The organism is Serratia sp. JKS000199 (assembly GCF_900215455.1).
GTDB classification, from domain to species: Bacteria; Pseudomonadota; Gammaproteobacteria; order Enterobacterales; family Enterobacteriaceae; genus Serratia; species Serratia ureilytica.
The window spans coordinates 679,803-734,296 of sequence record NZ_LT907843.1; the positions used below are offsets into that span (position 1 = coordinate 679,803).

Consider the following 54,494-nt stretch of genomic DNA (forward strand, 5'->3'; position numbering starts at 1 on the left):
CAGCGCCAGCATGCAGGTGGCGATCGGGTGATCTTCTTTCGCCGCCACCACCAGACGGATCGCCGGATCGTCCAACAGGCGTTGCAGGGTACGGCGCGCATCGTCGGCGCGCAGCGGCGCGTCCTGCGGGCGCAGCTCGCGATATAAGGCTAACAGGCCGTTGAGATCGTCCGGCTGCGCCAGGCGATGAATGATGCTCATGGTTGCTCCTTTCCGCCGCTTCAACGGTAATCCGCTATCCTCCATTAATACCACAACGTTTGCCGGAGGGGATGTTATGAGTCAGGTTTCGACCTTTGTCATGTTCCAGGGAGAGGCGCAGCGGGCGATCGATCTCTACAGCCAGGTGTTCGAGCGTTTTCGGCTCATGCAGGTGCAGCATTACGATCCGACGCCGGACGGCCGGCGGTTGATCAAGCATGCGTCCATCGATTTTGATCGGCAGAACCTGGTGTTTACCGATAGCCCGATCAGCCATGACTTCAGCTTTACCCCGGCGGTGTCGCTGTTCATCAACCTGCCTAACGAAGAAGCGTTGGAGCGGGCGTTCCACCGGCTGGCGGAGGGCGGCAAGGTGCTGATGCCGCTCGATGACTACGGCTTCAGCGCCCGTTTCGGCTGGCTCAACGATCGTTTCGGCCTTTCCTGGCAGCTCAATGTGCCGGCGGGCGATCTGCCCTGAGCTCAGCGCGCGGCGTGCAAAAGGGATGGTAGCGCCTACTGTTGTTTCATATGCTTATCGCCATGGCGGCAGGGCTCTCTGCCGTGGGCAATACCGACAACATCATGGAAAGGTGCGCTTTGATTGATTTTGACCGCTATGTTGAGCAAGCGAAGTCTTACGGCGAGTGGCCGGGCGGGCATGTGGACATGTCGTCCGGTTGCGTCGAGGGGTTGAGCTATCGTCTGTATCGGCACGCAGCCGAGAGTGAAGACGCGATCGTGGTTTATCACGGCGGCGGGGTTAACAGCGCCGCCGGGTATGACATTCTTGCGCGCCAGCTGGCCGCCGAGCCAACGCTCGCGGTGTGTCTGGTGGATATCCGTGGACATGGCGATTCCACGGGAGAGCGGGGGACGGTTGAGCGGCCTGAGCGTATTTGGCGCGATGTCGATGTCATCCTGGTGGAAATGCGCCGCCGGTTTCCGTTGGCGCGCAGGCACCTGCTGGGCCATTCGAGCGGCGCCGGCATGTTGCTCAACTACCTGACCCGTTACCCTGGCGAACAGCAGGCGGACAGCCTGATCATGCTGGCGCCCGAGCTGGGGCCATTTTCCGGGATGGCCCGCGATCTGGCGGCGACGGCCCGTTTTGCGCAGGTGCGACAATGGCCGTTTGTCGCCAATGCGCTCAGCGGCGGGCGCTGGTTTGGGCACGTTCGGGCGGTCAGCCTGAATTTTCCCCCGGCTGTGCTGGCCGCCGCCCCCGATTTTGTCTGCCAATACAGCGTCAATATGGCTAACGCGTTGACGCCTCGCGCCCCGGCCAGGCAACTGGCGGCGCTGCGATTACCGACCTTGCTGCTGGCGGCAGCGCAGGATGAGTTGTTCAATGCGCAAGCGATGCAGCGCTTCGTCAAACAGCATGGCAACGCCCAAACCGCCTTTGGTTTGCTTGAAGGCAGCACGCATTTATCGTGCGTATTTGATGCCCATCCCCTTGTCCTTCAACATATCTCGCGTGCGGCCGCTACCGGATCCGATGAGGGGCCGGCGGGCGAGGGGGTTTAACGTCGGCGCGGGGCGGCCATTGCTGGCCTGGCGTTTTCCTCTCTCATCCTATATCCCTGCATGGCGCTTAACCGCTATGCTAAACAAATAATAAATGTGAATGTAAAAGGATGAATCATTTTGGCAGGAAGTAGCTTACTCACTCTCATCGACGACATCGCCTCATTGCTGGACGATGTCTCTTTAATGAGCAAGATGGCGGCGAAAAAAACCGCCGGGGTGCTGGGGGACGATCTGGCGCTCAACGCGCAGCAGGTCACCGGCGTTAAAGCCGACCGCGAGCTGCCGGTGGTGTGGAGCGTCGCCAAAGGCTCGCTGATCAACAAGGCGATCCTGGTGCCGTTGGCGCTGCTGATCAGCGCCTTCGCGCCCTGGGCGATTACGCCGCTGCTGATGGTGGGCGGTGCCTACCTGTGTTACGAAGGGTTCGAAAAGGTGTTCCACAGCCTGAGCCCCGGCAAGGCGGCGCAGGAGGAGACAGCGGACGGGCCCGGCGCCAATGAGGACGCCACGGCCTATGAAAAGCGCAAGGTGAAGGGGGCGATACGCACCGATTTTGTGCTGTCCGCCGAGATTATCGCCATCACCTTGGGCACGGTCGCCGGCGCCACCTTTAGCCAGCAGGTGATCGTCTTGTGCGGCATCGCCGTCGTGATGACGCTCGGTGTGTACGGCATTGTCGCCGGCATCGTCCGCCTGGACGATCTGGGGCTGTATCTGAGCCGCAAACGCAGCGCGGTGGCGCGCTCCCTCGGCGGCGGCATCGTGCGCGCCGCGCCTTATTTGATGAAAACGCTGTCGATCGTCGGCACTGTCGCCATGTTTATGGTCGGTGGCGGTATTCTGACCCACGGTTTGCCGCCGGTGCATCATCTGTTCGAAGACTGGGCCTCGTACACCACTGTGGTGCCGACGTTTGGCCATCTTTTGCAGGGGGTGATCCCGGCGCTGTTGAACGTGGCGTTCGGGCTGGTGGCCGGCGGTGTCGTGCTGGCGGTGGTGTCGGCGCTGGGCGCCGTGCGCGCGCGTTTCAAGGCTTGATGAAAAGTCTCGCCCCGGGAGGGGCGGGACGTATCAGACGAATTAAAAGATCAGTTTGAGAACGCCGGTAATCGTCAACAAACCCACGATGAAGATGATGGCGACAATCCACAGAATAATTTTCATTGGCTTCTTCCTTACCGGTTAAAGGTGGGGCGCGATTGGCGCTAACTTAATGAAATCATTCTTCACTATAGACGCTATCTCTCTATCGTGCGTCGTCATGCCTTCACGGGCGCCGCTTGTCGCCCGCGCCCAGCGCGCGCTGCATAATCTGCGTGTCGCGCCATTCCCCCAGCTTGAACCCCACCGCTTTTAACGTTCCTGCACTGGTGAAGCCGAGTGACTGATGCAAGGCCAATGAGCCGCGGTTGGCGGCGGAATCGCCGACGATCGCCAGCATCTGGCGCCAGGGGCCTTGTTCGCAGCGGGCGATCAAGGCGCTCAGAAGCGCTCTGCCGATGCCTTTACCCTGTTGCCCTTCGGCGATGTACACCGAGTCTTCCACGGTAAAGCGGTAAGCCGGCCGGGGGCGATAAGGCGTGGCATAACAGTAACCCACAATGACGCCTGCGCTTTTCGCCACCAGCCAGGGCAGGCCGGCCTCCCGCACCTTGCTCAGGCGCAGCTGCATTTCCGCCAGCGTCGGCGGCTGCTCTTCAAATGAGGCCGCGCCGTACAGCACGTGCTGGGTGTAAATACGCAGCACGGCTGCCATATCGTCCGGTGTGGCGTCAAGAAGGCTGAGTACGGGGGCGGAGAGCGTTGTCACGTGTCTGTTTACCTTGAAAATCAGCGGATAAACGCCATTATGCGCGCTGCTCGCCGCCGGGATAAATCGGGTTTTCTTATGGTGAGATAAGAAAAGGCGATGATGAGCGGGAAGGGGCTCTTTGGGGAGAGCCCCTGAGGCGGTTTGCCTGGCATTACCAGCCTTTCACCGCGCCGCCGTTGAAGATTTTTTCGGCGGCTTTGGCCACGTCATCCGATTCATAGGCCTTGATGAAGTTCTGCACGTTCGGCGCGTCCTTGTTGTCTTCGCGAGTGACGATGATGTTGGTGTACGGCGAGTCTTTATCTTCGATGAAGATGCCGTCTTTGGTCGGCGACAGGCCGGTTTGGTTGATGTAGGTGGTGCTGATGACGGCGACGGTGACCTTCGGATCGTCCAGCACATGCGGCAACTGCGCGCCTTCCAGCTCCATGATCTGGTAATGATGCGGGTTGGCGCTGATGTCCAGCGCGGTAGGCAGCAACCCTTTGCCAGGCTTCAGGCTAATCAGCCCGGTTTTTTCCAGCAGCAGCAGGGCGCGTCCCAGGTTGGTCGGATCGAGCGGAATGGCGATCACCGCCCCGTCCGGCAACTCTTTCAGCGATTTTATCTTTTTGGAGTAGCCGGCCATCGGGAAGACGAAGGTATTGCCGACCGCCACCAGTTTATAGCCGTGATCTTTGTTTTGCTGTTCGAGGAACGGGCGGTGCTGGAACACATTGGCGTCCAGTTCGCCTTTGTCGGTGGCGTCGTTCGGCAGCAGCGAGCCGCTGAAACCGACCAGTTCGACGTCCAGCCCGTATTTCTCTTTCGCCACCTGCCTGGCGACTTCTGCCACGTCTTGTTCCGCGCCGTTGATGACGCCGACTTTGATATGGTTTTGGTCGGTTTTTTGATCGCAGCCCTGAAGCGCCAAGACGGCGGCGAAGGCCGCCGCCAGAGGGGTGATACGCCAGCGTAAGGTCATCGAACTCTCCCTGAAAAGAACAATAAAATCAGTTGGTTTTTGTTCTTACAGCTAAGCCTGAACCGCCGATGAAGTCAAACGCTCGTTCAGCATAAACGGCTATAGCTTATAGCCGTTATGCGATGGGGGATTATCGGCTGAGCGAACGCAGCACCACGATGCCCGGCGTGGCCATCACGTAATCCATAAAGGGTGAATCGACGACCTGCATGTTGGCCTTGCGCGATGAGGCGTTGCGCAGCACCGGGCCGTTGTCGGTCATGACGAAGATGCCGGTATGGGTCACGTCCAGCCCGGCGAGGTTGGTGTAAATGCCGATGTAGTCGCCGGTGCGCAGCTGGGCCAGCACCTTGTCGTCGACGCGGTCGCTGGGAATGTAGGTCACGCTGCGCTGCACGACGGGCAAGCCGGGCAGGTAGCTGCCGCCGTCGGCTTTCTGATTGAGGTTTTTCACGAGGCTGACGGCGTGCGGGCTGAGCTGGGCGGTGATGTCTTCGGCCACTTTTTTCGGCCGCTGCGCCCAGTCGGTGAAGAAGTGTTTGCGCTGCGGGAAGGCGATTTTGCCGTCGACATAGCGGATGTCCACCAGGCGCTGAACGAACTCGGCTTCGCTGTGGGCGGTGCTGAGCGCTTCGACATAATCGATGTAGGTGAAGCAATCCAGCCCGCGGAAGTCGATCACCAACTGCTCGGGCGTGCTCTGCGAACCGATCAGGCGGTTGGCGAGATAGGGCGTGCCGAGGAATTCACGCGAAATCAAATCGACGGTGCGGCCATGCGGCTGCGCGGCGGGCCAACCGGCGCGCAGTGCGAGGATCTCACGCAGCTTGCTGCGGGTGCTGTCATCCATCTGCGGTTGCAGGTTCGGCGGCGAAACGGCGGCGTCGGTCGGCGGCGTTGCGGGGGTGACGGCGGTGGGGCGATCGGCGCATCCGCTCATGGCGATAGCTAACATCAGTAAAACAGCCTTGTTCTTGTTCATACGGCCCTCCATGGGTGTCGCTGGTTTATCAGAGTAAGTGATAACAGTTCTCATCCGATGGTAGGGGTTAAAAAGTAAACATAACCTCAATGGCAATCGATAAATCAGTAACCGATTTCGCTATTGAACGGCAAATACCAGAACAGCGCGATTTCGTGATCGGCGATCTCCGGTTCGGCGCGGTACAGCAAGCGATCGATGCCGCCGAGGATAAACCCATAGTGCTGGTAGCAGCGGCAGGCCGCCAGGTTGTTGTTCTGCGTTTCGAGCATCATACCTGAGGTTTCCTGCTGCCGCGCCCACTGTTTGGCGCAGTCCAGCAGCGCCCCGGCGATGCCTTGGCGGCGCGCGTCAGCGCTGACGGCGATCTCGTCGATCAGGGTGTAGCCGTTCCAGTTTTTGCTCAGCGTGATGTGGCCAACGGCGTCGTTCTGGCGATAAGCCAGGAAGGTCACGCTGTCTTCGTTGGCGAACGGCGCCAGGGGATAGCGTTTGCGAAACGGCGCCACCGGGCGGGTTGGCCAGCTGTCCACCGGGCTGTCGAACTGCGGCAGGGCGTAACAGGCGATGGTGAAGCTGAAATCGCCGCGGGCCAGATAATCGTCGGGCAACGTCTCAATGGCCGCGATGCGGATGGCCGGGTTCATTACGGCAGCTCCCGCAGCAGACGCGCCGGGTTGCCGGCGTAGATCCCCTTGCGGGTGATGTCGCGGGTCACGACCGCCCCGGCGCCGATCACCGCGTCGCTACAGATCGTCACCGCCAGGATCGTGGCGCCGGAACCGATGGACACCCGATCGCCGATGCAGGTGCGCCCCCAGCTGGCCGGATCGGCGTTGGGCGCGCCGTCTTTGAACAGATCGTTGGCGAAGGTGACGCCGTGGCCGACAAAGCACGCTTCGCCGAGGGTAACGTATTCGCAGATAAAGCTGTGCGACTGAATTTTACTGCGCGCGCCGATGCTGACGTGGCGCTGGATCTCGACGAACGGGCCGACGAAGACATCGTCGCCGAGCCGGCAGCCGTAAAGATTGCAGGGTTCTACCACGGTGACGTTGCGCCCGGCGTCGACGTCGACGATCCCCGCCTGGCGGGTGATGATAGCGGATGACATAACCTTCCTCACAGCCTGGGTTTAATGGGGGGAGTATAAGACAAAGCGCCGCGCCTTTCGCTTTCCGCACGTTTTTTCGCCAAAAGACTATAATTAGTACAGGGGAGAGAGCCCCGTGGCCGCAATCCTCGCACGGATAGCTGTCCGTCAGAGGTGTGAAATTCGTTCGCCGATCGCGGCCTACGGCGAGATAGGAGGTGTCTCATGGTCAGTCATGTTTGGGGACTTCTGGCGCATCCCAGCGCCGAGTTCGAACAGATCAAAAGCGAGAATGAAAGCGTCTCGCACCTATACACCCATCACGTGTTGCTCTTGGCAGCAATCCCGGTGGTCTGCGCCTTTATCGGCACCACCCAGTTGGGCTGGCTCTCCGGCGAGGGACATGCCATCAGGCTCGACATGTTTACCGCGTTTTATACCGCCGTGGCGTTCTACCTGCTGATGCTGGCAGGCGTAGCGGCCATGGGGAAAGTCATTCACTGGATGGCGCGGCGTTATGAATCGCGCCCAAGCCTGCACCGCTGCATGGTGTTCGCCGGCTACGTGGCGACCCCGATGTTCCTCAGCGGGGTAGTGGCGCTTTATCCGGTCGTCTGGCTGTGTCTGTTTGTCGGCATTATCGGCCTGTGCTATTCGGGCTATCTGCTGAATCTGGGGATCCCGCACTTCCTGAATATCGACAGTAAGGAAGGGTTCATCTTCTCCAGCTCGACCTTCGCCATCGGCATTCTGTTGCTCGAGCTGCTGCTTGGGGTGACGGTGCTGCTGTGGGGGTACGGTTCCTGGTTGTTCTGAGTTAACGGTTGTTGTTATCGCCCCCGCGCCGGTGGAACGGCGCGGGGGCTTTTGTTTTTAGGCTATGCGCGGCGGAAAACCAGCATCACGCCGAGCACGATGCCCGCCATGCCCAGCAGGCTCAGCGCGGCCAGCGCGTGGCCGAGCAGCAGATAATCCAGCAGAGCGGTGACCGCCGGGATCAGGTAGAACAGGCTGGTCACCTGCACCAGGTTGCCGCGCTGGATCAGCCGATACAGCAAGAACGTCGCCAGCACCGAGATCACCACCGCCATCCACAGCAGCGGCAGCACGAACTCAGGCCGCCATTCGACCCGCAGCGGCTCAAACGGCAGCGCCAACGCACACATCAACAGCCCGACGGCATACTGCAGCGGCAACACCGCCAGCGGCGGCTGCGTCATGCCCTTTTGCAGCAGGGTGCCGGCGGTCATGCAGCCCAAGGCGATAAAGGCGAACAGCATGCCGCTCAGCGAGAAATGGGCCACCATCAGGCTTTGGTACACCACCAGCGTCAGCCCCGCCAACGCCAGCGCCAACCCGAGCGCGCGCAGCCCGGCGCAGCGCCGTTCGGTAATGAACTGGGTCAGGATCGGCTGTACGCCAAGCAGCGTGGCCAGCACGCCGGGGGTAATGCCCCGTTCGAGGGCCAGCAGATAGCAGATCTGATAGCTGCCGATCATCAGCACGCCGATCAACGCGACGCGCCGACGGGTGCCGGCGGCGGGCAGGCACTGGCGCTGCCACAGGCCGATGGCCAACAGCACCGCCAGCGCGATGGCGCAGCGGAAGAACAGAAAAGCGAAGGCGGAGGCGTGCTCCAACCCCCAACGGGAGAAGATCGCGCCGCTGCTCCAAAGCAGGACGAACAGCGTAGCCAGGCCGGCATTGGCCCAGAGAGAAGGTAATCGCATATCAATTTCACCTGTCGTGAAAATTACAGGCTCCGGCGCGCGCGGCGGTCTACGCCTGAACGCAATAAATCAACATAAGCCGGAGGTAAAAGTCGGTGTGGCTTAGCGCACGACCACAAGGCGTGGCGGGTAAGCGGCAACCGCGGAAACGACAGAGAAAACGGCGGGTGGAGCGGAGGAAGCACACAGCAAAACGACGGCCGGAACGGTCGCGTTTGTCGGATCTGTGCTGTGCGCCAGGTAGGTCATGTGAGTTCCTGAAAACCGTGAATGAAACCAATCGCTTCAAACATAGCCAAGTTCAGCGGGGCGCGCAACCGAAAATCACAGAGGCTTAAACGATAATGAAAATCATTATCATTAAATTGAAGGTGTGCTATGTTGCTGCAAAAACGCAGTTTTAACGCCAGCGCGAGGCGCAAGGGGGTAGGCTCCCCGCCGCCGTTTCCCGTCATGCGTGCGGCGAGAGACTTTACGATTCGTTTTTGCAGAGGGCGCGCATTCGTGATAAAAATATTGATATGTTATAATATAACAATTAACGCATGATGAATTCAGCTCACGACATCCTCCATGTTGATGGGGTTAGCCTGACCGGCCACGGCGGGGCCTCGATACTCTACAACATCCATTTCACGCTGCGCGCCGGAGAGAAGCTGGCGGTGATCGGCCCTAACGGCAGCGGCAAATCCAGCCTGTTGCGCACGCTGATCGGCGAAACGCGGCCGGACAGCGGCGAGATTTACTGGCGAGGGCGCGCTTTGTCCGGCTTGTCGGCGGCGGAACGCGCCAGAAGCATCGCCTTTCTGGCGCAAAACGATCTGCCGGATTTGCGGCTGTCGCTGGAGGACTATGTGGCGTTAGGGCGTTTGCCGCATGGCGAACGGCCCGCGGCGGGAAAACGCATCGTTGACGAGATCATCGGGGAAACCGGCCTGGCGCCGCTCAGGCACCATCCGTTGGGGCGGCTCTCGGGCGGCCAGCGTCAGCGCGCTGCGTTGGCCCGGGCGTTGGCGCAGACTCCCGACCTGTTGTTGTTGGATGAGCCGACCAATCACCTCGATCCTCCCGGGCGTTCGGCGCTGCTGTCGTTAGTAAAACATAAAGCCATCGCCGTGATTGCGGTGCTGCATGACCTGCCCGTGGCGGAGGCGTTCGCCGATCGGATCCTGGTGCTCAACGAAAGCCGCCAGGTGGCCTGCGGCTCGCCCGCGGCGGTGTTGCAAACCCCGGTAATTCTGCCGGTGTTCGGCATGCACAGTTTCAGCGTGGCGCATCCCGTCAGCGGGAAAACGCTGCGTATTTTTGAAGTTCCCCATTGCGCTTGATAAACCAGAGAGAAACATGAACATACGCGTATTCCCCTTGCTCCTGCTGTTGGCCGGCGGAGCGGCAGCGGCTGAAAAATTTCCCGTCACCGTAGAAAGCTGCGGGAAGCCGATCACCTTCAATCAGGCGCCGCAGCGCGCCGTCATCAACGACATCAATATGGCCGAGATGGCCTTTGCGCTTCATCTGCAGGATCGGATCGTCGGGCTGACCGGCATCACCGGCTGGTACAAATTGACGCCTGATTTCAAGGCGGCGATGGGCGCCATTCCCGAACTGGCGCCGAAGTATCCCGCTCTGGAAACGTTGCTGGCGGCGCAGCCGGACTTTTTCTTCGCCGGTTGGAATTACGGCATGAAGATCGGCGGCGACGTCACGCCGGAGACGCTCGCGCCGTTCGGCATCAAAACGCTGGTGCTGAGCGAGAGCTGCGTACAGGCCGGCGGCCGGCCGCAGAAGGCCGATATGAACCTGCTGTATGACGATGAGCTGAAGCTCGGCAAGATTTTCGGCAAGCAGCGAGAGGCCGCCGCGCTGGTTGAGGGCTGGCGCCGCCGGTTAGCCGCGCTGCCCGCCAGACCGGCGGGGCAGGCGCCGCTCAAGGTGTTCGTGTATGACTCGGGAGAAGAGAAGCCTTTTACCAGCGGTAAATACGCCATGCCGACGGCGATCGTCGAAGCGGCGGGCGGCCGCAACGTGATGGACGGTTTGGCGGCGAGCTGGACGACGGCATCCTGGGAGGCGGTGGCGGCGGCGGAACCCGACTTCATCATTCTGCTGGATTACCAGACCGGGTCAGGCGCCGAGACGCTGCGGCGTTTCCTCGAGTCTCATCCGTTGATGAAGTTGACACCTGCGGTACGGCACCATCGTTATCTGAAACTGCAGTATGCGGAGCTGACGCCGGGGCCGGCCAACATCGGCGCGGTGGAAAAGTTGGCGCGGGCGCTGTACGCGCCGGAGGCTGAATGAACTCGCCGACACGGCGGTTTATGGTGCTCGCGCCGCTGGCGCTGTTGACGTTGTGCGGATTAATGGTCTGGAGCCTGCAATTGGGCAGCGTCGCGCTGTCATGGCGGCAGGCGTTGGCGGCGTTAGGGATAGGTTCGGCGCCGCTTTCCGGCATGCTGGACACTATCGTCGTGCAACTGCGCGTGCCTCGGGCCTTGTTGGCGGCGTTGACCGGCGCCGGGCTGGCGATGACCGGCGCGCTGCTGCAGACCACCACCCGCAATGAGCTGGCCGATCCTTTTTTGTTTGGGCTCTCCTCCGGCGCCGCCGCCGGCGCGGTGCTGGTCATCACGCGCTTCGGCGATGCGCTGGGCGCGCTGACGTTGCCGCTGTCCGCTTTCGTCGGCGGCATTCTGTCCGCGTTGGCGGTGATGATCCTGTTTCGCGTCAGCCGGGTCAGGCGCGCCGAGCAGCTTATCGTCTGCGGCCTGGCGGTCTCATTTTTGTTCAGCGCGCTCACCAGCTATCTGGTTTTTTCCGGCGATCAGCGGGCGGCCGGTTCAGTGTTGTTCTGGTCGCTGGGCGGCTTGGGGTTGGCGCGTTGGGATAATTTGTTCATTCCGCTGGTGAGTTTCGCGCTGCTGGCCGGGTTTACGGCGCTGCGTTGGCGGGCGCTGGACGCGCTGCTGGCGGGTGAGCAAACCGCCCATTCGATGGGAGTCAACGTGGCGCGCCTGCGCACCGAGACCTTTTTGTGCTGCGCATTGTCTACAGCGTTTCTCGTTTCGCTGACGGGCGTGATCGGTTTTGTCGGGCTGATGGTGCCTTATCTGGCCCGGCGCCTGGTAGGTGTGCGCCACCGCTTGTCCGTGCCGATGTGCGGCCTGCTGGGGGCGATGCTGCTGACCGGCGGCGACATGCTCAGCCGCAGCCTGATCCCCAATCAGGAGCTGCCCATCGGCATCATTACGGCGGGGCTGGGGGGCGCGTTCATCGTCTCCTTGCTGCTGCGCGCGGAGCGGTGAACGCCGCCCTGTCTCAATAGAGCTCCAGGTGCAGCCGCTGCTGCTCAATCAGCGTCTGCCACAGGTTTTCCGCCCCGCAGGCTTGCTCCAGCGCCGTCGCCACGGCATGTTCCAGATACTGGCGATTGCCGCACAGGTAGACATGCGCGCCCCGTTGCAGCAGGCCGCTGACGGCATCGGCGTGATCGTCGATGGCGTGTTGCACGTAATACTTGTCGGCGGCGTCGCGCGAGAATGCCGTGATGAGCCGTGTGAGTACGCCCGTCGCGTTCAGCGTGACCAACTCCTCGCCATACAGGAAGTCTTCATCGCGCCTTTTCTCACCGAAGATCAGGACGGTTTCACGCCGTTCGCCCTGGGCGGCCATTTCGCGCAGTAAGCCAATCAACGGTGCGATGCCGGTACCGGTACCGATAAGCAGCACCGGCAAGGCGGTGTCGCGCGGCAGGTAAAAGCCGGGGTTGGCGCGGCAGAAGAGGCGGAAAGGGCCGGGGTGTTTGAGCAGCCAGCCGGTCGCCGTGCCGCGCCGCGTGCGGCCGCCGCGTTCATAACGCACGTCGCGCACGCACAGATCGAGGCTCTCTTCCCGCGTTGCCGAAGCGATGGAGTAGGCGCGCGGCAGGCAAATGGGCAGCAGCGCCAACAGGTTCTCCAGCGTGATCGCGTGCGGCGGGCAAAAATCGTGCAGCACGTCCAGCAGATCGGCGCCGTATAGATAACTCTCCAGGGATTTGCGCTGGCGGATCTTCAGCAAGCCTTTGAGATCTTCGCTGTCGGCCAACTGCGCCAGTTCGCGCAGCGTCGTTTTGCTGAGCTGGCGCAGCTCCCGGCGGCGCAGCGCGTCGGCGGCCTCCGGCCTGCCGAACCAGTCTGCCAGCCGGGTCAATAATCCTTCGTCGTTTTCCGGCAACAGATAGACGGTATCTCCCGCCCGGTAAACGATGCCGCTGCCGGCGATACTCAGCCGCAGGTGCCAGGCCTGCGGCGTGCGAGCGCTGAGCGGACGTCGTTCGAGGAGGGCGGCGCTGAACGCATGGTCTTCACCGTAGGCGGTCACGCGCAGATGCAAGTCGCGACCCGCCTGGGCATCGCCGGCCAGCACCTTATCCAGCGTCGTCAGCCAGGTCGCAAAGAACGGTTCGACGTTAACGTCGGCGTCGACGCGATTGACGATGGCGCGGGCGCCGTATTGCGTCAGGCGCGTATCCAGCGCCTGCGTGAACCCGCAGAAATGCGGATACGCGGTGTCGCCGATACCGAAGATGGCGTAGCGCAACCGGGAGGGATCCGGCCATTGCGCCAGCGCGTCGGAGAAACGCTCGGCGTTGGCGGGCGGTTCGCCGTCGCCAAATGAGCTTGAGACGATCAGCAGGGCATCACGCTCGCCCACATCGGCGGGCTGGATGGCGTTGAGTTCTTTCACGACGGGGCGGTAGGGTTGCAGGCTGCTTTGCTCGCCCAGGCGCATCGCCAGCGCCCGGGCGTTGCCCGACTCCGAACCGTAACCAATCAGGATGCGTTCGATGAGGTCGGCCATGGCGGTTACTTGTCGTAGTGGTTGTCGAACTGTTCTTTGGCGAATTCCACCGATTCGAAGTCGGTCATCAGATCGTTGATCACGCGGCGGATGCTGATATAGGCCTCGATATTGCCCTGGGCGTCATACAGCGGTTGCACCGTGGTGTCGACCACGTACAGCACGCCGCCCTTGCCGACGTTCGGGATGATGCCGGTCCAGATGCCGCCCGCCTTGATGGTGTCCCACATCGCTTTGTAAACGGCTTTCGGCACGGAAGGGTGACGCACGATGCTGTGGGGTTGGCCCACCAGCTCTTCCCGGGAAAAACCGGTCAGCTGGCAGAACAGGTCGTTGACGTAGGTGATGGTGCCCTGCAGATCGGTGGTGGAGATCACCATCACTTTATCGAGCGCGGCCAACAGCCGGGCGGAATCGAGGGTCTGACTCATGGTAGGTTCCTTCTCATTAACTTCGCGGTGAATGCCACGGCGGACGTCATGTATCCGTCATGACAGTTTTGTAATTGATTCTCATTTGCGATGAATGGTAATCGGGAATTTTATAAGTTGCAATAAAAATGCATCTTTAAGGACGCAGAAAGATCGCGATGAGGCAGGCTGGGGGGAGGAAGCCCGCGCCGAGTGCGGCGGCGGGCCTATCGGGCGGTCTTAGCGGGGGTCTTCGGCCCAGCCTTTGCGTTTGCTGGTTTTGCCGATGCCGGGGTTGAAGCTGTTGGTCGGATCGGCGGTGCGGTAGAACGCCTGCAGATCCGCCTTGGCGTGGTACAGGTGGCCGACGTTATGCTCCGCCGGGTACTCGGCGCCGCGCCGGTTGAGGATCTCGAGCATCTTTTCTTTCAGTGCATGGCTGTCCACGCCTTTTTTCACCACGTAGTCCTGGTGGAAGACGTGGCACATAAAGTGGCCGTAATACAGCTTATGCACCAACTGACTGTCGATTTCCGGCGGCAGCGTTTCGAACCAGTCGGTGTCGTTGCGGCGCAGGGCGATGTCCAGCGCCAGAATATCCTCCACCTTGTCGGCGTGCACCGCGTGGTAGCGCACGGCGGCGCCGGCGGCGGCGAAGCGGTGCAGGAAAGCCTTTTTGCCCTCGTCAGGCGTGCAGGCGAAGAAGGCACCTTCGGCCTGGGCGAAATAGTCGGTCAGGTAGCGCTGGGCCTCTTCCACGCCGGGGCCGGCCATCTTCAGCAGCAGATGGTGTTCGAAACGTTCGCGGTATTCCTTCATGCGTTTCGGCAGGTGGCTCGGCGCCAGATGGCTCAGGCCCTGCATCAGCCGATCGGTCAGGTTGTGCGGCAGCAGCGGCAGCTTGTTGAGGCTGGCGTCCATTCGGCCCTTCAGGGTGAAGAAGCGCGGCATCTGATCGGTGCCGAGCTTGTCGATCATCATGAAGGTGTCTTTGCCGTACACCTCGGCGATGTCGAAGATATCGCGGTGCATGTATTCACCGGCCACCGGCAGGTTTTCGAATTTGCTCAGCATGTGGCGGCGCAGTTCGGTCAGCACCGCGGTGTCGTTGGTGCCGATATAGAACACCTGCTCTTTGCCCTCTTTCTCGAAGGTGTCGAGCCGCACCGCGAACACCGCCAGTTTGCCGGCGCAGCCGGAGGCTTCGTACAGGCGGCGTTTGTCGGCGTTGAAGCGGGAAGGGGTGTTGGCGTCGACGTCGCGCACCCGGCTGGCGTACTCGTTATCCGAGGCGCGCAGCTCGCCGTATTCGACGTCGCTCGGGCGATAGTCGCCTTTTTCCAGCCGGGTGAGGATCTCTTCCGGCGTGTCGCCAAGCCGGATGCCCAGATGGTTGACCAGGCGCAGCTGGCCGTCTTCCCCTAACTGGGCGTACAGCGCCATTTCGGTATAGGCCGGGCCGCGTTTCACCAGCGAGCCGCCGGAGTTGTTGCACACGCCGCCGATAACCGAGGCGCCGATGCAGGAAGAGCCGATCACCGAATGCGGTTCACGGCCGTAGGGCTTGAGCAATTTCTCGAGGTGGTGCAGGGTGCTGCCGGGGAAGCCGACCACCTGCTTGCCGTTGTCCAGCACCTGAATATGGTCGAGGCGCAGGGTGCTGACGATGACGATATCGCGATCATAGTCGTTGCCGCTGGGGGTTGAGCCCTCGGTCAGGCCGGTGTTGGCGGCCTGCATGATGACGATTTTATCGGCGGCCACGCAGGCCTGCAGAATGCGCCACAGCTGCAGCAGGCTAGTGGGAAACACCACCGCCAGCGCCTGGCCTTCGCCGGAGCGGAACCCTTTGCGATACCGTTCGGTGTTGCGATCGCCGGTCAACAACTGCGGGCCGCCGACGATGTCCTTAAGCTGGTTGAGAAACGCCTGATTGCCTGACTGCATGCTGCCTGTCTCCCTGTCATCCCCGTCGCTTTAACCGCGGCGCCGGAGTGCCGCGCAGTCAGCTAAGAGGCTATCAATTAAATAACTTATCAAGCAATTAGCTTATTAAGCTAATGGCTTGCGGATTTAGTAGCGTTCGGCGTAACCGGCCCGACGCTCTTCGTCGCGCAGCGTCAGGATTTCCACGCCGTCGGCGGTGACCGCTACGGTGTGTTCCCACTGCGCCGACAGTTTTCTGTCGCGCGTCACCACCGTCCAGCCGTCTTTCTTCTGCTTGATGCGGCGGTCACCCTGATTGATCATCGGCTCGATGGTGAACACCATGCCTTCCTGCAGCGCCATGCCGCTGCCGGGTTGGCCGTAGTGCAGCACCGCCGGCTCTTCGTGCATGTCGCGGCCGATGCCGTGGCCGCAATACTCCCGCACGATGCTGTAGCCGGCCTGCTCGGCGTGGCGCTGGATGGCGTGGCCGATATCCCCCAGGGTCGCGCCCGGTTTCACCGCGCGAATGCCCTGCCACATCGATTCATAGACGTTGTTCACCAGCCGTTTAGCCAGCGGCGTCACCTGGCCGATGCAGTACATCTTGCTGGAGTCGGCGATGTAGCCGCCGTTTTCCAGCGTGATGTCCACGTTGACAATCATGCCGGAACGCAGGATTTTGCTGGCCGACGGCACCCCGTGGCACACCACGTCGTCTACGGAGGTGTTGAGCACATAGGGGAAATCATACTGCCCCTTGCTGGCCGGGCGCGACTTCAGTTCTTCGACGATAAACGCCTCGGCGCGGTCGTTAATCTCCATGGTGGAGATACCTTCGACGATGACCTCATCGAGCATAGCAAACACTTTAGCCAGCAGAGCGCCGGAATGGCGCATTTTGGCAATCTCTTCCGGCGTTTTAATCACAATCTGTTTCACCCGACAATCTCCTTCAGCGTCAGCGCATTATCTTTCATCATTTTTTTTACCAGTTGCGGGTAGGTCAGTTCCGGATGGAACTCCGCCAGCATGCCGATCTTGATCCAGTACTCGGCCTGCGCGTTGATCGAACGCGTCATGGTCAGGCTGGCGAGGCGCAGATCGTCATGCAGCGCGTCCGAAATTTTTACGATGCCCATCGGCGTCTCCATAAATGAACGATATACGAAGTGTATACGCTTTGGATGGTCGCGATGTGGCATTCTGTGGCGTAAGAAGATTCTGGCAACAACGATTGCCGCCGCCAGGCAATGCGTTTATTGTGATGAACGACTTTTTTGCCATGATTTTTCAGAAGGATTTAAGGCGTGACTAAACTACGTGTTGGGGTGATTTTTGGCGGTAAATCGGCGGAGCATGAGGTGTCGCTGCAGTCGGCCAAAAACATTGTGGATGCAATCGACAAAGAGAAGTTTGACGTCACGCTGCTGGGGATCGACAAACAGGGGCAGTGGCACATCAACGACGCCTCCAACTACCTGCTCAACGCCGAGAACCCGGCGCTGATCGCGCTGAACCGCTCGAACAAGAACGTGGCGCTGATCCCGGGCCAGGAAAAACAGCAGCTGATCGAAGCGGGCAGCGCCGGCGCGCTGGGCCAGCTCGACGTCATCTTCCCGATCGTGCACGGCACGTTGGGGGAGGACGGCTCGCTGCAGGGGCTGCTGCGCATGGCCAATATGCCGTTCGTCGGCGCCGGCGTGCTCGGTTCGGCGGTCAGCATGGACAAAGACGTGACCAAGCGCCTGCTGCGCGACGCCGGGCTGGCGGTGGCGCCGTTCGTCACCCTGACGCGCGCCAACCGCGCCGGATTCACGTTTGAGCAACTGAGCGAGCGCCTCGGCCTGCCGCTGTTCGTCAAGCCGGCCAACCAGGGCTCCTCGGTCGGGGTCAGCAAGGTGGAAAACCGCGCCGAGTTCGACGCGGCGGTGGCACTGGCCTTCAGTTTCGATCACAAAGTACTGGTGGAGTCGGCGATCGTCGGCCGCGAGATCGAGTGCGCGGTGCTGGGGAACGACGATCCGCAGGCCAGCATGTGCGGCGAGATCGTGCTGAGCGACGCTTTCTACTCCTACGACACCAAATACATCAATGAGCAGGGCGCTCAGGTGGTGGTACCGGCGGCGATCGCGCCGGAAGTGAGTGACCACATCCGTGAGGTGGCGCTGAAGGCGTTCCGCACGCTGGAGTGCTTCGGACTGGCGCGGGTGGATGTGTTCCTGACGCCGGACAACCAGGTGGTAATCAACGAAATCAACACGCTGCCGGGCTTCACCAACATCAGCATGTATCCCAAGCTGTGGGCCGCCAGCGGCGTCAGCTATCAGGCGCTGATCACGCGCCTGATCGAATTGGCGCTGGAGCGCCACCAGCAGGATCGCGCGCTGAACAGTTCGGTGTTCGATCGCTAAACGCGGGAGGGGGCGGCGGTGCCGCCCCCGTCTATCACTTCACCGTCACGTCGATGTCGCCGAAATACTTCTTAGACAGCGCCGCCACCGTGCCTTGCTGTTTCACTTTGGCGATGGCGGCATCCAGTTTTTTCTTCAGCGCCTCATCCCCTTTACGCAGGCCGAAGGCGATGCCTTCACCGAGGATTTTGTCGTCGCGCACCGCCTCGCCGACGAAGGCGAAGCCTTTGCCGTCCGGCTGCGACAGGAAGCCGCTTTGCCCCGACGGCGCCATCACCAGCGTGGCGTCGAGCCGACCGGCCGCCAGATCGAGATACACCTGATTCTGATCCTGGTAAGACACCACATCCACGCCCGCCGGCGCCCAATGGTTTTTGGCGTAAATCTCCTGAATCGAGCCTTGCAGCACGCCCACGTGTTTGCCCGCCAGCGCTTTGGCGTCCGGCAGCAGGCCGCTGTCGGCCTTGGCGATCAGGCGGTTCGGCACCTGATAGATGGCGTCGGTAAAGGCGATGGCCTGGCGCCGCTGTTCGGTCACGTTCATCGCCGAGTTGATGGCGTCGAACTTGCGCGCCTGCAGCGCCGGGATCAGGCTGTCGAACGAGGTTTCCACCCAGCTGCATTTCAACTGCGCGGCGGCGCATACCGCGTCGCCCAGTTCGATGTCGAACCCTTCCAGTTTGCCGTTGGCGGATTTGGATTCGAACGGCGGATACAGCGCTTCCAGGCCGAAGCGCAGGCTGTTTTCCGCCGCCAGCGAAGTGCCGGCGGCCAGCAGGCATCCGGCGGCGAACAGCGTTTTCAGTGCTTTCATAGGCAGTGCCCCTTTCCCATGGTCGGACAAAAAATTACGCCTGGCTCAGGCGGCGCGCGCCTTCCAGCAGGGTCTCGTTATCTTTGGAAAAACTCAGCCGAATAAGGCCGGTATCGGTGCCGTCGCTGTAGAACGCCGACAGCGGGATCGTCGCCACCTTCGCTTCGCGGATCAAGCGCACGGCGAAATCATTGTCGCTTTCGTGACTGAAGCCGCTAAAGCGGGCCAGCATGAAGAAGCTGCCGCGGCTGGGCAGCAGCTCAAAGCGCGAATCCTGCAGGGCGCTGGCCAGCAGATCGCGCTTTTGTTGGTAAAACGCCGCCAGCCCCAGGTAGCTCTGCGGGTTGGCGAGCGCGGCGGCGAAGGCGTGCTGCATTGGCGTATCGGCGGAGAACACCATGAACTGGTGCACCTTGCGGATCTCGTCCATCAACGCCGCCGGCGCCAGGCAATAGCCGACGCGCCAGCCGGTGACGTGGTAGGTTTTACCGAACGACGACACGATCACGCTGCGTTCCGCCAACTGCGGGTAGCGCGCCATGCTGTGGTGAATATCGCCGTCGAACACCACATGCTCGTAGACCTCGTCGGACAGGATCACGATGTCGGTGTCGCGGGTCAGGGCGGTCAGGCGGTCGATATCCTGCGCGTCGAACACTGCGCCGGTCGGGTTGTGCGGCGTGTTGACGATGATCATGCGCGTTTTGCCGTTGATGGCGGCGGCCACTTCGTCCCAGTCGACGCGAAAGTCCTGCAGCGACAGTTTGATCGCCACCGGCGTGGCGCCCTGCAGGCGCACGATCGGCGCATAGCTGTCGAACGCCGGTTCGAAATAGATCACCTCGTCGCCGGGATGCACCAGCGCGCTGATCGCCGAGTACAGCCCTTCGCTGGCGCTGGCGATCACCGTGATTTCTTCGTCGGCGTCATAGCGCGCGCCATACAATCGTTCAGCTTTTTCCGCCAGAGCAGCACGTAACGCCGCCACGCCGCTCATCGGCGCGTATTGGTTATGACCTGCGCGCATGGCTTGTGCCGTTGCCTCGATCAGCTGCGGGTCACCGGCGAAGTTGGGCGCGCCCTGCGACAGGTTGAGGGCCTGATGTTCGGCGCTGAGTTGGCCAATGACGGTGAAGATGGTGGTGCCGACGTCCGGCAGCTTCGAGCGGGATGAGCAGGCGCTCTGCATGATGGGCTCCAGGCAAACAGGGAAGTGTTGAGCGATTAAGCATCAGGCGGCGTAGGCGGACAAGGGAAAGTTTGTCATACTTGCCATGCACTACGATCATACCTAATCGAGGCACGCTATGCCGATATCCCTGCCGTCGCTCGACGTATTGAAAACCTTTGTGGTGGTGGCGCAACGCCTCAACTTTACCCATGCCGCCCGGCAGCTGCACCTGACGCAGGGGGCGGTCAGCCGGCAAATTCTCGGGCTGGAACAGCGTCTGGGCTATCCGCTGTTCAGCCGTCAGGCGCGCGGTTTGGCGCTGACGCCGCAGGGCGCGCAGCTGCTGGCGCCGGTACAGCAGGCGCTGGGGCAGTTGGATGAAGCCCTGATGCGGGCCGCCGCTCCGCCGGGGGCGCTGCGCATCAAATGCCCGACCTGCGCCATGCGCTGGGTGCTGCCGCGCATCATTCGCCTGCAAAATGAACGGCCGGACATGCATATCGAGCTGACCGCTTCGGTGTCGCACGGCCTGGATTTCAGCACCGAGCAGTTTGACGCCGCGGTGGTATTCGGTCGGCCGCCGGGTAAAAAGCTGACCGCGCACCTGCTGTTCGAAGAAATCCTCACGCCGGTCTGCACGCCGACGTTTCTGCCGCCGACGCCTCGGCTGGCGGATTTGACGGACAAAACCCTGCTGCACCCGACGCGCGATCGGCGCGACTGGCTGTGCTGGCTGAAGGCGGCGGGCGCCGATGCATTGCCGTCCGGCAAGGCCCAGCATTTCGATACCCTCGATCTGGCGATGAGCGCCGCGCTGCAGGGATTCGGCATCGCCATCGGCGATCTGTGCCTGCTGGAGGAGGATATTCAGGCGCAGCGCATCGTAACGCCGTTCCCGCTCTGCGTCAGCAGCGGCGCGGCCTATTATTTGGTCTATCCTGAACGCACGGTAGCGCCGCCGACGTTAACCGCGCTGGTCGATTTTCTGGCGGCGGAGGCTGCCGACAGCCGCACCCGGCTGCAGAATTACCTGCCGATAACCTGTAATGCTTTGTAAACATTAGCGATGCGAATTCCCTTGGCGATGAAACAGAGTGTGGCAAACTGTTTCTTCACTCCGATTAAACTCCGCGGCGTTGGCGGCGGAAACACGCCTGAGATAAAACAAGATGAAATGGCTTTGTGTGGTGAGTATGTTGTCCGGTCTGGCCCTCAGCCCGGTTTTTGCGCAGGAAACGCCGATAACGCAGGGCATTCACGCCCAGCAGCGCGACGCCTTCGTGTCCAATTTGATGAAGCAGATGACGCTGGAAGAGAAGATTGGCCAGCTGCGGCTGATCAGCGTCGGGCCGGATAACCCGAAAGAAGCGATCCGCGAGGGGATCCGCAAAGGGCAGATCGGCGCCATCTTCAATACCGTCACCCGGCCGGATATCCGGGTGATGCAGGATCAGGCGATGCAGCTCAGCCGCCTGAAAATCCCGTTGTTCTTCGCCTATGACGTGGTGCACGGCCAGCGCACCGTGTTTCCGATCAGCCTGGGGCTGGCGGCCAGCTTCGATCTGGAAGCCATCGCGCTCAGCGCCCGGGTCGCGGCGCAAGAGGCCAGCGACGACGGCCTGAACATGACCTTCGCGCCGATGGTCGATATCACCCGCGATCCGCGCTGGGGCCGGGTCTCCGAAGGCTTCGGCGAAGACACTTGGCTGGTCTCGAAAATCGCCAAGGTGATGGTCGACGGTTTCCAGAACGGCGATCCGGCCAAACCCGGTTCGGTGATGGCCAGCGTCAAGCACTTTGCATTGTACGGCGCCGTCGAAGGCGGCCGCGATTATAACACCGTCGACATGAGCCCGCTGCGCATGCATCAGGACTATCTGCCGCCTTACAAAGCGGCGGTGGACGCCGGCAGCGGCGGAGTGATGGTGTCGCTCAACTCGGTGAACGGCGTGCCGGCCACCGCCAACCCGTGGCTGCTGAAAGATCTGCTGCGCGAGCAGTGGGGCTTTAAAGGCATCACCATCAGCGACCACGGCGCGATTAAGGAACTGATTAAGCACGGCGTGGCCGCCGACGCGCGCGACGCGGTGCGCCTGGCGATCACCTCCGGCGTCGACATGAGCATGAGCGACGAGTTCTACGACAAATACCTGCCGGGTCTGGTGAAGGACGGACTGGTGTCTGAAAGCGATATCGACCGCGCCTGCCGCGACGTGCTGAACACCAAATACGACATGGGGCTGTTCACCAATCCTTACGTGCATCTGGGCCCGGCGGGTTCCGATCCGCAGGACACCAACGCCGAAAGCCGTCTGCACCGCGCCGAAGCGCGGGTGGTGGCGCGCAAGACGATGGTGCTGCTGAAGAACGATAAGCAGACGCTGCCGCTGAGCAAGCAGGCGACCATCGCGCTGATCGGGCCGATGGCCGACAGCCAGCGCGACGTGATGGGCAGTTGGTCGGCCGCCGGGGTGGTCAAGCAGTCGGTCACCCTGCGCGAGGGGCTGGAGCGGGCGGTGGGCGACAAGGCGCGCATTCTGTACGCCAAGGGCGCCAACGTCACGCAGGATAAAGGCATCATCGATTATCTGAACGAGTATGAGCCGGCGGTGGCGTTCGATACCCGTTCGCCGCAGCAGATGATCGACGAAGCGGTGCAGGCGGCGAACAAGGCCGACGTGGTGGTGGCGGTGGTGGGGGAATCTCAGGGCATGGCGCACGAGGCCTCCAGCCGCGCCGACATCACGATCCCGCAGAGCCAACGCGATCTGATCGCCGCGCTGAAAGCCACCGGCAAGCCGCTGGTGCTGGTGCTGATGAACGGCCGCCCGCTGGCATTGAGCTGGGAGAGCGAGCAGGCGGACGCGATGCTGGAAACCTGGTACAGCGGCACCGAGGGCGGCAACGCGGTGGCGGACGTGCTGTTCGGCGATTACAACCCGTCGGGCAAGCTGCCGATGACCTTCCCGCGCTCGGTCGGCCAGATCCCGATGTACTACAACCACCTGAACACCGGCCGGCCGTTCGGCAAGGAGAACCCGGGCAAGTACACCTCGCGCTACTTCGATTCGCCGAACGGCCCGCTGTATCCGTTTGGTTACGGCCTGAGCTACACCACCTTCAGCCTGTCGGATCTGAAGTTATCCAGCCCGACGATGGCGCGCAACGGCAAGTTAACCGCCAGCGTCACGCTGAAGAATACCGGCAAGTACGACGGCGCCACGGTGGTGCAGCTGTATCTGCAGGACGTCACCGCGTCGGTCAGCCGCCCGGTGAAAGAGCTGCGCAACTTCAAGAAAGTGACGCTGAAGGCCGGCCAGTCGCAGCAGGTTGAGCTGCCGATTAGCGAAGACGATCTGAAGTTCTACAACGCCAGCCTGAAGTGGGGGGCGGAGCCGGGCAAATTCAACGTGTTCGTCGGCCTGGATTCCGACAACGTGCAGGCGCAAAGTTTTACGCTGAAGTAACCCTGTCCCCCTCGTTCGCCGCGCTGAGCGAGGGGGCATCCATTCCCGCTAACGTCATCGGAGCTTGCCTCATGAAACGCTATCTGGACTGCAGCGCCAGCGATCTGGCCGATATCGGCAAAGCCGATCTGCTCTACGCCATCCGCGCCAGCGAAGGGCGCATCTTGGTCAGCGAAACCATCGCGGTCACTCAGCCGCTGCTCAATAACGTCACCAACGCCGAACTGGCGGCCAGCCAGGGCGCCGACCTGCTGCTGTTGAACCTGTTCGACGTCGATCGTCCACATATCGCGGGCCTGCCCGCCGACGTGCCGCCGCAGGAGGCGCTGCGCACGCTGCAGCGACTGACCGGGCGGGTGATCGGGGTGAACCTGGAGGCCGTCGATCCGGCTTTCGCCAGCGAACATAACGACTTTTGGCAGATGACGGCGGGCCGCGCCGCCACCGCCGAGAATGCGCGTAAGCTGTATCAGCTCGGCGCGCGCATGCTGGTGTTGACCGGCAACCCGAACAACGGCGTCAGCAATCAGGCGATCGCCGCCGCGCTGAAAGCGATACGCGATGAAGTGGGCGACGAGATGGTGCTGGTGACCGGCAAAATGCACGGCGCCGGCATTGTGCGCGAAAGCGGCAGCCAACTGATCGGCGAGCAGGACATCGCGCTGTTCGTGGAGAACGGTGCGGACATCGTGCTGCTGCCTGCTCCGGGCACCATTCCCGGTATGTCGCAGGAGAAAGTGGCGGCGCTGATCGCCTTTGCCCAGCGGCAGGGGGCGCTGGCGATGACAGCGATCGGCACCTCGCAAGAGGGGGCCGACGTGCAGACCGTGCGGCAGATTGCGCTGATGAGCAAAATGGCCGGCGCGGATCTGCACCATATCGGCGATACCGGCTATTTGGGGCTGGCGCTGCCGGAAAACATCTTCGCCTACAGCGTGGCGATTCGCGGCGTGCGCCACACCTACAGCCGCATGGCGCGTTCAATTAACCGCTGAAATGGCTGCCGCTTGCGGGCTTTTCTTCCGATAGGCGACACTCGCAACGCATAGCCTAATAACGCCGGCAGACAAAGGTCGGGCTTTGAAGCGTACTGACCACATACAGGTTGCCGAGTACGTGTTCGATGGCGACATGGTAGGAGATTCGGGGATCTTCCGACTGCAAAAAGGTTGCCCAAAGGGGGGCGGGAACCGTATCTCCGGCATGTTTACGGTCGGCGGCGAATCGCAGCGTGTACCCATCGCCGCTGCCATCCTCTTCAGCCGCCTCGTCGCCGGGGGTGTCATACACATAGTGAAGTTCGCGGTTCAGCACATAGGTCTTTTCTTGCCGCTCGATAAAACCATTGAGCCTGATAAAGCCAGTGCCGTTGTGGTAGAGAAAAAAATACATCTTTGCTTTTAAAACCGCGGCGGGCTCCATGGCTGGGCCATAGCGGTTGCGCGCGGTGATCTCCGCTTCGCAACGCAGTAAGGTTTTAGGATGGTGCGACAGCTGGGCGACCTGGCTTGCCAGGGGTGCCATCAGCAATAACAAGCCGACGATAAAGCGTGTTTTTTTGTTCATGGCGTCATACCGTCGGTGTTTTTGATCGTGCGGCACCGGCCATATTGACCGGGTTGCGCCAGATTGCAGATGGCGACGAAGGTGACCTGAAAAGGAAGATTGGGGTTGGCGATTTTGGTGTAGAACAGATCGGCGGGCGCTGTGCCGCAGTCGGTCGCTTCAGCTTTCAATGCAGCGGCAATTTGCGCTTGCGTTTCACGCCGGTCGTTCAGCGCGGCGGTTTCCAACGTAAAAACGTTGCACTGCTCATGGTGATAAAAAAAATCGACCTTGGCGTTTTTGAACGCGTGAACCGGCCGGTTGAACCACAATAAAGCGCAGACGAGGCTAAAGCACGCAATCATCATCAATGCTGCGGCAAGGGGCGCTTTATTTGCCTGGCAGATATTCCCACGCCGTTTTAACAGTGCGCCGGCCCGGGTCAACAGGGTGGGAATAACCGCTTTTTGGTTTTCCGGTGAGCGCATGTTTTCGCATGAGGTAATTTCCGCTTCAAGAATGAACCCCAGTTTGGGGATGGTAATAATGATTTGCGGATCCAGCGCCAGCGATTCAAACGCTTTTCTTATCTCACTGATGCAACCATTCAGATTATTGTTTGAACCCACAAAACCATTATCTTCCCAGACCCGCTGCATCAAATGCCTGCGGGTGAGCATCTCTTTATGATGGGTAACCAACTCTAACAACAAGCGGGTGGCAGGGTTAGATAACGGCATAAAAGATTCCCGTTCATTGATGATGAACAATGCGCGTTCGGCAGGTGAGAAAATAATCATCTGATTAATGACGTATTCCATAATGTGCTGCTTGCCCTTATAGCGACGGCGAAATTTAGCGAGGACAGAGTTATCTATTATTTTTCACCCGTCAAGATGATGGCGATTTTTTCATGTTGTGAAATTTTTGGCGAAAGTTCAAACGTACGGGTGTCGCCAGTTTTATAATATTAGGTTTTCTTTGTTTTGGTTTTTAATTCCTTATTTTTATTATCTTTAGGAATTAAAAACTGTTTTTATGGTTAAATTTAATACATATATCTTGATTTTGGCTGCGGCGATACTATGGAACTCGCTGGGAAATGCGACAGGATTTTGCCGGTAATCCACGTTTAAATTGCGGGCTTTCTTTGCTTGAAGCCTGAATGGCCAAGAGGAAAAGGTATGTTTAAAAGAAACTGGACGCTTTTACGCTACAGGCGAAAGCTTTTTGAAGCTATTCAATCTGTCGGGATTGTGATGGCGATAATTACCGGGCTGGTGTTGCTGACAGGCATTTCTTTTATTGCAATTGAAAAATGGCTTAGCCTTTTCTGATGATTTTTCAGATAGATATTTTGGGATGAAATTATTATGTCTATTCCATGTTTAAAGTTCATGGTGATGGTCTATGTCAGCGTATTGCTTTTGTTGGGTGGCTATATTTATCACTATGATATGAACTATTTCTCGCTGACGTTTCCATATTCTCTTGTGATTGGGATTGTGCTGTTTGCTTTATTGGGCGTCGGCGGCGCGCTCCTTTTTTTGCGAAAAGCGTGGGGGATGACCCCCGCGTGTTTTTTCTTTGCGCTGGGCGCGGTGATATTGCTGCTGCCCCTTTTTTATTCTCGTGCCGAGTGGGGCGTGCTTACCGTCGGGCGAATGGCCTGCCTGTTTGGCAGTTGGATTATTTACTTTATCCTATTGCAATATCGGGTCATGCAGCACGTGCGTATTGCGTTTATCTATACGCTGGTATTAGCCGCAGCCGTGGGAGGCATTTGGCTTTTTTCCTTCCCGGCCGAGGCGGCGGCAGGCTATGCCGGCAGCGGGGGGCGTTGGCCGGATGCCGCGAGCAGTTTATTGGCGAGCGGATTATTGGCGGGATGGGGGCTGACGGTGTTGCCTCGGTTCCGCATGTTGCGCCGAGATAGCGAGCGATGGCGTATTTTACTCTTGCTGCCGCTCTTGATCGGTTTATCCGCCGCGCTGGGCTGGGGGGCATCGCAGACCGTTTGTCTCAGCGTGGTATTGGGTGCCGCGCTGTTGACCCTGATGTTTGTGCGCAGATACCCGCTGCATTGCGTGCTCGCGCTGCTGATGACGGCATTGGGATTCTGCCTGGCGATATTGGCGGATGAATTGAACGCCGGCGTTCGTTTGTCGAACGCCGCGCCGTGCTGCGATACGCTGCTTGATTCGCTGGCGCTGGTGGTAGAGCGGCCCTGGTTAGGATGGGGCTATGGCCGATTCGAGCATGGCTTTGAGCATTTACAGGCCCATGCGCTGCCCGCGGTGGCGCGGGCAGGCGCAGCGCGGCAACCCTATAATGAGCTCCTGCTGTGGTGGATAGAAGGCGGCGTCGTTGCGTTGGCGGGCATGCTGTGCCTGCTGGCGGGCGTGGCGGCGCTGGTGCACCAAACATGGCGACGGGAGCGCATCGCCGCCCGCTTGCACAGCCCGGCCGCCGGGGAAGAGGCCGCGTTGGCGACGAGCGGCATTCCCTTGCTGCTGTGCGCGCAGTTTTCCTACCCGTTCGGGCTGTCGCTCATCCAATGGGCGGTTTTGACGCTGCTGCTCGTTACGTTGGATGGGCGCAGCAGGCTCAATGCCGGCCGGTTTTGCCGGTTTGTTTTCGCGCGGAGGGAAACGGCGTGAACACGGTCATCAATATCGCCTTCCTGGATATCGACTGCTTTTTTGTCGCCGGGGCGTATCGGGCGTTGAGCGACTATTTTAGTGAACGTGGCATCGAGGCGCGCTGCAGCGAGCCGATGAATGCCGACCTTGTGTTCCAGGCGATCGCCAAAGGCGACATGGCGCGTTTTTGCCATCCTCCCCATGCTCCTCACGCCCTTTATCTCGCCGTTTACGATCTCAGAGAAGCCCGCATTCGCGCCATTTCGGGGTGCCTGAGGGAAGCGGGGAGGGTGTACCGCAATGAAGGCGTCGCAAAGCTGTTGCACACGGTAGCGCGGGTGATAAAAGGCCGAACCGGCGGCGCCTGCGGTTTTTCTTGTTGCGCCTGGTGCCAGCCGTTGCCATTGACGCCGCAGGAAAAACAAGTGATGCGTTACCTGAGTTGGGAAATGACGCCGACCGCCATTGCCCGTCGGCTTCGGGTCAGCATCAAGACGGTGAGCACGCATAAACGGGCGGTGATGAGAAAGATGCATTTTCAGCGCGATGCGGAGCTTTACCGCTGGTTGCGTCTGGGGGAGTTCGGTCAGGGAAATGGCGATAGCCACGTCGTCTGAGCGATGGTATAGCAGGTCCGGGCCTGGCGGCCCGGAGCGACTTACCAAAACAGCGGCGTGGTGCTTTCGGCCAGAAACGCCAGCAGCGTTTCATTGACCGCCGCCGGATTTTCCTTGTTGCTGATATGCCCGGCGTTGGGGATCAGCACATGTCGGCAGCCGAGAAGATCCGCCATGCGCTGGCCTTCCGCCGGCGGGCGCGGCTTATCCTGCGCGCCGGTGATGACGATGCTGGCGGCGGTGATGTGTTCCAGCAGCGCCAGCTTGTCGGGGCGGCCGAAGATCATCCGGCCCAGCGGCACGATGCTTTCGCGCAGGCGCTCGGCGGGCAGGCTTTGCAGATGGGCCAGCAACGGCTGCGACAGCGCAGCGGGCACTTCGTCGGAATAGAACTGCGCGGCGATATATTCCAGCAGCGGCGGCGTGATGGCGCCGGCCTGTTCCACGGCGGCCAGCATGCCCATATAGCGCTGCCGCGCCTCTGGAGTTTCGTCGCCCAGGTAGCTGTCCAGCAGCGCCAGCACTTTCACCCGCTCCGGCGCCAGCGCCGCCAGTTCGGCGCCCCACATGCCGCCGACGGACAGGCCGACGATGCCGAACTCTTCAATATCCAAATGATCCATCAGCGCCAAATGATCGGCGGCGATATCCGACAGGCTGTTTCGCCCGGGTGGCAGCGCCGGTGAATCGCCGTGGCCCCAGAGATCCGGTACGATCAGGCGGTAGCGTTTAGCCAGCGCTTCGAACTGCGGCGCCCACATATTCAGATCGAACAGATAGCTGTGGCCCAGCAGCAATGGAAAGCCTGAACCTACGTCGAGATAATGCAGGGATTTGCCCATCGTTGGCATCTTATCGGTTCCTTATATAAAAAGAGTCCCGGCTGCTTATATCACACTCATATTCAACCCACGGTATTAATTTACCTTAAATTACTCAGGTGGAGGCTTATTTTTAATTATCCATTGCTAACAAGACGTCAATAAAAGGTGACATTAAGGATAATATTCTGGTCGATGCCGGAGCCTTGGTTTATGCTGGCGCTCCTTTCGGTATGGAATAGATAAACAGGGAGTCGCGATGAAAAGACTTTTCAGACTATTAATTATTTTGCTTGTCATTTTGCTGCTGGCGGCGGTGCTATGGTGGTTCTTCGGGCGCGGCAATCCGAATGCGCTGTGGCAGATAGTCAGCCAACAGTGCGTGCCCAATCAGCAGCAGAACCACGATCCTGCGCCCTGCTTAAAGGTGGATTTAACCGAAGGATATGTGCTGTTTAAGGACAGCAAGGGCCCTTACCACGATCTGGTGATGCCGACCGAAAAGGTCAGCGGCATCGAGAGCCCGATATTGCAAGCGGATCGAACGCCGCCTTATTTCGCCCAGGCCTGGAATAACCGCGAACATATATCCAGCGAGCTGGGTAAACCGTTAAAAGACGCATGGGTTTCTCTGGCGGTCAATTCGAAATATGGCCGCTCTCAAAATCAGTTGCATATTCACGTTGCCTGCTTGCGCCAGGATGTCTATAACGCGCTGGAGGAACAGGCTGAGCAATTAGATCAACAGTGGCGGCCGCTGGCGGTGAAATTGGTCGGCCATCAATATCTGGCCAGAAAATTGGCGGGCACCGATTTAACCCAGGAAGATCCTTTCCGCTTGTTGCAAAACTACGTGGTCGAGCAGGGCGACAGCATCGGCAATTACGGCCTGGCGCTGGCGGTCAGCCCGCAGGGCGAGATGCTGCTGTTGGCAAACCGTTTGAAGTTGACCGATCTCAACCTGGGGTCGGCCGGTGAAATTCAGGACTACCGGTGCGAGGTCGCGGGGAACTGAGTTTTTCTTATCGCTCCCCGTCGTTGGGGAGCGTACGCCGTGCGATACAAACTAACCAAATGTATTAAATCGCTTTTATTTTATTCTCCCTCATCTGCTTGATCCTGTTCTCATGTTCGATCTACTATTTGTTTGCACAAGCAAATAAATACTCGAGAGTAACCCGACATGTCACAACCACGTAAACTTCCTGCTGCACTGGGCATCCATCTGGATGTGACCAATCGCCTGTGGCGCACGGCGATGGACCAGTCGGTGAAAATGACCAATCTGACGCGCCCGCATTGGCTGGCGCTGAGTGCGATTGCCGATCTGGGGGATGGCTGCACGTTGAAAGACGTTTCGCAGCATTTGAATGCCGAAGTCTCGACGATGTCGCGCGCGCTGCTGTTTCTGGAAAAAAATCGGCTTATCGCTCGCGATGCTCTGTCCGAAGATAAGCGCGCCAAAGGGGTGAGAATGACCGAGGCCGGGCAGGAGATGCTGGCGCAGTTGGATCATTCCAGCCAGCAAGCGCGGGAAAAACTGCTCAACGGCATTTCGGCCAACGATCTGGAGGCTTTTTACCGCGTATTGTTTGGCATCAAGCATAACGCGATAGCGATGCTCGAACAGGAAAATCTGTTGCCGGACGAGTTTGCTCTTCTGGCGGAGGAGCGAGCGGGTGCGATGAAGCCGGAAGGTGAAACGTGAACGGCCGCTGGCGGAGAGCACAACAGCTGTGCGTTATCGCGTTGGGGATCTTCTCCTGCTCGGTCTTCGCCAGCCAGAATGACCAACAGGTCATCGCACGGGGAAAATATCTGGCTACCGCCGCAGATTGCGCGGCTTGTCACCGCGGCAGCAGTCAACAGGATGCTCCCTATGTCGGCGGTTATGCCATCGCGTCGCCGATGGGCGACATCATCGCCAGCAATATCACGCCCGCCAAAGGAACCGGCATTGGCGACTACAGTGAACAAGAGTTTCGCCGCGCGTTAACGCAGGGCATTCGGCGGGACGGCCAACCCTTGTATCCCGCCATGCCTTATACCGCTTATCGGGGGCTGAGTGATGACGATCTGCACGCGCTGTATCGCTATTTTATGGCCGGTGTCGTACCGGTCGATCGTGCGGTGCCTGAGACCCAACTGACGTTCCCTTTTTCCTGGCGTTATGCGATCCACGGCTGGAACTGGCTGTTTCTGAAAAAGACGCCCGTCGATGCAGACGAGAGGAAGGCGCGTGGCCGCTATCTGGTGGATGTGTTGGGGCATTGCTCGGCGTGTCACAGCCCACGTAACGGGATGATGGCGGAACGCGGCGATCGCTATCTGGCAGGAGGAGAAGCCGGCGGTTGGATCGCGCCGAATATCACCTCGGATCCCGTGAGCGGCATCGGCGGCTGGAGCCAGAAAGAATTGGTGCAGTATCTGCGTACCGGCCGCAATGACAAAGCTCAGGCTGCCGGCGGCATGGCGGAGGCGGTGGAGCATAGCCTGCGTTTCCTGAGTGACGACGACCTCGGCGCCATCGCCGATTGGCTTAAACAAACGCCGCCGATCGTCACCGTACAAGGAACGAAAGCGGCCTATCAATATCAGGGGGGCGGTAAAGGCCGTGCCGCCGGACAGGCGCTGTATGCCGTTTCCTGCGCCAGCTGCCATCGTCTGGGCGGCGAGGGGGCTTATGACGGCCATTTCCCTTCTTTGACGCACAACACCACCGTAGGCAGCGAACGGGCCAATAACCTGATCATGGTGATGCTGTATGGCGTGCAGCGTCAGGGGGAGACGCTGCAGACCTGGATGCCGGGGTTCGCCGATAGTCTGGATGACCGGCAACTGGCTGAATTGGGCAATTACGTATTGCAGCAATTCGGCAATCCGGCGGTCAGGATAACGCCGGAGCAAGTGGCTCTGCAGCGGGCGGGCGGTGAAAAACCGCTGTTGATTACGTCATTGCATTATGTGTTCTGGGGCGGCGTATTGCTGGTATTGATCGTCATTGGGGCGTGGGTGAAACGTCGGGTGAAGCACTGATCCAAGAGAGGATGGCATGAAGTTCAATCTGAACGGCCAGGCGGTCGAATTTAACGGCGAGCCGGATACGCCGCTGCTGTGGGTGATCCGAGAACATTTTAAATTAACCGGCACCAAGTTCGGCTGCGGTATCGGCGCCTGTGGCGCTTGTACGGTACATGTCGACGGTAAGGCTGTGCGTTCATGCTGTTATCCGCTGCAATTGGTGCGCGATCGGCAGGTGACCACCATCGAAGGGCTGTCCATCGATCGCCGTCATCCGGTGCAGCAGGCCTGGATTGCGGAGGACGTGCCGCAGTGCGGCTACTGCCAATCAGGCATGATCATGGCGGTCAGCGCGCTGCTGGCGGAACACCCGAGGCCGGACGATCGGCAGATAGATACGGGCCTGACCAATCTGTGCCGCTGCGCCACTTACCACCGTATCCGTGCGGCGGTGCACCGCGCCGCCGACAAGGGAGAACCCTGAGTATGGCGATCACCCGCAGAACCTTGATAAAAGGCAGCGCGTTGGCAGTGGCCGCCATGTTGCTGCCGATATCGACGCGCAGCCTGGCGGCCGTGGTTTCACAAGACGTGGCGCCACCGGACAGTCAGCATGAATTGAACGATTGGATCTGGATCGACCGCGATGGGCGCATCGTCATCGGCGTGTCGCAATGTGAGGTTGGGCAGGGGATTTACACCGGCCTGGCCGAAGTGGTGGCGGCGGAGATGGATGCCGATTGGGCGCAGGTGACGGTGAAATTCGTCACCGGCCGTGACGCTTACCGTCAGGTTGCCGGGGGCGAGGCTTTCGCGCAGTTTGTCGCCGCCTCAACCTCCATGACCAAATTTTATCAGCGTGCCCGGCTGGCCGGCGCACAGGCGAGAGATTTCTTTCTGCGGGCCGGCGCAAAACATTTCGCGCTTTCACCATCGCAGTGCCGCACGGAGAAAGGCTGGGTGCTTGAGAAAGGCGGGAAGCGCAAGGTCGCCTATGGCGATTTGGTGCGCTATGCCGCCGAACTGCCGTTGGATCCGCAGCCTGCTTTAAAGAGTGAGGCGCAAGAGCGAGAGAGTGTCATTGGCAAGCCGCTGTTGCGGGTCGATACGCCGGAGAAAGTAGATGGCAGTGCGATTTACGGTATTGATATCGACTTGCCGGAGATGCTGATCGGCGTCCCCTGGATGGTGCCCGACCTTAGCGGAAAGCTGGTCGCCGTGCGTAATGAACGACAGATTCGGGCCATGCCGGGCGTGGTGGATCTGGTGCTGACCCGGCAGTGGTCGATGAACAACATGGTCGGATTGGATCATGATATGTCGCTCAATACGGTGATCGTGGTGGCGGCGAGTTACTGGCAGGCCAAAAAGGCGGCTGATTTGCTGGAGGTCGACTGGCTGCCGGGCGCAGGAAAAGCGCTGACCGATAGCGCGATTGCGGCAGAGAATCTGGCGATGCTGGATGGCGATACGCTGGTGCCGGCGGTCGATCGCGGCGAGGCGTCGGCGTTGATTCGTGGAGTTGAACAAGGTTCGCGCTTGCATGAGGCGCGTTACAGCGCACCTTATGTGGCGCACGCCACCCTGGAGCCTTGCAATGCCACCAGCCATTACGGCGAGGGCCGTATCGAAACCTGGGGCCCCTTCCAGGGGCAGGACATGGTGCGCAACGTTCTGGCGAAAATGTTCGGGCTGAAGCCGACGGATGTGGTGGTGAATACGACCTATCTGGGGGGCAGCTTTGGGCGCAAATATCTGCCGGATGCCGTGATGCATGCTACCGCCGCCTCCCGGGCGGTGGGGAAACCGGTCAAAGTGGTCTATCCGCGCGAGATCGACATGCGGCATGAATACTATCGTCCGGCCTGCATCAGCCATTATCGGGCGCTGTTGGATGAAAACGGCTACCCGCAGGCGCTGTGGGCGCGCTATGCCGGGCAGTCGCTCTTCTGGCAAATGCGGCGCGAAACGGTCAACGAGGCCGGGGGATGGGATGAAAGTATGGTGGAGTGCGTTTACAGCACGCCGTATCGCATCCCTCATCTGAAGGTGGAGGCCGGCATCGTCGAACAGCCGATCTCCCTGAGCTATCTTCGCGGTGTCGGCAGCGTCGCCAGTCTGTTCTTTTTGGAAAGCTTTATCAGCGAACTCAGCCATAAGTCCAACCGGGACGAGTATTCGTATCGGCGGCATCTGTTGCAGGACAGCCCGGAAGCGTTGCGCGTCCTGGACGCCACCGCCACGGCGGCCGGTTGGCAGCATGAACCGCCGTCGGGCGTTTCTCGCGGTATGGCGTGCAATATTTGGGTCGGCCGCAATAATGCTTTCACCACCTACGTCGGTTTGGTGGTTGAGATCGCCATTCAGGAGGGGCGACTGCGGGTGCTGCGCGCGGTATGTGCGATTGACTGTGGCAAGGTGATAAACCCGAACCTGGTGCGTGCCAACGTAGAGGGCGGCATCGGCTTTGCGCTGACCACCTGTCTGCACAGCGAGCTGCATTTTGAACGGGGCGGCGTGGTGGAAGGGAATTTCGATCGCTATCCGCTGCTCGCGATCGCCGAAATGCCCAAGGTGGAGGTCGTGATACTCGACAGCGCGCGAGCGCCGCAGGGATGCGGGGAAGTGTCGACTGCGGTGGTCGCCCCGGCGATGGCCAGCGCGCTGCATAAGGCCACCGGCAAAACCTATCGTACTATGCCGTTCCCACGCGAGTTCTCGTCGGTGTAACGGCCCGCCGGCTCGATCAGCCGGCGGCTGCCGTGCGGTCAGAGCTTTTTCAGCAGCGCTAGCAGTTGCGCTTCGCTTTTCTCCGCCAATCCGTCGATCGCCAGTTTGATGATGTCGGAGCGGGTGATACGCACGATGCCGTTGCGCGCCGCCTGCACGATCACTTCATCGATAGCCTCAATGTGGTTGTCCGTCAGGCTGACGGAAATCGCCTTATAAGTACGCTTGCGGCCGGCCGGCTTGGCTTCCGGCGCGGGAGCCGCAACCGGCAACGTATGCGAGGTGGCGCTGTTGATGAATTCGTCTTCCGACATGCGGTGGGTGGGGGTGCGTTTCTTCACAGGATCACCTCTTTCACCAGGCATTCAATTTCGGTCTGCGCCTTTTCATTGTTCGCTTCGTGCACGGTGATGGCTTCACCCCAGGCGTCGCGGTAAATCTTGCGGTCGCACAGGCGATTGCTCACCAGGGTGAACTCCGGGTATTCACTCAGCACCTGCGCCGCTTCGTTGGCTTCATTAATGAAGATATTGGTCGGGCACATGTTCAATACGATGTAGCCTTTGACCTTCTCGTTGTATTCCTGCGCGGTGGAGAACATCTCCGACAGATAGCCGATGGTGTCGAGATCCATCTGCGAAGGGCGCAGCGGCGAGAGGAACAGATCGGCGGCCAGCAGGCCGGAGCGCAGTTCGGCGCTGTCGCGGCCGGCGGTATCGACGATCACGTAGTCGTAATGGCGATCGAGCTCCAGCAGCGTTTCCTTGATTTTACCCGACGCGGCCACCACCGGAATGTGCGGCAGCCCCTCGACGTTCTGACGGTCGTTGTACCAGGTCATGATCGATTTCTGGTCGTCGGCATCGACGATGATCGCCGACTTGCCTTGCTTAAGAATCAGATACCCGGCGATATTCACTGCTTTCGTCGATTTGCCGACGCCGCCTTTTTGCGAGCCAATCAGAACAATCATGCTGCCATCTCTCAAGTTATTAAGCAGGTAACTTATTAAGTTAATGTGCTTATTAGGTTGATAATCAAACAGGTTAACAAGAACAACTCGCGAACAATATGCACCAACTGCGGCGGCTTGCCAAGCCAGTATGTTGTTAACTGCGCAGCTTATTTTGCGGTGAATGGACCGGATGGGTAAGTAGGAATTCTCTGGGAAGTGGCGGAACGGAAGAGTCTTTTGTTAATTTAACAGCTTAATAAGTTAGTGGCTCATTAAGCTGTCGATGGCGTTACTTCTTCATCATCGCCTTCAGGTTGGCGAACGGGTTGTGGGTGGCGACGCCGATATCTTTTTGCGCATCTTCACCGGCCACCACCGTCGAACCGTATTGATCGGCCTCGGTGTATTTCGAGTGTTCGTGGTCGTGGCAATACAGACACAACATTTCCCAGTTGCTGCCGTCTTCCGGGTTGTTGCTGTGATCGTGATCGATGTGGTGCACCGTCAGCTCGCGCAGGTTGGAATAAACGAATTCGCGCGAGCAGCGCCCGCATACCCAGGGGAACAGTTTCAGCGCTTTTTCGCGGTAGCCGGTTTCCAGCTTCGCATAGTTTTTGGGGATATAGGCCATGGTGGTCGTCCGTCGGAAATCAATATGCGGCCAATAATACCACAGTGCGTGCGGCTACAACGTGCGGCTCATCACCGTGACGGTTTCACCGGCGACCTGGCGTTGCTCCAGAGGGCGCCAGCCGAGTTTCTGATACAGCGTCTGCTGGTCGGGCGTATACAGATACAGTTCGCTGATGCCCTGGATTCGGCCGTGCTCGATGCAGCGCGCGATCAGGTTGCGGGCAATGCCTTGGCCGCGGTGCTGCGGGTGGGTAAAGACTTCGCTCAGCCAGTATTGGCGCTCCGGTTTATCTGTCAATTCATATAGCGTCAAACTGGCGGTGCCGACGATCTGTTGCTGTGGCGACAGCGCCAGCAACACGACGCCTTGGCTCTCGGGTGCGCAGCGTTCAGCCAGCCGCCGGCTGATGGTATCGCGGCTGCTCCACTGCGCAAAGGCGCCCCATTCCTGGTGCAGCAACGCGGCCAGTTCCTCAATGCGCCGGCGATGGGCGAGCAGCGGTTCGATATGCATGATGTGCCTATTTTTTTTAAAGTCGGGAAAAAAGCCGCTCCTGCCTAAGCGGCCGGTTAATGAAACGTCTCCACCGCCCAGTCGATGAACGCCCGCAGCTTGCCGCTGAGGTGGCGATTGGACGGGTAGACCACGTACATCTGCTCCGGCGGCGGCTGCCAGTCGTGCAGCAGGCTGACCAGTTCGCCGCGCTCGAGGTGCGGCTGCGCCATAAACCGATAGATCTGGATGATGCCCAAGCCGGCCAGGCTCGCCGCCAGCAGCGCGTTGCCTTCATTGATGCTGACCGGGTAGCGCTGTTGGATGGCGATCTCTTTGCCGCGCTCGACATAGCGTTGCGGATGGATGCGGTCGTTGACTGGATGGCGGTAGTGCACCATCGGAAAACCCTGTTCCAGATCGCACGGATGGCGCGGGGTGCCGTGGCGCGCCAGATAGGCCGGGGTGGCGCAGCTGACCCAGTCCAGATCGAACAGACGCCGGGCGATCAGGCTGGAATCGGCCAACGGACCGCTGCGGATCACGCAGTCGGCGCTGTCGCTGATCAAATCGATAACGCGATCGCCGATGCTGAGATCGATCTGGATTTGCGGGTAGCGTTCCAAAAAGCCGGGCAGCGCCGGCAACAGCAGTTGGCGGGCGGTGCCGCTGCCGGTATCGATGCGCAGCACGCCCTGCGGAGAATTCTGCGACTCGGTCAGACAGCCCTCCATCTGCTCCAAATCCGCCAGCCATTTCACCGTATTCTGGTAATAGCATTCGCCCTCGCGGGTGACCGACACGCTGCGGGTGGTGCGCTGGAACAGTTTGGTCTGCAGGTGATCCTCCAGATTTTGGATCAGCTTGGTGACCGTCGCTTTCGGCATGCCCAGCGAATCGGCGGCGCGGGTAAAGCCGCCGGTTTCCACGACGCGGTTAAATACCCGGATAGCGAGCAAATGATGGTCCATAGGTTCTCAACGCCATGCCCCGGCGGTGGCCGGGGCATGTTTCTGCAGATAGATAATGATTAACACTGTTTAGCGCCAATCGTGCCGGAGCGCAAGCTGAGGCCGAATACCAACGTGGCGGAGAGGATCAGCGCGCCGCCGAACAGCATGGCGCTGCTGACGCCCTGCCAGTCCACCACCTCGCCGCCCAGCAGTGCGCCGGAGGCCAGCGCGATCTGGATAACGCACACCAACAGCGCCTGACCGGCCTCCGGCGCCTGCGGCACGGCGGCGAACATCCAGTTGGTGGCGCAGACCGGCACGGCGCCAAAGGCCAGCCCCCATACCAGCACCATCAGCGTGGCGCCGGCGAGGCCGCTGAGCAGCGGCGAAACGATCAAAATGCCCGCCAGCATGGCGGCGATCAGTATGAAGGTGGCGCGCAGGCTGTGTTCCGCCAGACGCTCGCCGAGAAAGGTGCCCAGCAGACCGATGGCGCCATAGGCCAACAGCTGCAGCGAGATCGCCGATGGGCTGAGCACGAACACCTGCTGCAGCAGGGGCCGCAGATAGGTATAGGCGGCGAAGTGGCCGATGAACAACAGCACGATGGCGATCAGGCCGATGCGCGCCATCGGCAGGCGCAGCGGCAGCACCAGATCGCGCGGCGTGACCGGTCGGGAAGGCGGTACCGACGTGAGCAAACGCAGCTGCGCCAACAGTACGCCGACTGCCAGCGCCGCACCGCCGAAGAAGGCGGCGCGCCAGCCGAACAGATCGCCGATCAGCGCCCCGGCCGGCACGCCGCATACCGCGCCGACCGAGATGCCGCTGAGGATCAGCGCAGTGGCGCGGCCCTGGCTGGCTTCCGGCACCAGATGGCGGCCGTAGTTGGCGGCGAACGACCAGAAGCCGCCGACGCAGATGCCCAGCAGCACGCGGCCCAGCAGCATCATCGGGAAGTTGATGGCCAGCGCCGCCACCAGGTTGGACACCATCAGCAGCAACGACAGCCCCAGCATCAGCAGGCGTCTGTCCAGCCGGCCGGAAGCCAGACTCAATACCGGCGCGGCCACCGCCGCCACGATGCCGGGCATGGTCACCATCAGCCCGGCGGTGCCGGTGCTGACGCCGAGCGAAGGGGCGATGTTGGTCAGCAGGCCGATCGGCAAAAACTCGGTGGTGACCATGACAAAACAGGCGACCGTCAGCGAGAAGATCGCCGGCCACGGGGATGATGCAGGGTTATCTTTATTATTCAGCATAATGCCGCTCTTCTCAGGTGAATGCGCAGGCCGCGCTCGGGGCGCGGCGTGATCAAAGTCACAATCTACGGCAGGCTGAAGGCGCAGATAAATCCATCTGCGGTGGTTACACTGTTTCTGAGGGGGAACAATGACGGCAGCGAGTTAAAACGCGGCTTGCGCCGCGCCGAGGGGAAAGGAATAAAACGGTATAAGGTTATGACCGGGCCGCGCGCGGCGCTAGAGCCCAGGCGCTTTCCACAATGAGGTGGTCAGGCCGCTATCCACCAGCGTCAGCTGATCGGCGTAAATCCGCCGCCAGTTTTCTTTCTGTTCCTGATACCGCGCATGGTTGGTGAGATCCGGCTGATGCTCGCGCTCCCAGCGCACCAGCTGCTCGCCGGTTTCGGCCAGCGACGCGTAAAGCCCGGCGCCGACCCCGGCGGCGATCGCGCAGCCCAGCGCGGTGGCTTCTTTCACCACCGGCACCCGCACCGTCAGGCCGGTGACGTCGCTGAGGATCTGGCTCCACAGTTTGCCCTTCGCACCGCCGCCGGCGAACACCAGCGAGCGGGCCTGCACGCCGGAGAAGGCGGCGATCTGCTCCAGATTACAGGCTGAGACGATGGCGGCATTCTCCTCCAGCGCGCGGAACAACGTCTGTTTGTTGCAGCGTTCAGGATCGATAGACATGTTGATGAATGACGGCGCCGCGTGATACCAGGTTTTGAAATGCATGGCGTCGGAAAAGATCGGCATCACGCCGTAGGCGCCCGGCGGCACCCTGGCCGCCATCTCTTCCAGCAGGCTGTAAGCGTCGATCCCCAGTCGCTCCGCCAGCAGTTTCTCTTCGGCGCAGAAAGCGTCGCGGAACCAGCGCATGGTCAGGCCGGTAAAGAAGCTGATGGATTCCGCCTGCGCCATGCCGGGAATGACATGAGGGTTAATGCGGATGTTCATTTCCGGATCGATGGCCGGTTCCGGCAGGTTGACGATTTGCTGCCAGAAGGTGCCGCCGAGCACCGCCGTCTGCCCGGCGCGCACGATGCCGAGCCCCAGGCTGCCGAGCTGCACGTCGCCGCCGCCCATCACCACCGGGGTGCCGCGCAGCAGCCCGCTCTCCTGCGCCGCCTGTTCGGTGACGCGCCCCAGCACGACGCCGGTCTCTTTCACCGGCGACAGAATATCGGCGCGCAGCCCGGCCATATCGAGCAGCGCCGGCCGCCAGTCGCGGCTGGTCAGATCCAGCATGCCGGTAGTGCCGGCGTTGGAAGGATCGACCGCCAGCTCGCCGCTCAGCATGTAGGCCAGCCAGTCGCTGATCATGGTCAGCGTCGCCGCCTGGCGATAGATGTCCGGCCGGTGGTGCGCCAGCCACAGCAGGCGCGGCATGGCGCTCAGCGCCAGCGTCTGGCCGGAGTACTGGTAGACCTCACGTTCGAAGCCGTGGTTGTGCAACTCTTTCAGTTCGCTGACTTCATGGCTGGCGCGCGCATCGACATTGGCGCAGGCCCAGATCGGCACGCCGTTGCGATCGTACAGAACGATGCCTTCACGCATCGAGCAGCAGGCTACCGCACGGATCGCCTGCGCGCTCAGCCCCGCGCGCTGCAACGCCTGGCGGATGCACTGGCAGGCCAACTGCCAGTTGCGGTTGAGATCGAATTCCATCGAGCCGGGTACGCCCGGCACCGCGAGGTGTTGCCACTCGGCCTGGCCGTGCGCGATCTGATTGCCCGCCAGATCGAAGATCACCGCGCGAATGCTGCCTGTTCCTGCGTCCAGCGCCATCAAGTAGTTATCCATAGCCTATGCTCTCAGGGGGAGGAATAGTAACTATAGATGCCGCCGTCTTCCCTCGCCGGGGGCGGGGTGGGCATCGCCGGTGCGATTTGTGAGCCAGGCGGCAAAATTGCCGTTGCGGCAGGGCAATCGACGGGAATAAACCTATGGTTGGAAAGCGCCATGCTGCGGCGCGCCGTTTAAACAAGGAGCTGTCATGCACGTCACATTGGTAGAGATCAACGTTAAACAGGACAAGATCGACGAATTTATCGACGTTTTCCGCGCCAATCATCTGGGGGCGATCGAAGAGCCGGGCAACCTGCGTTTCGACGTGCTGCAGGATGAGCATATTCCGACGCGGTTTTACATCTACGAAGCCTATCGCGACGAGCAGGCGGTGGCGGCGCACAAGCAGACCCCACACTATCTGCAGTGCGTGGAGAAGCTGGAAGCGCTGATGACCGGCCCGCGCAAGAAAACCACCTTCATCGGCCTGATGCCGGAATAAACGCCGGCGTTTGCCGGTGTCCATGCGCCCGGTTTGGTTGTAACCTGCAAGGCAAAGCGAATTTTCAATGGGATAAGCGGGGCGAGGATGACATTGCGCGATCGGCTGTTGGCGCTGTTGGTGGTGGTGATCTGGGGCGTGAATTTCGTGGTAATCAAGTTCGGCCTGCAGGGGATGCCGCCGTTCCTGTTGGCCGGGATGCGTTTTTTACTGGTGGCGTTGCCGGCGATCTTCTTTATCCCGCGCCCGACCATCCCGTGGAAATGGCTGTTGCTCTACGGCATGACCATGAGCTTCGCGCAGTTTGCCTTTCTGTTTGTCGCCATCAAGGTGGGCATGCCGGCGGGGTTGGCCTCGCTGGTGTTGCAGGCGCAGGTGTTCTTCACCCTGCTGTTAGGCGTCGTGCTGATGGGCGAAAAGCTGCGCGTGAATCATTTCGTCGGCATCGCCATCGCCAGCGGCGGCATGCTGGCGCTGGCGCAGGCCAGCCTGCATAAGCCGGGCAGCGGCGCGGTCCCCCTGGCGGGCCTGCTGCTGACCCTGGCGGCGGCGTTCTCCTGGGCGCTGGGCAACCTGACCAACAAGAAGATCCTGGCCGGTTTCCCGCAGCGCAACATTTTGTCGCTGGTGGTGTGGAGCGCGCCGATCCCGGTACTGCCGTTCCTGATTTGCAGCTGGCTGTTCGACGGCCCGCAGGCGGTGCTGGCCAGCCTGAGCCATGTGCAGGTCGGCACCTGGCTGGCGGTTGCCTATCTGGCGTTCGCCGCCACGCTGTTCGGTTATTCGGTGTGGGGCAGCCTGCTGGGGCGCTACGAAACCTGGCGCGTCGCGCCGCTGACGCTGCTGGTGCCGCTGGTCGGGCTGTTCGCCGCCTGGCTGCTGCTGGACGAAGCGCTGTCGCCGGCGCAGTTCGGCGGCGCGTTGCTGGTGCTGGCCGGCATGGCGGTCAATACCTTCGGGTTGCCGCGCCGACGGGCCGTCGCGGTGCGCTAAACCTAACAGGGCAATTCTGTTCAATACGTTGTCGGCGCGGCCCGGCATTCTGGCGCCTGTGAATTTTTCCTCAGGTGCCCTCATGAATAATATCTACCTTTCCATGGCCGCATTTGCGCTGGCGGCCTCCATCACGCCCGGCCCGGTCAACATCGTCGCATTGAGCGCCGGGGCGCAGTTCGGCTTTGGCGCGACCCAGCGTCACGTGTTCGGCGCCACGCTGGGGTTTACCCTGTTGCTGGTGCTGCTGGGTTTGGGCATGCACCAACTGCTGATCCTGTGGCCGGCGTTGACCCGCTTGATCCAATGGGCCGGCGTGGCCTTCCTGCTGTTTATGGCCTACCGGCTGGCGTTTGACGACGGCAGGCTGGGCAACGGCGAGGCGCAGGCGCCTTCCTGTTGGTACGGCGCGCTGATGCAATGGCTGAACCCCAAGGCATGGCTGGCGTCGGTGGCCAGCCTCGGGGCGTTTGTCGGCGACGGCGACATCCGGCTGCTGTGGCAGTTCGCCGGGCTCTACTTCGTGATTTGCTATGCTTCGGTGGCTTGCTGGGCTTACGTTGGCGCGATGTTGCGCGGCCTGCTCAGGCAGGCGCGCAACGTACAACGCTTCAATCGCGTGATGGCGGCGTTGCTGGCGGCCAGCGCCTGCTATCTGTTGGCGGAGGGTTTTTGATACTGACCGGGCGTGGCGGCCAGCAGCTGTTTGAAGGTGCGCTGGAAGTGCGCCTGATCGGCAAAGCCGCTTTCGCTGGCGGCCGCGGCGATCGGCAGGCCGCTTTTCAATAGCCGATGGCCGTGCTGCACGCGGCGATTGACCAGATAGGCGTGCGGCGTCATGCCGTAGCGCTGGCGGAAGGCGCGGATCAGGTAGGAGGGCGAGAGCGCGGCGGCGTGGCAAATGTCTTCCAGCGTCAGCGACTGAGTGCAGTGCGCGTCGATAAACGCCGCCGCCGCTTCCAGTCGGGGGTGCGGAGGCGTCTCCGGCTGGCGGCCGCTGCCCAGCGCGAGCTGCAGGGCGCTGAAATACTCCACCAGGGCGATCTGTTTTTCCAGCGCGCCGCACTGCGCGTTCGTCAGCAGCGCGTACAGTTGGTTCAGCCCGTTGAACAGCGCCGGATCGCGGCTGAGCGGCCGGCTGAAGGGGACAAAGCGGTCGCCGTCGCCGCCCATCATTTCCTGCTGCAGCGCGCCGAGCCAGGCGAGATCGAGATAGAACATGATGTATGACCAACGGCGGTCGGCGATCGGGTTGCAGGCATGCGCCTGCTGCGGATTGATGATCACCACATCGCCGGCGCCGACCTGCATGCGCCGCTCGCCGTTGACATAGGTGCTGACGCCGCCGGTGATGGCGCCGATGGAAAAGAATTCGTGGCTGTGCAGGCTGTAGCACACTTTGCGGCCATCATTGATGGCGCGCGCTTCGACAAAAGGCAACTGCGGGTCGCGCCAGAACTGGGGCGTTTTTTCACTCATGCGCTTTCCTTTTCACTGCGGCGGCATCACAGTGTTATAGCCTGAAAGCGACGAAAAGGGGAATGGCGGATGATGATTTTTAACGTGTTCGGCCGCCTGGTAGGCGTGAAGCGTATCGGGGACGAATGGCGGCTGTTCCGCGTGACGCTGCCGGAGCGCAAATATGCCCCCAGCTACGATATCGTGTTGCCGGCGGATCTGCGCGAAGAGGAGATCGCCGGCTATCTGGGGGATATCTATCACGAAGCCGCGACCCCGCAGCGGCCGGACGTGTTTCGCGTCGAGTAGCGCGGGCGTTACTCTTCCGCGTTGCGCGCCATGAGGCGGCGCTGATGTTCCTCGCTGGCGGCCTGGATCTCTTCCAGCACCGAGCCGACGTCGGCGCGCTTCTGGATTTCGCTGAATCGGCCGCTGAGGATGCTGTCCGGCGTCAGCGTGCCTTCCTGATACAGCGCCCAGATCTCTTTGGCATATTGGCTGTCGCGCAGCTCCGGCGCAAATTGGCCGTAATATTCCGCCAGATTGTCGATATCGCGCTCGAACATGCTTTTGGCGTGGTTGTTGGCGGCGGCGTCCACCACCTGCGGCAGATCGATGATCACCGGCCCGTCTTTATCCATCAGCACGTTGAATTCCGACAGATCGCCGTGCACCAAGCCGGCGCACAGCATGCGCACCGCGTAGTTCATCATCAGAGCATGATCGGCGCGCGCCTGTTCCGGCGTCAGGATGACATCGCTCAGACGCGGCGCCACCAGGCCTTCCTCGTCGGTGATCAGCTCCATCAGCAGCACGCCGTCCAGGCAGATGTCCGGCTGCGGCACCCGCACCCCGGCCCTGGCCAGCAGATACAGCGCGTCCACTTCGGTGTTCTGCCAGGCTTCTTCCTGTTGCTGACGGCCGAATTTGGAGCCTTTGCTCATGGCGCGCGCGTCGCGGCTGTTGCGCACCTTGCGCCCTTCCTGGTAGTGCACGGCCTGCTTGAAGTTGCGCTTCTCGGCTTCTTTGTACACTTTGGCGCAGCGGATCTCATCGCCGCAGCGCACGATAAACACGTCGGCTTCTTTGCCGCTTTTCAAACGGCGGATGACTTCGTCGATTAATCCGTCATCCACCAGCGGCTGGAGTCGTTTTGGAATTTTCATGCAGCCTTGTACCCTATTTAGGCTCCGGTGTGAATGGCTTGCGCAGTTGATAGCGTAAGTTAGACCCGAAAGGCAAACATTAGTTTTGCCGCCGCGGCATCATTGCGCGGCGGCGGGCGTTCACAGGCTGCCTGTCGGCACCCAGACGCTGACGCTGCCGGCGTTGACCGGGAAATGGGCGCTGCCCTGGTCGTCGGTGGTGATTTCCTCCTGGCGGTTACCGAGGAAATCGCGCCAGGCGGTGCGCGCCAGATCGGCGCCGAGCGCGACCGTCTTGCCGCTTTCGCCGCCGTTGGTCAACACCACCACGCAGCCGGGGGCGTCGGCGGTGCCGGCGCGGCTGAAGGCCACGCAGTGGCTGTCGTCGAAGTAGTCGGTTTGCGGGCCGTTGGCGAAGCGCTGGCGGGCGGCAATCAGCTTCTCCAGCTCTGGGATCGCCGGCATGTCAATCTGGTACTCGCCGCCGTCACGCCCTTTATCGCGGTAACTGGCGCCATAAAGGTCGGGGTAAAACACGCAGGGCACGCCCTGTTCGCGCAGCAGGATCAGCGCGTAGGCCAGCGGTTTGAACCAGGGTTCCACCGGCGCCTCCAGCGATTGCAGCGGCTGGGTATCGTGGTTGGCGACCAGCGTCACCGCGTGGGCCGGATCGGCGGCGGTCAGGGTATCGGTGAAGATCTGCGCCATGTCGAAGCCGTCGCCCTGTTTTGACGCCTGATGAAACTTCAGGTGCAGCGCCACGTCGAACAGCATTACTTTGCCGTCCACCAACTCGATGTATTGTTGCAGCGCGCTGAGATCGTGCGACCAGTATTCGGCGACGATAAACAGATCGCGCTGCGCGCTGTCGCGCACGTGATCCGCCCACTCTTTGAAGAACCAGGCGGGAATGTGTTTGGCGGCGTCGAGGCGGAAGCCGTCGCACGGCAGCGTGTCCAGCAGCCAGCGCGCCCAGTATTTGAGCTCCTCCGTCACGGCGGTATTGCGGAACTCCACGTCGGCGCCCATCAGGTAGTCGTAGTTGCCTTTCTCGTCGTCGACCTGATCGTTCCAGCCGTCGTCGCCGTAGTCGTTGGCGATTTTAAACACCCCTTTATCGTCCGGCTGCTCAACGTAATCGACGCCGCTGAAGCATTTGTAATCCCAGATAAACTCGGAATGCGCGCCCTGGCGGCCGGGGAAGGTAAAGCGGGTATAGGCCAGCGCGTCGAAGCCCTGGTCGTCAATGTCGTTGCGGTTGTTGGCGTCCACCTTGAACACGTGCACCCGTTCTTTCTCGTCCGCGCCGAGCTTGTGGTTGAACACCACGTCGTAGAGCACCCCCACGCCGTGTTCGCGCAGCGCAGTGGCGGCGTGTTCGAGCGCCGCCTTGTCGCCGTATTTGGTGGCCACGCTGCCTTTCTGGTCAAACTCGCCCAGATCGAACAGATCGTAGGTGTCGTAACCGACGGAGTAACCGCCGGAAGCACCTTTGTAGGCGGGCGGCAGCCACAGATCGGTAATGCCCAGTTCGGCGAGGTGCGGGGCGCGTTCGGCGGCCTCCTGCCACAGTTTGCCGCCGTCGGGGTAGTACCAGTGGAAGAATTGCAGCAGGGTGGTTTTTTTCGTCATGAGCCAGCGTCCCGGTTAGCCAGAAGGAAAGGAGCAGTTAAAGCATGGGCTACTTTTGGCAAAAGGGACAAGTTTGGCATAGGCGGCCCGAGAAGGCCGCCCGAGAGACTGCTTAACGCTGGCTGGCGTAATGAGGTGAGCGCGGGCCATAAAGAATGGCGCCGTTCTGACCTGTTGCCGACAGGAGGCGAGTGTTGGCGATGGCGCCAATGTCGAACCCTTTGTCGCTGATGGTATCCGCGATTTGTGAAATCGCGGCGCTGATCACCATGCCCAGCAGGCCACCTGAATTGTTGTTGCCTTCGTTGCTGGATGCGGTGGCGGTGCCGGCCCACAGCTGTTTGCCGTTGCGCAGGTCAACCAGGCGAGCGGCTACGGTAACGCGAGTTTCGCTGCTGATTACCATGTAGCTGGTCCCGTATTGCGTGACATCCAGGTACAGCACGGTGTCGGCGCCGAAAATCTGGTGCAGTTTTTTCGGACTGACGGCGCGGATGTCGTTGGCGTTGGTTAGACCGTTTTGCAGGAAGGTTTCCTCCACTACAGCGACCGGCAGCACATAGTAACCGGCCTCGGCCAGCGGTAAGGTTGCACTGGCGAGCACGCTGTGGCTGGCTTTGACATCCGGCGACTGATTAACCGGCGGCAAGACCAGGATCGACTTCGGCTTGCTCTCATGGAATGCCGCATAGTCATAAGGCGTTTGCTTGGCACAGCCGCTCAGCAACAGGATGGCGGTAACGCTGAGGAAAGTGAGTACACGCTTCATTTAAAGCTCCCCTTATCCTTGGCCATCAGGAAATTCATAAACGGTGCCGATTCCGGGAACAGCGCTTTTTCCGTGTTGAATTCACTCATGGCTTGTCCGTCGTTGCCGGTTTTGCTGTACAGCAGCCCCAGTTGCGCATGCAGCCCCGGCGGTACGGCTTTATCCTTGGCGCGGGATTTCTCGACGATCTCTTTCAGCGTAGCGATCTGCTGCTCAGGGCTTTGCCCATCCTGCTGGTAGTATTGATAAAGAGAAGTTTGGTAGCCATCCCAATTGTAAAGCGTTTTCGGCGCGGCGCAGCCGGCCAACAGGGTCGCTGCAAACAGCGCCCCGCCCATTTTTTTAGTTATCATCTTTCTGCTTCTAGTCCGTTAGTTAGCAGGGCGCCATGCGCCGTTTTCGAGACCGGTAACCAGGTTATTGACGGCTTCACGCACGGCCAGATCCAGCACCTTGCCGTTAAGGGTGGAGTCGTAGCTGGCGGTGCCCCCGAAACCGATGATTTCGCGATTGGACAGTTCGTATTCACCAGCGCCCTGAGAGGAATAGACGACTTCTGAGGTCTGTACGTTCACGACGTTCAGATTAACTTTGGCGTAAGCGACCTGTGATTTACCACGGCCCAAAATGCCCCACAGCTGATGATCGCCGACTTCTTTGCGGCCGAATTCAGTGACATCGCCGGTAATCACATAGTTGGCGCCTTTCAGCGTTTGTGCTTTCCCTTTAATGCCGGCTTCAGTTTTCAACTCTTCCATGTTGGCGCGATCCAGCACGTTGAAACGGCCAGTCTGCTGCAAATGCGTGATCAGGATAGTCTTGGACTGATTGCCCAGCCGATCGACGCCATCGGAGAAGATGCCATTCATGTAGCTGGAGCGGTTGTCGAATTTACCGACGGCGATAGGGCTGCGTGGGCCCTGATAAGTGGTGTTGTAGGAAGCCACTTTCGGCACTTCCAAAGAGCGGGAGGATTCGGTCGCGCAGCCCGCTAGCAAAGTGACGGAAAGGGCGACGGAACAGACGGCGAGTGATTTTTTCATTGGCATGCGATCTCTCCATGAGCATAAAACGGCGCGGGAGCAACCCGCGCCCGATGTTTCCATAACGAGCGTTGTCGCTGTTATGGAAGCGCCGCGATCCTGCCATGAATATGTAACAAATTACAACAAAATATCGGCATTAATGCCGCTATTAACATTGTTGTAACCTATTGTAATGCAATGGATTGATATCGATTTTTTCTCTTATCCGCAGATTTTTTCACGATTGTATGTTTTTTAACTGGTTTATTGTTTTATCAACATTAAATTAATGAATTTTTATTCTGATTTTTTTGAATTAATCAGTTTACTGTATTGGGTAATGTAACGTTTTGCATCAGCTCCTCTGTTATACCGGGGTTCATGGCGGTTTGATGATCCGTTAAGGTAGTGAGAATTAGGTAACACTATCAACTAAATCTCATTTTTTATCGGTAGCTAATTGGGGATATCAATTGTGAACATCAGGGATTTCAGAGCATTGGCGCGCAATTTGGTCAGAGAATTCGGCATGTTGAACAAGCAGAGCAACGGCTCGCGCTTTTCGCCGCTGCAGATCCATCTGATGATCGAAGTCAGCGAGCAGCCGCTGGGCGTCACCGAGCTGGCGGCCCGGCTGTGCATCGACAAGGCCAGCGCCAGCCGGGCGCTGCGCAGCCTGGTGGCCGCCGGCGTGATAGAAACGGTGGATCATCCGGATGACAGGCGGCACAACCTGCATCGGCTGAGTAAACAGGGCGGCAAGGCGCTGGCCGGCATCGAGAGCGACGCCGACGGTTTTATGCAGGCGGCGCTGGCGCAGTTGGATGACGATGAGCTGGCGAGCACCACTGCGGCGATGAAAAAGATGACCGCGGCGCTGCGGAGCGCACGCAAACAGCGCGACGCCAATCTGCGGGTGCGGCCGATCGCCGAGCGCGACGATGCGGCGATGGCGGCGATCATTCGCGAGGTGTTTCGCGAGTACGGCATGGACAAGATGGAAGGCGTCAGCCTGCACGATCCCGATCTCGATCGGCTGACCGGCCTGTATCGCGACAACGGCGGCCGCTACTGGGTGCTGGAGCGGGACGGGCAGGTGGTGGGGGGCGTCGGCATGGCGCCGCTGGCCGGCGAAGAGCCCGGCTATTGCGAGCTGCAGAAACTGTTCTTCAAACCCGGCGCGCGCGGGTTGGGCATGGCGCGCTATATGGTGGTGCAGGCGCTGAAGGCGGCCCGGGCGGCAGGGTATCGCTATTGCTATCTGGAAACCACCGAACAATTGAAAGAGGCGATCGGGTTGTATTACGCGCTGGGTTTCACGCTGCTGACGGAACGGCGCGGCAATACCGGCCACCACGGCTGCAATGTGTGCATGCTGAAAAATCTGCAGAACGACGATATGTGAGCGGTTTCAAGGTTAACGCCCGCGCCTTGTGTCACCCTGTTAACCGTTTGATAACAATCACAACGTTTTATCAGGGAGGAGAATTATGTTGGGGGATCCCATGGCGCTGTCTGCGCTGGTCACGCTGGTGGTCATCGCGCTATGGGCCAGCGCCCGTTTGCCGGAGTATTTGGTCGCGTTGCTGTTCTTTGCGGCGGTGATGGTATTGCAGCTGGCACCCGCCGCGGTGACCTTTTCCGGTTTCGCGTCTTCCGCATTCTGGCTGGTGCTCAGCGGTTTCGTGTTGGGCACCGCCATCCGCAGCACCGGCTTGGCGGATCGCCTGGCCAACCGACTCTTGCCGCATCTGGCCGGTTCCTGGCCGCGCCTGGTGGGCGGCGTGGTGGCGATAAGCTACGCGTTGGCGTTTGTCATGCCCTCCAACATGGGGCGGATTACGCTGCTGATGCCGATCGTCATGGCGTTGGCCGAGCGCGCCGGTCTGACTGAAGGTTCGCGCGGCCGCATCGGTTTGGCGCTGGCGGTGGGGTTCGGCACCTTCCAGCTTTCCGCCAGCATCCTGCCGGCCAACGTGCCTAACCTGGTGATGAGCGGCGCGGCAGAAAGCGCCTACGGCAGCCACTTCGCCTATCTCTCTTATCTGCTGTTGCATGCCCCGGTGCTCGGGGTGGCCAAAGGCGCATTGTTGACGTTGTGCATCTGCGGCCTGTTCCGTGCGCGGCCGCAGCCGGTGGCGACCGAGGCGGGGCAAACGCCGCTCAGTGCCGCCGAGTGGCGGCTGATCGCGCTGTTGGGCATTACGGTACTGTTGTGGATGACCGACAGCTGGCACGGCATCGCCCCCGCCTGGATAGGGTTGGCGGCGGCCTGCTTCTGCCTGTTGCCGCGCATCGGTTTTCTCAACGGCGAGCAGTTCGCCGCCGGGGTCAACGTGCGCACCTGTATTTACGTGGCGGGGATCCTGGGGCTGACTGCATTGGTCAGCCACTCGGGGCTCGGCGATCGGTTGGGCGGCGCGCTGCTGGCGATGATGCCGGATCTGCACGGCAAACCGTTTGCCGCATTCGGTTCGCTGGTGGGGATCACCGCGCTGTTGAATTTCGTGGTGACCGCCAACGGCGTGCCGGCGCTGTTTACCCCGCTGGCGCAGGCGTTGTCCGCAGGCAGCGGCTTGCCGCTGCTGACGGTGCTGATGACCCAGGTGATCGGTTACGCCACGCCGCTGTTGCCGTATCAGGCCTCGCCGATCGTGGTGGCGATGGGGATGGGCAAAGTGCCGGCGCGCGAAGGGCTAAAGCTGTGCCTGCTGTTGGCCGCGCTCAGCTTCGCACTGCTGGTGCCGTTGGACTATCTGTGGTTCAGGCTGCTGGGGTGGATCCCGTAAACAGCCCCGCGCCGCCGGCAAAGCAGTCTTCGTCCAGCGTCAGGGTGGCGATTTTATGCACCGGTCCGCGCATGCTGACCTGAAAATCGCCGCTGAAGGCGATCTGCAGTTCGCCGCCCGGCATCCGCACACTAACCCGCTCGCCGACTCGTCCCAACTTGCGCATCACGCTGGCGGCGGCGCAGCTGCTGCTGCCGGAGGCGAGGGTAAAGCCGGCGCCGCGCTCCCAGATGCCGATGCGCAGCGTCTGGCGATCGACCACTTCCACCAGTTGTACATTGGTGCGTTTCGGGAACAGCGGATGGAGCTCAATCTGCGGTCCGAGCCGATGCACCTGCGCCAGATCCAGTTTTTCCACCGGCACCACGCAGTGCGGGTTGCCCATCGACACCAGCGAAACGCTTAACGTCTCCTCCTTCAGGGGCAGCGGATAGTTCAGCGCCTCCGGCAGATCGATCAAGGCCGGCAGCGCCGCCGGGCTGAAATTGGCGCGCCCCATCTCCACGGTTATCTGATGCGCGTCTTCCGCCACCTGGCAACGCACGTCGCCGCCGGCGGTGTGCACCAGAAACGGCTGATGCGCCACGCGCTTGCTGTCGAACAGATACCGCGCGTAGATACGCAAGCCGTTGCCGCTTTTCTCCGCTTCGGAGCCGTCCGGGTTGATGATGCGCAGGGTGGGATTGACGGCGTCGCCGCTGTCGATCAGCAGGCCGTCGGAACCGATGCCGTAATGCGGGTGGCACAGCAGGCGGATTTGTTCCTGGCTCAGGCGATCGGCGACCGAACGGTGGCATACCAGGTAGTCGTTGCCCAGACCGTGATATTTGTGAAACAGCAGGGGAGTCATGGCGTTGCTCGGCTCAGCGGGAAGAGGTCGCTACAGCTTACAACAGAACGTTGGCGTTAAAGCAAACAAAAGGCGGCCTGAGCCGCCCTTTTGCACGATTGCCGATCCGGCCATTAATTGTAGATGATCGCGGTGCCGTGCAGTTTGTTGTCACCGGTAGTGGCGATGATCTGGAAGGATTTGGCACCCGCCGCGTCGGCTTTGGCCGCCAGTTTGTTTTCCAGGCTGCTCAGGTCGGACGCGCCGCTGACGGTAACGACGCCGGCTTTTTGCAGGTCGGCGGGTTGCGTGTTAACCAGTTCGGCGGCGAAGCTGCCGAAGGAGGCGGAAGCCAGTGCGATGGCTGCGATGGTCATTTTCAGGTTTTTCATGGTCTTATTTCCTATCAGTGTTCTTTACGATGTTTGTTTTGTAAGGTCGTTAAATTAATTAACGATCGATAATTTAATGTTAGATGCCGGTTTGACGGATTGCAAGTATTTTTTTAATGCTCGTTAATTAATTTTTTTTACGCCCTGGCGTTGTGAGCAATAAGGATATGCAGTCCACAGGCTTAATGCTTTGTTATTGATAGATTTCTGCAGTGCCATGCAGCTGGTTGTTGCCGCCGGCGCTGGTGATGCGGAAGGATTTGGCGCCGGCCTGATCGGCTTTGGCGGCCAGGCTGTTTTCCAGCGAGGTCAAATCGGATGCGCCGCTGACGGTGATGACGCCCACTTTTTGCTGGTCGGCCGGTTGGCTAGTGACCAAATCGGCGGCGAAGCTGCCGAAGGAAACGCTGGCCAGAGTGAGGGCGGCTAAGGTTAGTTTTAAGCTTTTCATGATGTTAATTCCTTTTCGATAACGGTCAATAGAGGGTTTTAATCCGCTTCGCTAATTTTTATTAACGATCGATAACTAAATGCTAATCGGTTCTCGACGAGGGCGCAATATTTTTTTATAATGATCGTTAAGTTATTTGTGCTAAGCCTGCTGTGGAGCGGGATAGGAGAGGAACGATGAGCATCAATGAAGCGGTCTGCGGCAAGAAAAGCCGTGGCAGACCCAAACAATTTGATCGCGACCGGGCGTTGGAAAGCGCACTCGATCTGTTCTGGCGGCACGGGTATGAAGCCACCTCGCTGGCCGATCTGGTGGAAGTGACCGGCGCCAAGGCGCCGACGCTATATGCCGAGTTCGGCAACAAAGAAGGGATGTTCCGCGCGGCGGTGGAGCGCTATCTGCAAAAATACACCACCTGCACCAACCAGCTGTTGGAACAGGATGTGCCGGTGGCCGAGATCGTCGAGGCTTACGTGCGTTCTTCGGTTCAGGTCTTCACCGATCCCGATACCCCCTCCGGCTGCTTTATGGTGTGCGCCTCCGCTGCGCTGTCGTCCGCTTCCGACGACGTCGCCCAGATGCTGCGCAAAAAGCATCATGCGCAGGAAGCGGCGCTGAAGGCCTGCTTCGATCGCAAGGTGCAACAGGGCGAGCTGCTGGCGAAAACCGATACCGCGCTGCTGGCGAAATACGTGATTTGCACCATTGAAGGCATGTCGGTGCAGGCGCGAGAAGGGGCAAGCCGGGACGATCTGTTGCGGTTGCTGGAGGCGCTGATGCTGGTGTGGCCGCGGCTCAGCCAGATTGGCAATAAGGTGTAGAAACAGGCCCGGTTTTTACCGCAATGCTGATCAGTTAATCCTGAGTGGCATTTTTTTATCCAGCTTCTGGGCGTTCTGTGCAGGGGAATTGCCGTAAATGTCCTGCATTTCTCTATGGCCAACATGAACGGCAATTGGAGGGGCCGATGGCGCGGCCCCTCCACTCGCGCCTTTGCTTAACACCGTCTGTCCGCTATGCGGATACCCTCGCCGCGCCTGCATTGTCTGGCGGGTCGGCTGCGACAAACGTCCCTGTTAGTCTCGCCTCAACCGGCCTTCCCTGGCCGGTTGCCCCTGACAACGCCGTCTTGCTCGGCAGCCGGTGATGCGCGCCCAAGGTCAACACCTGAGCTGGCAGCTACCGGGAAATCTGTCGCTTATGAGGTTGTGGTAGAGAAGTTGGAGATGAGCACGGTGTTGGGCGCCCTTGAAGACGCCGAACGCAGACGTAGCGCATTAGGCGAAACCGCCATGGACGGCGGTTTCAGGTGAGACAGGCAGGGACGCCTGTCGCAACCGGCCTCAATGCGCTATGGCGGAGGGAGGGGAGTTGGCAAAGCCAACCGTCTGACAGGGCAAAGGCGCGGGTTGCCAGGGGCCGCGCCTTCGGCCCCTGGCTCGGTCGAGGTGTGGGAGCCACATGGGGCATCTCACTTTTATCGACCGAAAATTTCACGAACGCCTGCATAAAAACGCTAACTGACCAGCATTACGGTTTTTACCGGGCCGTATACAGCGTCACTGGTTGACCGGGATCACCGCGCCCTGGTACTTCTCGCGGATAAAGTCTTGAATCGGCTTGGAGTGCAGCACTTTCACCAGCGCCACGATCTCCGGTTTGTTCACGTCGGCCTTGTGCACGGTGATGATGTTGGCGTACGGGTTG

General features: G+C 60.4%; 60 protein-coding genes (2 of these 60 cut by a window edge). 26 read left to right on the plus strand and 34 right to left on the minus strand.

Annotated features, from left to right (window positions below):
- Positions 1-201, minus strand: the 5' portion of a protein-coding gene (locus CPH57_RS03330; RefSeq protein ID WP_025301952.1) for a GNAT family N-acetyltransferase. The gene continues 255 nt to the left of window position 1, outside the view; 201 of the gene's 456 nt are visible here — the first part of the coding sequence; its start codon is at positions 199-201; its stop codon lies beyond the left edge, outside the window.
- A gap of 76 nt (positions 202-277) precedes the next feature.
- On the opposite strand from CPH57_RS03330, the gene CPH57_RS03335 reads away from it, so the two are divergent.
- The 3 genes from CPH57_RS03335 (at position 278) to CPH57_RS03345 (ending at position 2,772) form a co-directional block, all read left to right on the plus strand.
- Positions 278-682 carry a VOC family protein gene (locus tag CPH57_RS03335; RefSeq protein ID WP_033652382.1) on the plus strand — a complete coding sequence of 135 codons (405 nt, stop codon included), beginning with the start codon at positions 278-280 and terminating at the stop codon, positions 680-682.
- Between the two features lie 83 nt (positions 683-765).
- Complete coding sequence (locus tag CPH57_RS03340; protein ID WP_230079615.1) at positions 766-1,731, plus strand: alpha/beta fold hydrolase; 966 nt, start codon at positions 766-768, stop codon at positions 1,729-1,731.
- Positions 1,732-1,851: 120 nt separating this feature from the next.
- Positions 1,852-2,772, plus strand: a complete 921-nt coding sequence (locus tag CPH57_RS03345; protein ID WP_096242029.1) for a DUF808 domain-containing protein — start codon at positions 1,852-1,854, stop codon at positions 2,770-2,772.
- Between the two features lie 229 nt (positions 2,773-3,001).
- Here the strand turns inward: CPH57_RS03345 and CPH57_RS03350 are convergent, their stop codons facing one another.
- The 5 genes from CPH57_RS03350 to CPH57_RS03370 all read right to left on the minus strand — a co-directional run bounded on the left by CPH57_RS03350 (position 3,002) and on the right by CPH57_RS03370 (position 6,607).
- On the minus strand, positions 3,002-3,490 hold the full coding sequence (locus tag CPH57_RS03350) for a GNAT family N-acetyltransferase (protein WP_046686616.1): 489 nt from the start codon (positions 3,488-3,490) through the stop codon (positions 3,002-3,004).
- Between the two features lie 208 nt (positions 3,491-3,698).
- A complete protein-coding gene (locus CPH57_RS03355) occupies positions 3,699-4,511 on the minus strand; it encodes a MetQ/NlpA family lipoprotein (RefSeq protein WP_060659807.1) in 813 nt (270 codons plus the stop codon).
- Between the two features lie 130 nt (positions 4,512-4,641).
- Positions 4,642-5,493, minus strand: coding sequence for a DUF1460 domain-containing protein (locus CPH57_RS03360; protein ID WP_096242030.1), 852 nt, complete (start codon positions 5,491-5,493; stop codon positions 4,642-4,644).
- 104 nt (positions 5,494-5,597) lie between these two features.
- Positions 5,598-6,140 (minus strand): GNAT family N-acetyltransferase, encoded by a 543-nt coding sequence (locus CPH57_RS03365; protein WP_033652386.1) that lies wholly within the window; start codon positions 6,138-6,140, stop codon positions 5,598-5,600.
- Positions 6,140-6,607: an acyltransferase gene (locus CPH57_RS03370; protein WP_033642275.1), complete on the minus strand. Its 468-nt coding sequence runs from the start codon at positions 6,605-6,607 to the stop codon at positions 6,140-6,142. The genes CPH57_RS03365 and CPH57_RS03370 overlap by 1 nt, the downstream gene beginning before the upstream one ends.
- A gap of 204 nt (positions 6,608-6,811) precedes the next feature.
- Here CPH57_RS03370 and CPH57_RS03375 point away from each other — a divergent pair, with 204 nt between their 5' ends.
- Positions 6,812-7,402: a Yip1 family protein gene (locus CPH57_RS03375; RefSeq protein WP_019453944.1), complete on the plus strand. Its 591-nt coding sequence runs from the start codon at positions 6,812-6,814 to the stop codon at positions 7,400-7,402.
- A gap of 62 nt (positions 7,403-7,464) precedes the next feature.
- On the opposite strand, the gene CPH57_RS03380 is transcribed toward CPH57_RS03375, so the two are convergent.
- The gene (locus CPH57_RS03380) at positions 7,465-8,316 is read right to left on the minus strand and encodes a DMT family transporter (protein WP_033642276.1); all 852 of its coding nucleotides are present in this window, start codon (positions 8,314-8,316) and stop codon (positions 7,465-7,467) included.
- Between the two features lie 545 nt (positions 8,317-8,861).
- On the opposite strand from CPH57_RS03380, the gene CPH57_RS03385 reads away from it, so the two are divergent.
- The 3 genes from CPH57_RS03385 to CPH57_RS03395 are packed head-to-tail and all read left to right on the plus strand — an operon-like array spanning position 8,862 to position 11,621.
- Positions 8,862-9,644: an ABC transporter ATP-binding protein gene (locus CPH57_RS03385; protein WP_180995579.1), complete on the plus strand. Its 783-nt coding sequence runs from the start codon at positions 8,862-8,864 to the stop codon at positions 9,642-9,644.
- 16 nt (positions 9,645-9,660) lie between these two features.
- The gene (locus CPH57_RS03390; protein ID WP_096242031.1) at positions 9,661-10,617 is read left to right on the plus strand and encodes an ABC transporter substrate-binding protein; all 957 of its coding nucleotides are present in this window, start codon (positions 9,661-9,663) and stop codon (positions 10,615-10,617) included.
- Entirely contained in the window at positions 10,614-11,621 is a 1,008-nt protein-coding gene (locus CPH57_RS03395; protein WP_033652390.1) for an iron ABC transporter permease, read from the plus strand. Before CPH57_RS03390 ends, CPH57_RS03395 begins: the two co-directional genes overlap by 4 nt.
- Positions 11,622-11,634: 13 nt before the next feature.
- Here CPH57_RS03395 and CPH57_RS03400 read toward each other — a convergent pair whose 3' ends face one another.
- The 5 genes from CPH57_RS03400 to CPH57_RS03420 all read right to left on the minus strand — a co-directional run bounded on the left by CPH57_RS03400 (position 11,635) and on the right by CPH57_RS03420 (position 16,636).
- Positions 11,635-13,158, minus strand: coding sequence for a sulfite reductase flavoprotein subunit alpha (locus CPH57_RS03400; protein ID WP_096242032.1), 1,524 nt, complete (start codon positions 13,156-13,158; stop codon positions 11,635-11,637).
- Between the two features lie 5 nt (positions 13,159-13,163).
- Positions 13,164-13,589: a PAS domain-containing protein gene (locus CPH57_RS03405; protein WP_089194411.1), complete on the minus strand. Its 426-nt coding sequence runs from the start codon at positions 13,587-13,589 to the stop codon at positions 13,164-13,166.
- 219 nt (positions 13,590-13,808) lie between these two features.
- A complete protein-coding gene (gene dld, locus CPH57_RS03410) occupies positions 13,809-15,515 on the minus strand; it encodes a D-lactate dehydrogenase (protein ID WP_033642281.1) in 1,707 nt (568 codons plus the stop codon).
- Between the two features lie 126 nt (positions 15,516-15,641).
- Complete coding sequence (gene map / locus CPH57_RS03415; RefSeq protein ID WP_096242033.1) at positions 15,642-16,436, minus strand: type I methionyl aminopeptidase; 795 nt, start codon at positions 16,434-16,436, stop codon at positions 15,642-15,644.
- Positions 16,433-16,636, minus strand: coding sequence for a ParD-like family protein (locus tag CPH57_RS03420; RefSeq protein WP_006324220.1), 204 nt, complete (start codon positions 16,634-16,636; stop codon positions 16,433-16,435). The genes map and CPH57_RS03420 overlap by 4 nt, the downstream gene beginning before the upstream one ends.
- Before the next feature lie 168 nt (positions 16,637-16,804).
- Here CPH57_RS03420 and ddlA point away from each other — a divergent pair, with 168 nt between their 5' ends.
- Entirely contained in the window at positions 16,805-17,908 is a 1,104-nt protein-coding gene (ddlA, locus tag CPH57_RS03425) for a D-alanine--D-alanine ligase (RefSeq protein WP_060659801.1), read from the plus strand.
- A 34-nt stretch (positions 17,909-17,942) separates the two neighbouring features.
- Here the strand turns inward: ddlA and CPH57_RS03430 are convergent, their stop codons facing one another.
- Together CPH57_RS03430 and CPH57_RS03435 are read right to left on the minus strand one after the other, a co-directional pair.
- Positions 17,943-18,722, minus strand: a complete 780-nt coding sequence (locus CPH57_RS03430) for an ABC transporter substrate-binding protein (protein ID WP_046686619.1) — start codon at positions 18,720-18,722, stop codon at positions 17,943-17,945.
- 34 nt (positions 18,723-18,756) lie between these two features.
- A complete protein-coding gene (locus CPH57_RS03435; RefSeq protein ID WP_096242034.1) occupies positions 18,757-19,911 on the minus strand; it encodes a methionine aminotransferase in 1,155 nt (384 codons plus the stop codon).
- Between the two features lie 118 nt (positions 19,912-20,029).
- Here CPH57_RS03435 and CPH57_RS03440 point away from each other — a divergent pair, with 118 nt between their 5' ends.
- The 3 genes from CPH57_RS03440 to CPH57_RS03450 all read left to right on the plus strand — a co-directional run bounded on the left by CPH57_RS03440 (position 20,030) and on the right by CPH57_RS03450 (position 24,355).
- The gene (locus tag CPH57_RS03440) at positions 20,030-20,950 is read left to right on the plus strand and encodes a LysR substrate-binding domain-containing protein (RefSeq protein WP_096242035.1); all 921 of its coding nucleotides are present in this window, start codon (positions 20,030-20,032) and stop codon (positions 20,948-20,950) included.
- A gap of 112 nt (positions 20,951-21,062) precedes the next feature.
- Entirely contained in the window at positions 21,063-23,360 is a 2,298-nt protein-coding gene (gene bglX, locus CPH57_RS03445) for a beta-glucosidase BglX (protein ID WP_096242036.1), read from the plus strand.
- A 71-nt stretch (positions 23,361-23,431) separates the two neighbouring features.
- Positions 23,432-24,355 carry a PEP phosphonomutase gene (locus CPH57_RS03450; RefSeq protein ID WP_042783918.1) on the plus strand — a complete coding sequence of 308 codons (924 nt, stop codon included), beginning with the start codon at positions 23,432-23,434 and terminating at the stop codon, positions 24,353-24,355.
- Between the two features lie 55 nt (positions 24,356-24,410).
- Here CPH57_RS03450 and CPH57_RS03455 read toward each other — a convergent pair whose 3' ends face one another.
- Both CPH57_RS03455 and CPH57_RS03460 read right to left on the minus strand, forming a co-directional pair.
- Positions 24,411-24,926, minus strand: a complete 516-nt coding sequence (locus CPH57_RS03455; RefSeq protein ID WP_096242037.1) for a hypothetical protein — start codon at positions 24,924-24,926, stop codon at positions 24,411-24,413.
- Positions 24,923-25,726 carry a winged helix-turn-helix domain-containing protein gene (locus CPH57_RS03460; protein WP_096242038.1) on the minus strand — a complete coding sequence of 268 codons (804 nt, stop codon included), beginning with the start codon at positions 25,724-25,726 and terminating at the stop codon, positions 24,923-24,925. The genes CPH57_RS03455 and CPH57_RS03460 overlap by 4 nt, the downstream gene beginning before the upstream one ends.
- Positions 25,727-26,089: 363 nt before the next feature.
- Between CPH57_RS03460 and CPH57_RS24530 the strand changes: the two genes are divergently transcribed.
- From CPH57_RS24530 to CPH57_RS03465, 3 genes are read left to right on the plus strand one after another with little or no spacing between them, the layout of a single operon-like run.
- Complete coding sequence (locus tag CPH57_RS24530) at positions 26,090-26,242, plus strand: hypothetical protein (protein ID WP_154582434.1); 153 nt, start codon at positions 26,090-26,092, stop codon at positions 26,240-26,242.
- A gap of 36 nt (positions 26,243-26,278) precedes the next feature.
- Positions 26,279-27,565 carry an O-antigen ligase gene (locus CPH57_RS24535; protein WP_158524114.1) on the plus strand — a complete coding sequence of 429 codons (1,287 nt, stop codon included), beginning with the start codon at positions 26,279-26,281 and terminating at the stop codon, positions 27,563-27,565.
- The gene (locus CPH57_RS03465) at positions 27,562-28,164 is read left to right on the plus strand and encodes a LuxR C-terminal-related transcriptional regulator (RefSeq protein WP_047572241.1); all 603 of its coding nucleotides are present in this window, start codon (positions 27,562-27,564) and stop codon (positions 28,162-28,164) included. Before CPH57_RS24535 ends, CPH57_RS03465 begins: the two co-directional genes overlap by 4 nt.
- A 41-nt stretch (positions 28,165-28,205) precedes the next feature.
- Here the strand turns inward: CPH57_RS03465 and CPH57_RS03470 are convergent, their stop codons facing one another.
- The gene (locus CPH57_RS03470) at positions 28,206-29,006 is read right to left on the minus strand and encodes an alpha/beta fold hydrolase (RefSeq protein ID WP_080280887.1); all 801 of its coding nucleotides are present in this window, start codon (positions 29,004-29,006) and stop codon (positions 28,206-28,208) included.
- Positions 29,007-29,244: 238 nt separating this feature from the next.
- Between CPH57_RS03470 and CPH57_RS03475 the strand changes: the two genes are divergently transcribed.
- The 5 genes from CPH57_RS03475 to CPH57_RS03495 all read left to right on the plus strand — a co-directional run bounded on the left by CPH57_RS03475 (position 29,245) and on the right by CPH57_RS03495 (position 34,736).
- Entirely contained in the window at positions 29,245-30,000 is a 756-nt protein-coding gene (locus CPH57_RS03475) for a CDP-diacylglycerol diphosphatase (RefSeq protein WP_172428000.1), read from the plus strand.
- A 168-nt stretch (positions 30,001-30,168) separates the two neighbouring features.
- Positions 30,169-30,693 (plus strand): MarR family winged helix-turn-helix transcriptional regulator, encoded by a 525-nt coding sequence (locus CPH57_RS03480; RefSeq protein ID WP_080376440.1) that lies wholly within the window; start codon positions 30,169-30,171, stop codon positions 30,691-30,693.
- Positions 30,690-32,021 carry a cytochrome c gene (locus tag CPH57_RS03485; protein ID WP_096242040.1) on the plus strand — a complete coding sequence of 444 codons (1,332 nt, stop codon included), beginning with the start codon at positions 30,690-30,692 and terminating at the stop codon, positions 32,019-32,021. The genes CPH57_RS03480 and CPH57_RS03485 overlap by 4 nt, the downstream gene beginning before the upstream one ends.
- A 16-nt stretch (positions 32,022-32,037) precedes the next feature.
- Positions 32,038-32,490: a (2Fe-2S)-binding protein gene (locus tag CPH57_RS03490; protein ID WP_033642292.1), complete on the plus strand. Its 453-nt coding sequence runs from the start codon at positions 32,038-32,040 to the stop codon at positions 32,488-32,490.
- A gap of 2 nt (positions 32,491-32,492) precedes the next feature.
- Positions 32,493-34,736: a molybdopterin cofactor-binding domain-containing protein gene (locus tag CPH57_RS03495; RefSeq protein ID WP_046686629.1), complete on the plus strand. Its 2,244-nt coding sequence runs from the start codon at positions 32,493-32,495 to the stop codon at positions 34,734-34,736.
- A gap of 38 nt (positions 34,737-34,774) precedes the next feature.
- On the opposite strand, the gene CPH57_RS03500 is transcribed toward CPH57_RS03495, so the two are convergent.
- From CPH57_RS03500 to lsrK, 7 genes are all read right to left on the minus strand, one after another.
- The gene (locus CPH57_RS03500; RefSeq protein WP_033642294.1) at positions 34,775-35,077 is read right to left on the minus strand and encodes a hypothetical protein; all 303 of its coding nucleotides are present in this window, start codon (positions 35,075-35,077) and stop codon (positions 34,775-34,777) included.
- Positions 35,074-35,709 carry an AAA family ATPase gene (locus tag CPH57_RS03505; RefSeq protein ID WP_033642295.1) on the minus strand — a complete coding sequence of 212 codons (636 nt, stop codon included), beginning with the start codon at positions 35,707-35,709 and terminating at the stop codon, positions 35,074-35,076. Before CPH57_RS03505 ends, CPH57_RS03500 begins: the two co-directional genes overlap by 4 nt.
- 271 nt (positions 35,710-35,980) lie before the next feature.
- Positions 35,981-36,322 carry an HNH nuclease YajD gene (gene yajD, locus CPH57_RS03510; protein WP_004939576.1) on the minus strand — a complete coding sequence of 114 codons (342 nt, stop codon included), beginning with the start codon at positions 36,320-36,322 and terminating at the stop codon, positions 35,981-35,983.
- Positions 36,323-36,376: 54 nt separating this feature from the next.
- Entirely contained in the window at positions 36,377-36,838 is a 462-nt protein-coding gene (locus tag CPH57_RS03515; RefSeq protein WP_033652401.1) for a GNAT family N-acetyltransferase, read from the minus strand.
- Positions 36,839-36,894: 56 nt separating this feature from the next.
- The gene (locus CPH57_RS03520) at positions 36,895-37,788 is read right to left on the minus strand and encodes a LysR family transcriptional regulator (RefSeq protein ID WP_033652403.1); all 894 of its coding nucleotides are present in this window, start codon (positions 37,786-37,788) and stop codon (positions 36,895-36,897) included.
- A 59-nt stretch (positions 37,789-37,847) separates the two neighbouring features.
- Positions 37,848-39,032 carry an MFS transporter gene (locus CPH57_RS03525; RefSeq protein WP_096242041.1) on the minus strand — a complete coding sequence of 395 codons (1,185 nt, stop codon included), beginning with the start codon at positions 39,030-39,032 and terminating at the stop codon, positions 37,848-37,850.
- A 219-nt stretch (positions 39,033-39,251) separates the two neighbouring features.
- Positions 39,252-40,817: an autoinducer-2 kinase gene (gene lsrK / locus CPH57_RS03530; protein ID WP_033642298.1), complete on the minus strand. Its 1,566-nt coding sequence runs from the start codon at positions 40,815-40,817 to the stop codon at positions 39,252-39,254.
- Positions 40,818-41,010: 193 nt separating this feature from the next.
- Between lsrK and lsrG the strand changes: the two genes are divergently transcribed.
- The 3 genes from lsrG to CPH57_RS03545 all read left to right on the plus strand — a co-directional run bounded on the left by lsrG (position 41,011) and on the right by CPH57_RS03545 (position 42,973).
- Entirely contained in the window at positions 41,011-41,304 is a 294-nt protein-coding gene (gene lsrG, locus CPH57_RS03535) for a (4S)-4-hydroxy-5-phosphonooxypentane-2,3-dione isomerase (RefSeq protein ID WP_033642299.1), read from the plus strand.
- An 87-nt stretch (positions 41,305-41,391) separates the two neighbouring features.
- A complete protein-coding gene (locus tag CPH57_RS03540) occupies positions 41,392-42,297 on the plus strand; it encodes an EamA family transporter (RefSeq protein ID WP_033642300.1) in 906 nt (301 codons plus the stop codon).
- Between the two features lie 82 nt (positions 42,298-42,379).
- Complete coding sequence (locus CPH57_RS03545; RefSeq protein ID WP_096242042.1) at positions 42,380-42,973, plus strand: LysE family translocator; 594 nt, start codon at positions 42,380-42,382, stop codon at positions 42,971-42,973.
- Here CPH57_RS03545 and CPH57_RS03550 read toward each other — a convergent pair.
- A complete protein-coding gene (locus tag CPH57_RS03550) occupies positions 42,949-43,776 on the minus strand; it encodes an AraC family transcriptional regulator (RefSeq protein ID WP_033642302.1) in 828 nt (275 codons plus the stop codon). The genes CPH57_RS03545 and CPH57_RS03550 overlap by 25 nt on opposite strands.
- 69 nt (positions 43,777-43,845) lie before the next feature.
- Between CPH57_RS03550 and CPH57_RS03555 the strand changes: the two genes are divergently transcribed.
- Entirely contained in the window at positions 43,846-44,064 is a 219-nt protein-coding gene (locus tag CPH57_RS03555; RefSeq protein WP_033642303.1) for a hypothetical protein, read from the plus strand.
- An 8-nt stretch (positions 44,065-44,072) separates the two neighbouring features.
- Here CPH57_RS03555 and CPH57_RS03560 read toward each other — a convergent pair whose 3' ends face one another.
- From CPH57_RS03560 to CPH57_RS03580, 5 genes are all read right to left on the minus strand, one after another.
- Positions 44,073-44,921: a PA4780 family RIO1-like protein kinase gene (locus CPH57_RS03560; RefSeq protein WP_096242043.1), complete on the minus strand. Its 849-nt coding sequence runs from the start codon at positions 44,919-44,921 to the stop codon at positions 44,073-44,075.
- A 120-nt stretch (positions 44,922-45,041) separates the two neighbouring features.
- The gene (gene amyA / locus CPH57_RS03565; RefSeq protein WP_033642305.1) at positions 45,042-46,532 is read right to left on the minus strand and encodes an alpha-amylase; all 1,491 of its coding nucleotides are present in this window, start codon (positions 46,530-46,532) and stop codon (positions 45,042-45,044) included.
- A gap of 112 nt (positions 46,533-46,644) precedes the next feature.
- Positions 46,645-47,301, minus strand: coding sequence for a DUF799 domain-containing protein (locus tag CPH57_RS03570; RefSeq protein ID WP_033642306.1), 657 nt, complete (start codon positions 47,299-47,301; stop codon positions 46,645-46,647).
- The gene (locus CPH57_RS03575) at positions 47,298-47,654 is read right to left on the minus strand and encodes a DUF4810 domain-containing protein (protein WP_047572235.1); all 357 of its coding nucleotides are present in this window, start codon (positions 47,652-47,654) and stop codon (positions 47,298-47,300) included. The genes CPH57_RS03570 and CPH57_RS03575 overlap by 4 nt, the downstream gene beginning before the upstream one ends.
- A gap of 18 nt (positions 47,655-47,672) precedes the next feature.
- Positions 47,673-48,344 (minus strand): CsgG/HfaB family protein, encoded by a 672-nt coding sequence (locus tag CPH57_RS03580; RefSeq protein ID WP_033642307.1) that lies wholly within the window; start codon positions 48,342-48,344, stop codon positions 47,673-47,675.
- Between the two features lie 481 nt (positions 48,345-48,825).
- Here CPH57_RS03580 and CPH57_RS03585 point away from each other — a divergent pair, with 481 nt between their 5' ends.
- Positions 48,826-49,731, plus strand: coding sequence for a helix-turn-helix domain-containing GNAT family N-acetyltransferase (locus tag CPH57_RS03585; RefSeq protein ID WP_033642308.1), 906 nt, complete (start codon positions 48,826-48,828; stop codon positions 49,729-49,731).
- Positions 49,732-49,816: 85 nt separating this feature from the next.
- Positions 49,817-51,115, plus strand: coding sequence for an SLC13 family permease (locus CPH57_RS03590; protein WP_046686636.1), 1,299 nt, complete (start codon positions 49,817-49,819; stop codon positions 51,113-51,115).
- Here the strand turns inward: CPH57_RS03590 and dapF are convergent.
- The 3 genes from dapF to CPH57_RS03605 form a co-directional block, all read right to left on the minus strand.
- Positions 51,090-51,965, minus strand: a complete 876-nt coding sequence (gene dapF, locus CPH57_RS03595) for a diaminopimelate epimerase (RefSeq protein WP_046686637.1) — start codon at positions 51,963-51,965, stop codon at positions 51,090-51,092. The two genes, CPH57_RS03590 and dapF, sit on opposite strands and share 26 nt — an antisense overlap.
- 113 nt (positions 51,966-52,078) lie before the next feature.
- Complete coding sequence (locus CPH57_RS03600) at positions 52,079-52,336, minus strand: YdgH/BhsA/McbA-like domain containing protein (protein WP_033642311.1); 258 nt, start codon at positions 52,334-52,336, stop codon at positions 52,079-52,081.
- Between the two features lie 193 nt (positions 52,337-52,529).
- A complete protein-coding gene (locus tag CPH57_RS03605; RefSeq protein WP_033642312.1) occupies positions 52,530-52,787 on the minus strand; it encodes a DUF1471 domain-containing protein in 258 nt (85 codons plus the stop codon).
- 176 nt (positions 52,788-52,963) lie between these two features.
- Here CPH57_RS03605 and CPH57_RS03610 point away from each other — a divergent pair, with 176 nt between their 5' ends.
- The gene (locus CPH57_RS03610) at positions 52,964-53,608 is read left to right on the plus strand and encodes a TetR/AcrR family transcriptional regulator (protein ID WP_033642313.1); all 645 of its coding nucleotides are present in this window, start codon (positions 52,964-52,966) and stop codon (positions 53,606-53,608) included.
- A 738-nt stretch (positions 53,609-54,346) separates the two neighbouring features.
- Here the strand turns inward: CPH57_RS03610 and CPH57_RS03615 are convergent.
- A protein-coding gene (locus tag CPH57_RS03615; RefSeq protein WP_096242044.1) for a MetQ/NlpA family ABC transporter substrate-binding protein crosses the window boundary here: on the minus strand, positions 54,347-54,494 show its end. Its footprint extends 671 nt past the window's final position; 148 of the gene's 819 nt are visible here — the last part of the coding sequence; its start codon lies beyond the right edge, outside the window — the gene reads right to left on this strand; it ends in the stop codon at positions 54,347-54,349.

Excerpts from the sequence above, each read along its gene's own strand:
- dapF (WP_046686637.1), bottom strand. The coding sequence starts at position 51,965 with ATGACTCCCCTGCTGTTTCACAAATATCACGGTCTGGGCAACGACTAC.
- CPH57_RS03370 (WP_033642275.1), bottom strand. The coding sequence starts at position 6,607 with ATGTCATCCGCTATCATCACCCGCCAGGCGGGGATCGTCGACGTCGAC.
- CPH57_RS03380 (WP_033642276.1), bottom strand. The coding sequence starts at position 8,316 with ATGCGATTACCTTCTCTCTGGGCCAATGCCGGCCTGGCTACGCTGTTC.
- CPH57_RS03480 (WP_080376440.1), top strand. The coding sequence starts at position 30,169 with ATGTCACAACCACGTAAACTTCCTGCTGCACTGGGCATCCATCTGGAT.
- CPH57_RS03360 (WP_096242030.1), bottom strand. The coding sequence starts at position 5,493 with ATGAACAAGAACAAGGCTGTTTTACTGATGTTAGCTATCGCCATGAGC.
- CPH57_RS24530 (WP_154582434.1), top strand. The coding sequence starts at position 26,090 with ATGTTTAAAAGAAACTGGACGCTTTTACGCTACAGGCGAAAGCTTTTT.
- CPH57_RS03515 (WP_033652401.1), bottom strand. The coding sequence starts at position 36,838 with ATGCATATCGAACCGCTGCTCGCCCATCGCCGGCGCATTGAGGAACTG.
- CPH57_RS03475 (WP_172428000.1), top strand. The coding sequence starts at position 29,245 with ATGAAAAGACTTTTCAGACTATTAATTATTTTGCTTGTCATTTTGCTG.
- CPH57_RS03350 (WP_046686616.1), bottom strand. The coding sequence starts at position 3,490 with ATGGCAGCCGTGCTGCGTATTTACACCCAGCACGTGCTGTACGGCGCG.
- CPH57_RS03390 (WP_096242031.1), top strand. The coding sequence starts at position 9,661 with ATGAACATACGCGTATTCCCCTTGCTCCTGCTGTTGGCCGGCGGAGCG.
- CPH57_RS03490 (WP_033642292.1), top strand. The coding sequence starts at position 32,038 with ATGAAGTTCAATCTGAACGGCCAGGCGGTCGAATTTAACGGCGAGCCG.
- CPH57_RS03560 (WP_096242043.1), bottom strand. The coding sequence starts at position 44,921 with ATGAAAATTCCAAAACGACTCCAGCCGCTGGTGGATGACGGATTAATC.
- CPH57_RS03470 (WP_080280887.1), bottom strand. The coding sequence starts at position 29,006 with ATGGGCAAATCCCTGCATTATCTCGACGTAGGTTCAGGCTTTCCATTG.
- CPH57_RS03540 (WP_033642300.1), top strand. The coding sequence starts at position 41,392 with ATGACATTGCGCGATCGGCTGTTGGCGCTGTTGGTGGTGGTGATCTGG.
- CPH57_RS03550 (WP_033642302.1), bottom strand. The coding sequence starts at position 43,776 with ATGAGTGAAAAAACGCCCCAGTTCTGGCGCGACCCGCAGTTGCCTTTT.
- CPH57_RS03505 (WP_033642295.1), bottom strand. The coding sequence starts at position 35,709 with ATGATTGTTCTGATTGGCTCGCAAAAAGGCGGCGTCGGCAAATCGACG.
- CPH57_RS03610 (WP_033642313.1), top strand. The coding sequence starts at position 52,964 with ATGAGCATCAATGAAGCGGTCTGCGGCAAGAAAAGCCGTGGCAGACCC.
- CPH57_RS03605 (WP_033642312.1), bottom strand. The coding sequence starts at position 52,787 with ATGAAAAGCTTAAAACTAACCTTAGCCGCCCTCACTCTGGCCAGCGTT.
- CPH57_RS03365 (WP_033652386.1), bottom strand. The coding sequence starts at position 6,140 with ATGAACCCGGCCATCCGCATCGCGGCCATTGAGACGTTGCCCGACGAT.
- yajD (WP_004939576.1), bottom strand. The coding sequence starts at position 36,322 with ATGGCCTATATCCCCAAAAACTATGCGAAGCTGGAAACCGGCTACCGC.
- CPH57_RS03420 (WP_006324220.1), bottom strand. The coding sequence starts at position 16,636 with ATGGGCATCGTAAAAATTTCGGACGCGCTGCATGACGATCTGCGCCTC.
- CPH57_RS03405 (WP_089194411.1), bottom strand. The coding sequence starts at position 13,589 with ATGAGTCAGACCCTCGATTCCGCCCGGCTGTTGGCCGCGCTCGATAAA.
- CPH57_RS03580 (WP_033642307.1), bottom strand. The coding sequence starts at position 48,344 with ATGAAAAAATCACTCGCCGTCTGTTCCGTCGCCCTTTCCGTCACTTTG.
- CPH57_RS03335 (WP_033652382.1), top strand. The coding sequence starts at position 278 with ATGAGTCAGGTTTCGACCTTTGTCATGTTCCAGGGAGAGGCGCAGCGG.
- CPH57_RS03385 (WP_180995579.1), top strand. The coding sequence starts at position 8,862 with ATGATGAATTCAGCTCACGACATCCTCCATGTTGATGGGGTTAGCCTG.
- CPH57_RS03570 (WP_033642306.1), bottom strand. The coding sequence starts at position 47,301 with ATGAAGCGTGTACTCACTTTCCTCAGCGTTACCGCCATCCTGTTGCTG.
- CPH57_RS03455 (WP_096242037.1), bottom strand. The coding sequence starts at position 24,926 with ATGAACAAAAAAACACGCTTTATCGTCGGCTTGTTATTGCTGATGGCA.
- CPH57_RS03520 (WP_033652403.1), bottom strand. The coding sequence starts at position 37,788 with ATGGACCATCATTTGCTCGCTATCCGGGTATTTAACCGCGTCGTGGAA.
- CPH57_RS03575 (WP_047572235.1), bottom strand. The coding sequence starts at position 47,654 with ATGATAACTAAAAAAATGGGCGGGGCGCTGTTTGCAGCGACCCTGTTG.
- CPH57_RS03430 (WP_046686619.1), bottom strand. The coding sequence starts at position 18,722 with ATGAAAGCACTGAAAACGCTGTTCGCCGCCGGATGCCTGCTGGCCGCC.
- bglX (WP_096242036.1), top strand. The coding sequence starts at position 21,063 with ATGAAATGGCTTTGTGTGGTGAGTATGTTGTCCGGTCTGGCCCTCAGC.
- CPH57_RS03495 (WP_046686629.1), top strand. The coding sequence starts at position 32,493 with ATGGCGATCACCCGCAGAACCTTGATAAAAGGCAGCGCGTTGGCAGTG.
- CPH57_RS03375 (WP_019453944.1), top strand. The coding sequence starts at position 6,812 with ATGGTCAGTCATGTTTGGGGACTTCTGGCGCATCCCAGCGCCGAGTTC.
- CPH57_RS03440 (WP_096242035.1), top strand. The coding sequence starts at position 20,030 with ATGCCGATATCCCTGCCGTCGCTCGACGTATTGAAAACCTTTGTGGTG.
- CPH57_RS03395 (WP_033652390.1), top strand. The coding sequence starts at position 10,614 with ATGAACTCGCCGACACGGCGGTTTATGGTGCTCGCGCCGCTGGCGCTG.
- CPH57_RS03460 (WP_096242038.1), bottom strand. The coding sequence starts at position 25,726 with ATGGAATACGTCATTAATCAGATGATTATTTTCTCACCTGCCGAACGC.
- amyA (WP_033642305.1), bottom strand. The coding sequence starts at position 46,532 with ATGACGAAAAAAACCACCCTGCTGCAATTCTTCCACTGGTACTACCCC.
- lsrK (WP_033642298.1), bottom strand. The coding sequence starts at position 40,817 with ATGGATAACTACTTGATGGCGCTGGACGCAGGAACAGGCAGCATTCGC.
- CPH57_RS03555 (WP_033642303.1), top strand. The coding sequence starts at position 43,846 with ATGATGATTTTTAACGTGTTCGGCCGCCTGGTAGGCGTGAAGCGTATC.
- CPH57_RS03525 (WP_096242041.1), bottom strand. The coding sequence starts at position 39,032 with ATGCTGAATAATAAAGATAACCCTGCATCATCCCCGTGGCCGGCGATC.
- CPH57_RS03450 (WP_042783918.1), top strand. The coding sequence starts at position 23,432 with ATGAAACGCTATCTGGACTGCAGCGCCAGCGATCTGGCCGATATCGGC.
- dld (WP_033642281.1), bottom strand. The coding sequence starts at position 15,515 with ATGCAGTCAGGCAATCAGGCGTTTCTCAACCAGCTTAAGGACATCGTC.
- CPH57_RS24535 (WP_158524114.1), top strand. The coding sequence starts at position 26,279 with ATGTCTATTCCATGTTTAAAGTTCATGGTGATGGTCTATGTCAGCGTA.
- CPH57_RS03435 (WP_096242034.1), bottom strand. The coding sequence starts at position 19,911 with ATGCAGAGCGCCTGCTCATCCCGCTCGAAGCTGCCGGACGTCGGCACC.
- CPH57_RS03400 (WP_096242032.1), bottom strand. The coding sequence starts at position 13,158 with ATGGCCGACCTCATCGAACGCATCCTGATTGGTTACGGTTCGGAGTCG.
- CPH57_RS03600 (WP_033642311.1), bottom strand. The coding sequence starts at position 52,336 with ATGAAAAACCTGAAAATGACCATCGCAGCCATCGCACTGGCTTCCGCC.
- lsrG (WP_033642299.1), top strand. The coding sequence starts at position 41,011 with ATGCACGTCACATTGGTAGAGATCAACGTTAAACAGGACAAGATCGAC.
- CPH57_RS03590 (WP_046686636.1), top strand. The coding sequence starts at position 49,817 with ATGTTGGGGGATCCCATGGCGCTGTCTGCGCTGGTCACGCTGGTGGTC.
- CPH57_RS03355 (WP_060659807.1), bottom strand. The coding sequence starts at position 4,511 with ATGACCTTACGCTGGCGTATCACCCCTCTGGCGGCGGCCTTCGCCGCC.
- CPH57_RS03545 (WP_096242042.1), top strand. The coding sequence starts at position 42,380 with ATGAATAATATCTACCTTTCCATGGCCGCATTTGCGCTGGCGGCCTCC.